Genomic DNA, 57,671 nt, shown 5'->3' with positions numbered 1-57,671 from the left:
CCAACGGAGAAACGGTTGAGGCCGACCTGGTGGTCGGTGCCGACGGCATCAAGTCCGTGGTGCGGGAGCAGCTCTTCAGCGACAAGGGCCCGGTGTTCTCCGGAGAGCACGCCTACCGTGCAGTGATTTCCGCCGACGACGCCCACGGCCTGGTGTTCGACGACAACCTGCGGATGTACATCGGAAAGGGCACCAAGGTCTACCTGCTGCCGCTGCGCCACCGCAACCAGATGTCCTTCGACATCACCGCCCTGAACCCGGACGGCACCTGGGCGCCCGAGGTAACCAAGGAAGGCCTCTTGGCCACCGTGGACGGCTTCGACGAGCGGCTGGTGAACATCACCCGCGGCCTCGACATGGAGACCGTGAACATCCGCGCGGTGTACGACATCGACCCCGTCGACACCTGGCACAAGGCCTCCGTGGTCCTCATGGGCGATGCGGCTCACTCCATGCTGCACCACCAGGGCCAGGGCGCGAACTCTGCCATTGAGGACGCGGGAGCCCTGGCCGACGCCCTGGCCCAGGCGGGCTCGGTCAAGGAGGCTCTGGCCCTGTTCCAGGCGATCCGCAAGCCGGTGACGGACGAACTGCAGCGCATCTCGCGGCAGGGGTGGTCCGAGGAAGAGGTCAACGACGTTTTCCCTGGTCAGAAACCCGCTGCGCAGATGCCGACGTCCCAGAAGCCCACCAGCGTAACCGCACCAGCACAGTCGAAGGGCTGAACGCCATGACGATCCATCCCGAAATCGCCAAAATCCTCGGAACCTTGCCGGCACCCGATAGTTCTCCCTTGAACCCCGAAGCCATGCGTGCGGGCGAGGCCGCGCAGGTTTCCCCGCTGGAAGTGCGTCTCCCGCTGCACTCTGTCGAGGACGCCACGGCAGTGACGCTATCGGGCGAGGTGCCCGTGCGGATCTACACGCCGGCCGAGGCCGACGCTTACGGCGTGCTGGTGTATTTCCACGGCGGAGCGTTCTTCCTGGGCAGCCTGGACACGCACGACCACGTCGCGCGATCCCTGGCCAAGGAAACCGGCCATAAGGTCATCTCGGTGGGCTATCGGCTGGCCCCCGAAGCCTCCTTCCCTGCCGGCCTTGACGACTGCTACGCCGTGGTCCGCTGGGCCGCCGAGCAGGGCGGCAACCTGGGCTGGGACGGAAAGAACCTCGCTATCGCTGGCGACAGCTCGGGCGGCAACTTTGTGGCCGCCGTCAGCGCGAGGGCCCACGATGACGGGTTCACTGCGATCACGCACCAGATCCTGTTCTACCCGTCGCTGGACCTGGACTTCGACGTCGACCGTTACGCGTCGCTGCGGGAGAACGCCGAAGGATACGGACTGGAGACGGCGGGTTTGTTGCCGTTCAATTCCTTCTACCTCGAGAGCGGGGCGGACCCGGCGGATCCACTCGTCTCCCCCATCAAGCGCCCGGACCTCGCCGGCCTGCCGCCGGCCCTGATCATCACCGCCGAGCACGACCCCCTGCGTGACGAGGGCGAGCTCTACGGCCTGCGCCTCAGGGAGGCCGGCGTCTACTCGGCCGTCAGCCGCTACGAGGGGGCCAACCACGGCTTCGTCCAGAACTTCTCCTGGATTCCGGAGTTCTACGGGCCTTTCGAAGAGACCGCCGCTTTCCTGGGCGGGAGCACCGGGATTAAAGGGGGCACAGCGCAATGACTAAGTCAGTCGCCGTTCACCCCCTTGTCTCGCCGTGGGGGCGGTTCGGTCTATACAGCTTCTTCATCGACGCCCCGGAACCCGCGATCGTCGACACGGGAATCGCTTCCTCGCCCGCCGAAGGCATGGTGCCGGCACTGGAGGCGATCGGCCGCCGGATCGAGGACGTTCGCTGGATCCTGCTGACCCACGGACATATCGACCACATCGGTGGCGCTTACGCCCTGTGGGAGCTCACCGGACGGCGCGCGCAGGTGGTCATCCACGAGGCCGACGCACCGATGTTGCGCTCGCGCCGGGCGCATGTGGACGAGTACCTCGCCGGACGGGCGCAGTACCTGGATGACCCCGACGGCGAGGCGAAACTGACCGAAGCGACGAATGCCGTCATCTCGGGCGAGATGGAGCCTACGCTGCTGGTGCGGGGAGGCGAGACCATCTCACTCGGCGGCGACTTCACCGTCACCGTGCACTCGATTCCGGGCCACACCCGCGGATCCGTGGCGTACGTCATTAACGGACAAAACGACGTATTCGTCGGCGACGCCGTGCAGGTCCACGGTGCGGCCAACGGCTTCCCCGGATTCGTGGACCCGGCTGGCTACCGCGCAAGCCTGCAGTACCTCCGCGACGAGATCCGTCCGCGGCACCTCTACCTGGGCCACCCGTATCGTCGCGCGGACGGCACGCCCTACGGCGTAGAGCTCGACGCCGGACAGGCCGAGGAAGCGCTTAAGGGGAGCCTGGAGATCGAAGCCCGCGTCAATAGTGCGGCCAACGACTGCTTGGCTGCCGGGCTGCAGGATTCAGGTTCACCGTACTCCCCCTACGCCCGCGTGGCCGAGGATCTTGGCTACGAGGGGGACCCCGCCTTGGAACCGTCCCCGTTCTTCACGACGCTCAACGGCTACCGCACGACATTCGACCACATGACCGACGATGAGGAGATCAACACTCATGGATGACTTCCAGCTACTGAATGCCGGTGGGGAGAAGATTGCCGTTCGCAAGGACCTCCGGGTCCCCATGCGGGACGGCGTCGGGCTCGCCGCGGACGCCTATCAGGGTGTTGAGGACAAGCCGCGGCCGGCGCTGGTCGCCCTGAGCCCGTACGGCAAGGAGCTGCAGGCTCTCGCCCTGACCACGCCGCCGCAGCGGCGGCCCAGCCCGATGTGGGACGGCTGCATCGAGGCCGGCGACATCGCCCGCATCGTCAAGGAAGACTACGTCCACGTCATCGGCGACCTGCGTGGCTCCGGCCACTCCGGCGGCGAGCACATCGGCAATTACAACGCCGGCGGCGTCTCGCTTGGCCAGGATGCGTACGACTTCATCGAGTGGGTCGCCGAGCAGCCGTGGTGCGACGGCAGCGTTGGCATGGTCGGCATCTCCTACTTCGGCTCCATGCAGGTGCTGGCCGCGGCCGAGCGCCCGCCGCACCTGAAGGCGATCTTCGTCTCCGGCGGCCACTACGACTTCTACGAGACGACCTACCACGGCGGCGTCATGTGGTTCATGCCGCGTGCCGCCCGTGAGGGCCGCGGCGGCGACTCCGGCTGGGCGTTCACCGACAACGTCAAGTCCCGCATGATCGAGAAGTACTCCCCCGAAGAGCTGACGAGGCTCGTCGAGAAGCGCCTGCAGGATCCGGACGTCGCCGCCTGGCCGAACCTGGTCCACGTCCTGAACTACCCGAAGAACCACGAAGCCTGGTTCGACATCGTCATGAACGAGCTCGATGGGGACTGGTACGAGGAGCGCAATCCCATCACGCTGGCCCCGAACATCGACATCCCGGTTTGGCTGCAGATCGACCAGGGCCGCGGTTGGACCATGGATGGCACAATCGAGCTGTTCAACGAGCTGAAGGGGCCCAAGAAGCTGGACATCGGCCCGTACCCGCCGATGCAGTCGCGTCCCTTTATCGAAGAACACGACAAGATGTTCCGCTGGTACGACTACTGGATCAAGGGCATCGACAACGGAGTCATGGACGAGCCGGCCGTGAGCGTCTTCGTGGAGGGCTCCCGCGAGTTCGTGACCGCCGAGGCATGGCCGCCGAAGGACATCGAGTACAAGTCGCTCTACCTGCGCCCGCGCCACAAGCTGTCCACCGAGCCCGAGCTGATGGGTGCGGAGTACGCCGCCCCTGACGGCTTCTACCAGGCGCCGCTGACGGTGACCGACACGGTGGAGATCATCAGCTGGTCCACCCCTGTCTTCGAAGAAGACACGGAGCTGATCGGCACCGGCGCCGCGCACATCTTCGCCGAGATCGACCAGCCGGACACCAACTTCATCCTGCGCCTGTGGGACTACGCCCCCAACGGCAAGCGCCAGCTCATCACCAGCGGCTACCTCAAGGCCTCGCACCGCGAGCTCGACGAGCGGACCACCGAAGGCAGCCCGCACCACCCGCACACCCGATCGGTTCCGGTGGAGCCGGGGACGATTGAGGAGTACGTGCTGCGCCTCTACCCCTTCGCGAACACCTTCAAACCCGGTCACACCCTGACCGTGGAACTGTCCAACGGCGAGCCGCTGGCCGACGAGCACAATGCGCTGCTGCCGCCGGATGCCTTCCACCTGCCGGTGGGCCGGCCCGTCACCCATAAGATCTACCGCGACGCCGCCCACCAGTCAAGGCTCGTCCTGCCGTTCACCACGCGCAAGACGGCTGAAGACCAGGCGGACTGATCCCGTCTTCCTCGGCAGCCTCAGGCGCCGACGTAGGCCGCGAGGTGCTGGCCGGTGAGCGTGGTCCGGGCGGCGACGAGGTCGGCGGGCGTGCCCTCGAAGACGAGCCTGCCGCCGTCGTGGCCGGCACCGGGACCGAGGTCGATGATCCAGTCGGCGTGCGCCATGACCGCCTGGTGGTGCTCGATGACGATTACCGACTTGCCGGCGTCGACGAGCCGGTCCAGGAGGCCCAGCAGATTTTGGACGTCGGCGAGGTGCAGGCCGGTGGTGGGCTCGTCGAGGACGTAGACCTCACCCTTTTCTGCCATCTGGGTGGCGAGTTTGACGCGCTGCCGCTCGCCGCCGGACAGCGTGGTGAGCGGCTGGCCGAGGGTGAGGTAGCCGAGCCCGACGTCCACGAGCCGGTCGAGGATCTTGTGGGCCGCCGGCGTGCGGGCTTCCCCGTCGCCAAAGAACACCTCGGCCTCGATCATCGACATTGCCAGCACTTCGGCGATGTTGCGGCCGCCCAGCTTGTACTCCAGTACCGAGGCCTGGAATCGCTTGCCCTCGCAGTCCTCACAGGTGGACTCGACGGTGGCCATGACACCGAGTTCGGTGAAGATGACGCCCGCGCCGTTACAGGTGGGACAGGCTCCTTCTGAGTTCGAGCTGAACAGCGCCGGCTTCACGCCGTTGGCCTTCGCGAACGCCTTGCGGATCGGCTCGAGAAGGCCCGTGTACGTCGCAGGGTTGCTGCGGCGGGACCCCTTGATGGCACCCTGGTCGATCACCACCACACCGTCGCGGCCGTCCACCGAGCCGTGGATCAGCGAACTCTTCCCCGAGCCGGCGACGCCCGTGACCACGCAGAGTACGCCGAGCGGGATGTCGACATCCACGCCCTGGAGATTGTTCGTGGAAGCGCCACGGACCTCCATTGCGCCCGAGGACGGGCGTACCGATTCCTTGACCGCGGCCCGGTCGTCGAGGTGGCGGCCGGTGATGGTGTCACTCCCCCGCAGCCCCTCCACGCTTCCCTCGAAGCAGACGCTGCCGCCCTCGGTGCCTGCGCCGGGGCCGAGGTCAACGACGTGGTCGGCAATCGCGATGGTCTCCGGCTTGTGCTCGACGACGAGCACGGTGTTGCCCTTGTCGCGCAGTTGCAGCAGCAGTTGGTTCATCCGCTCGATGTCATGCGGGTGCAGGCCGATCGTCGGCTCGTCAAAGACGTAGGTGATGTCCGTGAGGGACGAGCCCAGGTGCCGGATCATCTTGGTGCGCTGGGCCTCTCCCCCGGACAGCGTGCCGGCCGGCCGGTCCAGGGAGAGGTATCCCAGCCCGATTTCGGCGAACGAGTCGAGCAGGTGCTGCAGGCCTTTCAGGAGCGGCGCGACCGAAGGCTCGTTGAGCTCGCGGACCCACGCGGCCAGGTCGCTGATCTGCATCACGCAGAGGTCGGCGATGTTCTTGCCCTGGATCTTCGAGGACCGGGCTTCCCGGCTGAGCCGCGTGCCGTCGCACTCCGGGCAGGCCTGAAACGTGATGGCGCGCTCCACGAACGCCCGGACGTGGGGCTGCATCGCCTCGACGTCCTTGGACAGCATCGACTTCTGGATCTTCGGGATCAGCCCCTCGTACGTCAGGTTGATGCCCTCGACCTTGATCTTGGTCGGTTCCTTGTAGAGGAGGTCGTGCATTTCCCTTTTCGTGAACTTCGCGATCGGCTTGTCCATGTCGAAGCCGGCGCCGCTGAAGATGCGGCCGTACCAGCCGTCCATGCTGTAGCCGGGGATCGTGAGCGCACCCCCGCCGAGCGACTTGGAGTCGTCGTAGAGCGCAGTGAGGTCGAAGTCGGAGACCGAGCCCATGCCCTCGCAACGCGGACACATGCCGCCCAGGTACACGGCATCGTGCACCACATTCTTCTCGACCCGGCCGCCCTTCTCGGTGCTCATCACCCCGCTCGCCTTCCGCGTCGGGACGTTGAACGAGAACGCAGTGGGGGGCCCCACGTGCGGCGATCCCAGCCGGCTGAAGAGGATGCGCAGCATGGCGTTGGCATCGGTGACGGTGCCGACGGTGGACCGGGGGTTGGCGCCCATCCGCTCCTGGTCGACGATGATCGCGGTCGTCAACCCCTCGAGGTGGTCCACCTCCGGCCGCGACAGCGTGGGCATGAAGCCCTGCACGAAGGCGCTGTAGGTCTCGTTGATCATCCGCTGCGACTCCGCGGCGATCGTGGCGAACACCAGGGAGCTCTTGCCGGAGCCGGAGACGCCGGTGAACACCGTCAGCCGGCGCTTCGGGATCTCGATGCTGACGTCCTTGAGGTTGTTCTCGCGTGCGCCCTGCACGCTGATCAAATCGTGGGTGTCTGCAACATGCTGCGCAGCCGACTGCGTGTCCGCTCTCGTGGCCATGCTCATGGTGTCTCCATCTGTTTGCGGGGCCGCCTGCGCGGTGTCCCTCAGCGTCACTGTGCTCTATCTAACCAGCTTCCGGCACTGTGCCTTCTCCTGCATCCGCCTTGTCCTGCGTCGGCCGATGGCTCAGAGCGGCTGCTGGATGCGGATCAGGTTGCCCGCGGGATCGCGGAAGGCGCAGTCGCGAACCCCGTAGGCCTGCTCTGTCGGCTCTTGGACCACTTCGGCGCCGCTGGCCTGCAGCCGCTCGAAGGTAGCGTTGACGTCCTTGGTGGCCAGGAGGATGCGGGCGTAGGTGCCCTTGGCCATCATCTCGTCGATGGTGCGGCGCTCGTCGTCGGTGACACCGGGGTCGGCGGCCGGCGGCTCCAGGACGATTGATGTGCCCGGCTGGTCGGCCGGGCCGACCGTGATCCAGCGCATCCCGCCGTATCCGACGTCGTTGCGGACCTCAAAGCCGAGCGTGTCGCGATAGAAGGCCACGGCGGCGTCGGGATCGTTGTGTGGGAGGAAGCTCGCGTGAATGTTGATGTCCATGAAATTCATGCTAGCTGCGGTTCGGGGGCCGGCACTTCTCGATTCCTGACCGGTCTGGTGACCTGTTTCGCGACGCAGGACGGCATCCCCGCGGTCGCGCGGGCAGCCTCGCGCCGGTAGACGCTGGGCGGCACGCCGACCAGTTCGGTGAAGCGGGTGCTGAAGGTGCCCAGGGACGAGCAGCCGACCGTGAAGCAGACCTCGGTGACGCTGAGGTCGCCGCGGCGCAGCAGCGCCATCGCGCGTTCGATGCGCCGCGTCATCAGGTAGCTGTACGGCGACTCGCCGTACGCGAGGCGGAACTCGCGGCTGAGGTGCCCGGCCGACATGTGGGCGCCGCGGGCAAGGGCCTCGACGTCCAGCGGTTGTGCGTACTCCCGGTCCATCCGGTCACGGACGCGGCGCAACCGCGCGAGGTCGCGCAAGTGCTGCGCCTGGTCGGATTTGCTGGTCACATGTGAGATCGTGCTACTTCACGCCGAAGTTGTCCAGCCCGGCCTGGTACCGAATCTCAGGGCCGTTCCATTGTCTTTGGCGGCGGCCTCACTGAGAATGAACCATGACGGTCTACCTGAGGTCCTTGGAAACTGCAGTTCCGCCAACCATCCTGGTCCAGCCCGAGGCCAGGGCCGTTTTCGCGGCCCAGCCGGGCCTCACACGGCTCGGATCCCGGCTCGTCAACACTTGCTTTGATTCCGCAGCCATTGACACCCGGCACACGGCAGTGGAAGAACTCACCGCGGACAGCCAGGCTGAAAATCCCCAGTTCTTCGACCCGGCCACCGGCTTGGTGCTCAGCCCCAGCACCAAAATCCGGAACGGCATTTTCGCCACGGAAGCGACCAAGCTCTTCATTGAGGCCGCCCAAAAAGCGCTGGATGCCTGCCCGGGAGTCGATGCGCCGGACATCACGCACCTGATCACCGTCTCCTGTACCGGATTCTTCAATCCGGGCCCGGACTACAAGATTGTCCGGGCCCTCGGCCTGGACCCGGCCGTCCAGCGGTACCACCTCGGATTCATGGGCTGCTACGCCGCGTTCCCGGCGCTGCGGGCCGCGAAGTCATTTTGTGAGGCGGATCCGGATGCAACGGTGCTGGTGGTCTGCGCCGAACTCTGTTCCCTCCACGTCCGGACCTCTAATGATCCCGACACCATCATGGGATCGGCCTTGTTTGCCGACGGCGCTGCGGCGGCCATCATTACTGCCCGGGACATTCCAGACGAACCGCCCCTACTGCGGCTGGACCACTTCGAAACCGTTCTGACGCCCGTCGGGGAGGACTCGATGGCCTGGAACATCGGCGACGAGGGCTTCGAGATGGTTCTGGGCAACTATGTCCCGCACATCATCGATGACCACATCATCGGCGCCCTCGAACCTCTCCTGTCCCGCGACAGTTCGTTGCAGGGACTCCCCTACCGGGACATCCAGCACTGGGGCATCCACCCGGGCGGCCGGAGCATTCTGGACAAGGTCCAGTCCAGGCTGGACCTCAGCGACGAACAGCTGGTCCCCGCCCGCGAAACCCTGCGGAACTTCGGCAACATGAGCAGCGCCACCGTCCTGTTCGTCATCAAGCACATCCTGGACCTGCCGGCCGCGGACGACGGCGGGGCCTCCCCGGGCGGCCCCGGCGCGGAACGGATCTGCTCCATGGCCTTCGGCCCTGGCCTGACGGTGGAAACGGCGCTCTTCACCCGGCTGGCTGCCCCGCGACCCGCGAAGGCCCCGCGCCATGAGTCCGACGCGGAGCCCGCTGAGCCAGTAGCGGTGCAGGTCTGAAAGCGGCCACCCTGAAACCGTTCAGCGCGAAGCAGAGCACGGAACGCCTCCGGGCGGCCCTTTTGCGGGACCGCGCGTCGGACGCCGTCGAGGAAATGGACCTGCCCGGCTGCGATCCCGGCCGCCTGGAGCGCACCTATGCCCAGTTTGCGCTCGTCAACCGTGTGGTCGCCGGTTGGCGCGGCATCTATCGGTCCCGGATCCGGCCGCGGCTGACCCCTGACTCCCCCACGTCCCTGCTGGACATCGGGTGCGGCGGGGGCGACGTTTCGGTGCTGCTTGCCCGATGGGCCGCCCGGGACGGACTGCGCCTCGACGTCACCGCCATCGACCCGGACCCGCGGGCAATCCTGTTCGCCCGCGGCCGCCACGCGACGGCGGACGTGGCGTTTCGCCAGGCGAGCTCTGCCGAACTGCTCGAAGAGGGCCACCGGTACCACCTCGTGGTGTCCAACCACGTCCTGCACCACCTCGGCGGGCTGGAAGCGTTCCTTGCCGAGTCCGCCATGTTGTCCAATGACGCCGTCATCCACAACGACATCCGCCGCAGCCCCGCCGCCTACGCGCTCTTCTCTGCCGGCTCCTGGGTGCTCGCCGGCTCCTACATCCGGCAGGACGGGCTGACCTCGATCCGGCGAAGCTACACCAGCGCGGAGCTGGCCGCCGCCGCTCCGCCGGGCTGGACAGTGGCCCGCCACGCCCCATTCCGGAACCTGCTGCTTCTGGACACTTCCGACGGCGACTACCCGGAGAGGCCCGCTTCCCGTGACTGACGTACTGATCATCGGTGCGGGTCCGGTGGGACTGTTCATGGCCGCGCTGCTGCTGCAGGACGGCGTGGATGTGCAGATCCTGGAACAGCGGAGCGCGCCGGAACAACATTCGCGTGCCATCGGCATCCACCCGCCGGCGCTGGCCGCGCTCGCGGGAACCGGCGTTGCCGATGACCTGGTTGCCGAAGGCATCCCGATCCGCCGCGGAGTCGCCCTGGCCGACGGGAAATGCCTCGCCCACATGTCCTTTGCCGGCGTCTCGGACCGTTTTCCGTTCATCCTGTCCCTGCCCCAGCGCCGTACGGAGGCGCTGCTGGAACGGCGGGTCAGGGAGCTCGACGACGGCGCCCTCCACCGCGGCGTCCGCCTCACCAGGCTGTCCGACGACGGCGCCCGGGTCACCGTGGAAGCCGTCTCCGGGTGCGGCCCCCTGCGCTATACGGCGCCGCTGGTCATTGCCGCCGACGGCGTTCGCTCCACGGTGCGGGCGCTGCAGGGCGTCGCATCGCGCGCGAAAGAATACCCGGACAGCTACCTCATGGGCGACTTCGCGGACCACACCGGGTTCGGTCCGGACGCCGCGCTCTTCCTGGCCGGGGCCGGCATCGTGGAGTCGTTCCCGTTGCCCGGCCAACTCCGCCGCTGGGTGGTCCGGCTGGGCGCCGACGACACTACGGGCGACGACGCCCGGTGGCTCATGCGCTGCGTGCGCGAGCGGACCGGGCTCGACATCGACGCCGGGACCAACAGCATGCTCAGCCGCTTCGGCGTCCGCACTCGCCTGGCCCGCCGGATGGTGACCGGCCGGGTGGCGATGATCGGGGATGCGGCCCATGAGGTCAGTCCCATCGGCGGGCAGGGCATGAATCTGGGCTGGCTGGATGCTGCGGCGCTGGCACCGATTGTGTCGGCCGCCGTGCGCGGTCAGGACGTAGCGGTCGCCTTGAATACCTTTGAACGCACCCGACGGCGGGCGGCGGCCAGGGCCGCGCGCCAGGCTGAAATCAACATGGCCCTGGGCCGGCCCCTCGCGGACGGCCTCTTGGCGGTGCGGAACCGGGCCATCGGAGGAGTCGCCGCAGTTCCGGCGGTGAATGCATTGATCGCCCGCCGCTTCACGATGCATTAGGCGGCCGGGCAAGAGGCGATGAGCGCGGAATAGACTGTCCGCATGAGCGGCCTTCCTGTGACGCGCCGGCGCCGCACAGTGTTCAGCACGCTGTGCCGCGCAGCGGCTGCCGCGGCCGTGCTGGCCGTTGCGGCGTCCTGCAGCGCCGGTACGGTCGGCGGGTCCGGCGGCACCGCGCCCTCGGCGACCGCGACTCTGGTCCCCGGCGGCCCTGTAACCGCGGAAATCAGCCAGTTCCGCGACAACTACAGCAAACAAATCATCGAAATCCAGCTCACCAACACCACCGGCGCAGCCCTGACCGTCCTCGCCGCGGAACTGACCAGCCCGCTGTTCGCGGCACCGATCACCTGGCCGGCGCACACTGGCCGGATAGAGCTTCCGCCAGGACAGACGAAGAGCCTGCCGGCGCCGCTGCCCGCACCGGAATGCGGCAGCCGATCCCCGGCCCCGAGTGGGACGGGAACCGCATCCGGCACCGACGCGGGCAACGCGTTTGTCTCCCTCCGGCTGGCCGTGCCGCAGGGCACAGGGCAACAAGGGACCGGGCAACAAGGGACCGGGCAACAAGGAACCGGGCAACAGGGAACCAATCCGCCTCAAGCCGACGCCACGGCGCCGGCCGCAGACCCGTTCGGCGTCCTGGCGCGGAACAATTCCGAGATGTGTCTGACTAGGGAAGCCTCGGCCGTGGCCGCGATCTCGCTGGCGCCGAACCTTGAGGTCGCCGCGGACGGGCGGACCGCCGTCGTGCTTCTGCTGATCCAACCGCGCACTGTCAGCCGGACAGAAGACGCCGCGAGTGCAGGCGCCGGTGAGCTGGTGATTGACCGGGTCGAGGAAACCACCCTCCTGGCGGAGGCCCCGCAAGCCCCCTGGCCCCGTTCGGTGACGGTCCGCGCCGGCGGGCCCCGGGCGGAACTGCGGCTCGGCATCCGGCCCTCCCGCTGTGATCCCCATGCCGTGGCCGAAGACAAGGTGGGCACGCTCCTGCCGCTGCGGGTCCGGGTGGCGGGCCGGGAGGGTGTCTTGAAGATCGCCGCCGGCAGCCAACTTCGGGGCCGGATCTATGACTTTGTTACCAAGACGTGTGGCCGCCAGTAGTCTGGGGGCATGTCCTTTGACGCCAGGCCCACCGACTTCAGCGCCGCCCGGATTAGCGAGGTGGTCCAGGAGATCCTGGGCGCGGGTATCCTTCCGCCGATTGTCCAGGCAGGGCATCCCGTGCTCCGGCATGTCGCGGCCCCGTTCGACGGCCAGTTGAGTGACACCGAACTCGGCCACCTCATCGACCTTATGCGCAGCGTGATGCACAAGGCCCCGGGCGTCGGCCTGGCGGCACCGCAGTTGGGGATTCCGTTGCAGCTCGCCGTCCTGGAGGACCAGTTCGCCGTCGACCCGGACGTCGCTGCCGTCCGCGGGCGGGAACCGCTGCCGTTTTTTGCCATGCTGAACCCGAGCTATCAGCCCCTTGGTGCCGAGTCCGTGGCGTTCTACGAAGGCTGTCTGTCGATCGGAGGTCTGCAGGCGGCGGTGTTGCGGCCGGAATCGGTGCAGCTCGACTTTACGGCGCCGGACGGCACGCAACACCAGCGGACTTTCACTGGCTGGCAGGCCCGGATTGTCCAGCACGAGACCGACCACCTGCACGGGGTCCTGTTCCTTGACCGGGCCGAGCTGCGCTCCATCAGCAACACTGCCGAATACTCTTCCCGCTGGGCCCAGCCGGACATCAGCCGCGCCCGGCAGGAACTCGGGTTCCTGCCGGACCCGGCGGAGGACTAAGCCAGCGGAGCCGGATTCCCGGCTGAAGGCAGGTAGCGGGCCCACCACTTCAGGATTTCATCGAACCGCTGCTTCCGGTGGTGCGGAGTGCCGGAACGGGACAGCTCATGGTTCTCGCCCGGGAAGACCAGAAATCCGGTCTCGACGCCCTGCTGCTTGAGGGCGGTGAAGTACCGCTGGCCCTGCTCCACGGGACACCTGAGGTCCTCCTCGCTGTGGATCACTAGCGACGGCGTCCGCACGTTCTCCACGCGGGCCATGGGACTCTGGGCCGCCATTTGCTCCGCGGCAGGGCCAGTGTATTCGCCGCCGAAGAACCAGCCGATGTCAGAAGAGCCCGTGAAGCTCACAGGATCCAGGAAACCGCGTTCGACTATGGCCGCCTGGAAGCGGTGGTCGTGGCTGATGGTCCACGCCGTCAGGTAGCCGCCGTAGGATCCGCCCATGATGCCGACATTGGCGGCGTCCAGGTCCTCAAACTTCTCCACGGCCCCGTCCAGGAAGGCGAGGACGTCCTGCATGTCGACGGTTCCCATCCGCTCCTTGATGGACCGCCCGTGCTCCTGGCCATACCCGGCCGAGCCCCGCGGATTGCACATAAGCACGGCGTAACCTGCCCCGGCATAGACCTGGGCTTCGTCGAACAAGCCCACACCGAACTGGGCAAACGGGCCGCCGTGAATGTTCAGCAGCACCGGGTGCGGGCCGGGGCCGGCCGGCTTCACGAGCCAGCCATGGACCGGGTACCCGTCGGCCGACGGCAAGGTCAGTTCTTGCGGCTCGCTGATCCCCGCCACGCTCCGCAGCGGCGCGGAGAAATCCGTCAGGCGGCGCACCTGCCCGCCGTCGAGCACGGCCAGGTCACCGGCCGTCGTCGAATCGCTGAAACTCACCACGAGGGTCCCCCCGCTGTCCGCGGCGCCGGTCACCACCCGATTCCCCTCCAAGAGGACCGAATGGCCCCCCGTCGCGTCGAATTCGTGCAGCTCCACGGTTCCGCGCGCATTGTTCAGCACCAAGGCGCCCGCGGCACCGCGCAGCTCGATCCGGCTGCCGCCGGACAGGTCCAGGGTCTCGGCGTCACTGAGCGCTGTCGCGGCTCCGCCGGCGGCCGGCATGGCATACAGGGCGGTGTTTCTGGCCACGAAGTCCCGGCCTGATGCGCCCAGGTCCTGGGCAAGGAAGAACAGCCACTTCCCGTCCGCGGACTGCCGCACGGCGCTGACGGTCTGCCGTCCGGTATTGGCCGGTGTGAGGGCCTGCGGTTGCCCACCGGCGGCGGGAACCGCGTAGATTCCGCTGACGAGATCGGTGTCCCGCCCGTCATGCAGGGCCGCGGTGAAATAGATGGTTCCGCCGTCGGCGCTGAAGCTGCCGTCGTTGTGGTCGGCCGCCGCGGTGGTGAGTTGCTTGGCGGCCGGCAGCAGGCTGGCACCGGTCTCGGCGGGATCGGCCGCGGCGCCGAGGGCCTTTAGAGCGCGTCCGGCCGGGGCCACCTTCGGTTCGGCGTCAAGCTGCGGCACCTCGACGAGGAACAGCTGCAGGGGCTTGTCAGCCGTGTAACCAAGACCGTTCATCCGGTACTGGAAATCGGTGATCAGCCGGGCGTCCTCGCTGCCTGCACCCACGCCGTCGATGCTGCCGTACCGGCCCTCATCGGGAGTCCTGGCACTGAAGACAATGCTGCGGGAATCGGGTGACCAGGCAAAGGAGCTGACCCCCAGTGGTGCTGCCGTCAACAGCTGGGGTTCGCCGCCGGCGGCTTCCACCACATGGAGCTGCGGCTTTCCGCCGGCGGCCGCACGCAGGAACGCAAGGGTCCGGCCGTCCGGCGAAAAGTCCGGTGCGGTGTCGCGGAAGCCGCGGGTCAGTCGGCGCGGCCGCTCGTCCGGGTTGTTCAGGTCCGGATCCAAGGGCACGGTCCACAACTGACCCACGTAGGCATCGGCATCGAAGTCCGGCCGGATCACGGACACCACGGCGCGGGAGCCGTCAGGGTGCACGGCGGGGGCGGAGACGGAATTGAGCAGCGGAAGATGTTCAGATTTCACGCTTGCGAGCCTAACCCGCGGTGGGCGCGCTGTGAACTACCTCACCTCTCGCCGGTGCGCCGCGGCCGCCGCATTCCCCCTCGAGGCGCCCTGGCGAGGAACGCCCCAACGTGCCCTTTCCGCGCTGCCCTGTCCGCTGCCCTGTCCGCGAGGCGGGCCGGGGATCCGCGCTTAGGATGAAGTTATGCCTCCCGCCACCGATTTTCCCCTCCTGTGCCCGGTGTGCCGGAACGCTCTCCGCTTCGGCGGCGGCGGTGCCCGCACCTTGGTGTGCGGCGCCGGCCACAGCTTTGATGCGGCCAAACAGGGATACTTCAACTTCCTGGTCGGCAAAGGGACTGTTTTTGAAGCAGACAGCGCAGACATGGTCGCGGCCCGCTTCGATTTCCTCTCGGGAGGGCACTACCAGCGGCTGGCCGATGCCATTGCCGATCTTGCCGCGCCGGCGCTGATGGACGCACCGGCTTTCCGGCCGGTGGTGTTGGACGCCGGAACGGGAACCGGCCATTACCTCAGGGCCGTGCTGGATCGTGTCGCACTGGATCGCGCAGCACCGGATCTTGCGCGCGATCTTTCGGCTGACGGTGCACCGGCTGACGGTGTTTGGGCCGCAGCCATCGGCCTGGACATTTCCAAGTTCGCGCTGCGCCGCGCCGCCAGGATGAACCCGGAAGCCCTGAACGTGGTCGGGGACGTCTGGCAGCCGTTGCCGGTTGCGGAGAACGCCGTCGACGTCGTCACCGTGGTCTTTGCGCCGCGCAACGCGCCTGAGTTCGCCCGGGTGCTCCGCCCCGGCGGCCGCCTGGTCGTAGTCACGCCACGGCCCGGCCACCTGGAGGAGGTTGCCGGCCTCACCGGGATGCTGGGGATCGAACCGGCCAAGGACGAACGCCTCGCGGCATCCCTGGGCAACCACTTCGCGCCCGTCGAGGCAAGGGATCTGGACCTGGCGTTGACCCTGAGTCCGCGCGACGTCGCCAACCTCGCCTACATGGGACCGGCCGGCCACCACCTGGACCGTGCCGCACTCGCAGCCCTCGAGGCCGCGCTTCCGGCGTGGACCGCGGTCTCGGCGCGATTCCGGATCAGCGTTTTTGCACCCATCTCCTGACCATTCCGGCCGCGACGCCGGCCGTGGCAGGCCGTCAGGACGCCCTGAACCACTCCCCGAGGGGAACTGGGACGGGAATTGGGACGGGCAATCGGGGCAGGGAAGCGATCCGTGAAATAACGACTTGGCCACTTTGTCCATCAATTTCCATCTCCCTGTCCCAGCTATTGCCCTGCCGCTTAGGATGGAAAGACAGTTACTGGGGAACTGTGCCTGCAGCTCCCGGAACTAAAGGGGGAATTGATGTCTGAATGGCTGATCGAGAATTGGTGGGCCCTGTGGCTCACGCTCTTTCTCCTGTTTGCCGTGGTCGAGATGATCACTCTGGACCTGTTCTTCATCATGCTCGGCGGCGGCGCCCTCGCCGGGCTCGTGGCGGACTTCGCCGGCGCAGATCCCTGGCTGCAGATCATCGCCTTCTGCGTCGTATCCCTGCTCATGATCGGCTTCGTCCGGCCGGTGGCCCTCAAGCATCTGCACCGGGGCCCGGCGGATCAGCGCACCAACATCGAGCGACTTATCGGCGAATCCGCCGTCGTCATGGAGGCAGTGAACGAAAGCGGCGGGCTCGTCAAGATTGGCGGGGACGTGTGGAGCGCACGGTCCGAATCGGGAGTGCTCGTGCCTGGGCAGCAGGCTGTGGTCAGCGCCATCGACGGTGCCACCGCGATCGTGGCCCCGCAGCCGGAATCGGCAATCCAATAGTGGCCCGCGGTTCTGCGGGCAGTGCCGTCCAGCAAACCTCGGAACCGCCGGATCGAGAACAAACCAAACAACTGGGGAATAGGTGATGTATGGATATCGCAGTCGCAATTGTGCTGCTGGTACTAATTGTGTTCGTAATTATTGTGCTGGTCCGGTCGGTTCGGATCATTCCACAGGCCCGGGCCGGCGTCGTTGAACGGCTGGGCAAATACCAACGCACGCTGAATCCCGGACTTACCCTGCTGATCCCGTTTGTGGACCGCCTGCTGCCGTTGCTCGACCTGCGTGAGCAGGTGGTTTCCTTCCCGCCGCAGCCCGTCATCACCGAGGACAACCTGGTCGTTTCGATCGACACCGTGGTCTACTTCCAGGTCACTGACGCACGGGCCGCTACCTATGAGATCGCCAACTACATCCAGGCCGTGGAGCAGCTCACCACCACCACGCTGCGCAACGTGGTTGGCGGCCTCAACCTTGAGGAAGCGCTGACGTCGCGCGACCAGATCAACGGCCAGCTCCGCGGAGTCCTGGACGAGGCGACCGGACGCTGGGGCATCCGGGTCTCCCGGGTGGAGCTCAAGGCGATCGATCCGCCCCACTCGATCCAGGATTCGATGGAAAAGCAGATGCGGGCCGAACGTGACCGCCGCGCCGCCATCCTGACCGCAGAAGGCACGAAACAGTCCGCCATCCTTACCGCCGAGGGCCAGCGCCAGTCTTCCATCCTGAAGGCCGAAGGCGACGCCAAGGCTGCCATCCTGCGGGCTGACGGCGAGGCGCAGGCCATCCAGAAGGTCTTCGACGCGATCCACAAGGGCAACCCGGACCAGAAACTGCTGGCCTACCAGTACCTCCAGACCCTCCCGAAGATTGCCGAGGGGAGCTCAAACAAGCTGTGGATCATTCCCAGCGAGATTGGCGAGGCACTCAAGGGGATCGGCAATGTACTGGGGGCAAACGGCGTGCAAGAGGAGGTGTCCCCGACGCTGGACGTGGCTCAGCCGTCAGCGCCCGCCGGTGCCGACGGCCAGGGGCACCTGCCCTGAGCGTCAGCCCGCCTTGGATCACTAGGACGCCGCCTGCGTAATTGCGCAGCCCACGTAGTCCCCTGCTGGCCCCCGCAGCCCGGCCGTTTCGGCCCGGCCGCGGGGGCCAGCCAACTTAAAGCCGGGCCAGTCGGGTACAGCCTACGCAGATCACCGCGCGGGAGCACTCGCTTTACCTCGCATGCACCACTCCCGTATACTTGAATATTTGTCCGGTCGGTTCAGCCGTCCGGAACAAAAACGCTCCGCACAGCGTTGATTCCAATGACGTTCCAAACAGTTCCGCACAGCGTTGATTCCAATGACGTTCCAAACAGTTTTGTCCACTGGTGACTGTCATCTGGCCGGGCCATACGGGCCAGGTACGGTACAGCGCGGTGCAACCAGAAGTCCGGTGCCTGACGGTCCCCGGACAACGCAGGGCTGGACCCTGCGAACCGAATAGAGGGAGAAAAGATGAGCGATCGCAGCCTGCGGGGTATGCGCCTGGGCGCACAGAGCATGGAGACCGAATCCGGCGTCGAACCGGCTCCGCGCCAGCGGGTTGAATACCGTTGCGAGGACGGCGAGCAGGTGTTCGTGACGTTCTCCTCGGAAGCCGAAATCCCCCCGGTCTGGGTTTCGAAGACGGGCAAGGAGGCCTTGCTGGTGGACGGCGAACGCCCCGTCAACAGCAACGAAAAGGCCGTGCGCACGCACTGGGACATGCTGCTGGAACGCCGCTCGCTTCCGGAGCTTGAGCAGATCCTCGAAGACCGCCTCACGATCCTGCGCGAACGCCGCGGCGAACGCCGCTCGGCCTAGACCCCAGCCCATCGGCTACGGCAAGGGCCGGGCCCGCATCACTCTTTTGATGCGGGCCCGGCCCTTTTTGGTCCTGATTGCCATCCGGGGACGGCAGCCGTCCGTGCTGCTAGGCGCCCATACTAGGCGTCCTGCTTGGCGTCCTGCTTGCCCCGGAGCTTGTTCCAACGGGCGGTGAGACCCCATTTGGTGACGTTGATCATGGCTTCGACGACGATGTTGCCGCTCATCTTCGAAGCGCCGAGCTCACGCTCAACGAAAGTAATGGGGCGTTCCACGATCGTCAGGCCAAGCTTGGCCACGCGCCAGGCCAGATCCACCTGGAAGCCGTAGCCGACCGAGTCCACCGCATCCAGGTTCAGCTTCTCGAGCGTGGTCCGGCGGAATGCGCGGAAGCCGCCGGTGACGTCCTTGATCTTCACGCCCAACATGATCCGGGCATAGGTGCTGCCGACCCGGCTGATGGCCTGGCGGTAGAGCGGCCAGTTGACCACACGGCCGCCGGGAACCCAGCGTGAGCCCATGGCGAGGTCGGCGCCCTGCTCCACGGCCTCGATCAGCTGGGGCAGCTGCTCGGGCTGGTGCGAGCCGTCCGCGTCCATCTCCACGAGGATGTCGTAGCCGGCGTCCAGGCCCCACTTGAAACCGGCAATGTACGCCGCTCCCAGCCCCGCCTTTCCGGCGCGGTGCAGGACGTGCACTTGGCCGTCTTCGGCGGCCATGCGGTCCGCCAGCTGCCCCGTGCCGTCGGGGCTGTTGTCGTCGACAACCAGCACGTCGGAAGCCGGCACGGCTGCGCGCAGGCGACCGAGGGTCTTGGGCAGCGATTCCAGCTCGTTATAGGTCGGGATGATGGTGAGGACACGCACAGCGAGGCCTTTCCTTGAAGGGAGCGGTCGGTGCGCCGAAAGTCGTTCTGGACATTCAGGCGCAACTTCCCATTATAGGGAGTTGCGCGCGCGTGACGGGGCCGTATGATCCCCAAGGCAGGTCCACCCGCTTCGGGCCAGTTCCGGCTGGCCTCGAATTGCGGCGCCGGAACCGTTTTCTGCTGCGAAGTGGACCCACCCCTGGGGGTGCCCGTGGTCATAACCAGTAATGCTCCCGCGGGTGCGGCAACCTGGGATGGACCGGGGACTGCCGGAGCCTGCGCCGTACGCAACCCTCCGGTGACCCTCAATGCTACGGGGGCGGACCGATCTGTCAACCGAGCCGTGACCTGCCGTTATGCCCATCGTTCCAGTTCAGGGCAGGGTCACGCACGTGAATGTTTCGACCCCGCCCGCCGGATGACGGGCCCATAATCACGCGGCAAGGATTCAGCCGCCGAGGGCTCCACTGGCATAGAGTTCCTGGCCGTCCCGTACCGTCAGGAGGCAGGCAGGATCGCTGCCGGTGTCCAGCGCCGGCAGGAGCGGTGTGCGGGCGCGCGGGTCGGTGCTCCAGGACTGCACCCGGCCGTCTGCAACCTGGACCATGAGTTCCTCGACTTCCCAGACCGCGAAGCTGGCCGGTGCCCCGGGCACCAGCTGCCCGGCCATGGGGTTGGGGTAGCGGGCGGCCCGCCAGCCAGCCCGCGTGTGGCCCAGGAACGCGGCGCGGGCGGAGATCTGTTCCGCAGGGTTGGTGTGCTGCAGGCATGCGCGCACGCTGGACCACGGCCGCAGCGGCGTCACCGGGCTGTCGCTGCCGAAGCAGATCGGCACACCGGCCGCGTAGAAGCTTCCAAAGGCGTTCATCCCCAGCCGGCGGGAGCCGAGGCGCTGCTGGTACAGGCTGTCCGCGCCACCCCACAGGGCATCGAAGACCGGCTGCGCGCTTACGGTGACCGAATAGCGTGCCAGCCGGCTGATGGCCGCGGGATCCGCGAGCTCGACGTGCTCGAATCGGTGCCCCGCGGCGCGGACGCGCTGCTCCCCCACTTCGGCCGCGGCGAGGTCGAGGGCGTCGAGGGCCGCGTCCAGCCCGGCGTCGCCGATCACGTGGAAACCTGCCTGGATCCCCAGCAGCGAGCACGCCGCGAGGTGGGCGGCTGCCTCGGCCACGGAGAGGTACAGGTTGCCGCGTTCTCCTGGTGCGTCGGCGTAATCCGCGCGGAGGGAGGCGGTCCGTGAGCCGATCGAGCCGTCAATGTTCAGGTCCCCGGCCAGGCCGAGGACGGACACGCCCAGGCCGTCAAGGATGGACTCGGCATGTTCCTGCGATGTGGCCAGTTCGCCCCAGTACGGCAGGATCTCAGGGACCGCCGCGCCGTTCACGGCGCCGGCGGTGCCGTTCCAGGCCGTCGCGAGCTGCAGGTCCTCGATACTCCCGATGTGCGGTGCCGCCATTTCCGCGAGAGCCACATAACCGTTGGCGGCCGCCTCGGCGAGGGCACGCCGCTGGTAGGTGCGAAGGGTGTCGGCCGGCAGCTGGCGGGCCGCCAGGCGGGCCGCGGTGTGTGCCCCGCGTTTGACCTGGCTGCCGGCGGCGTCGCCGTCGAGCCCGTCCAGCCTGTCCAGACCGGCCGACGCGGCCAGGGAGCTGGATACCAGGGCAGAGTGGACATCCACGCGGGACAGATAGACCTGGCGGCCGCCGGCCGCGCGTTCGATTTCGTCCCGGGTGGGCAGGGTGGGATCGGCCCATGTGCTCTCGTCCCAGCCGTGCCCCAGGACGGGGCCTCCCGCGCCGGAGGCGGAGAGGCAGAAGGCGGCGACGGCGTCGAGCAGTTCAGTGGCCGAGCGTACGCCGGTCAGCTGGAGCCCATCCAGGGCGATTCCTGTTTCCGTCAGGTGGACGTGGGAGTCGACGAAGCCGGGGGCCAGGAGCGCGCCCTGCAGATCGATCACCTCCATGGAGGAGTCCGCGATGGAAGTAGCGGCCTGCTCGGAACCGACCCAGGCGACAGTGTCGCCGTCGACCAGCATCGCGGTCGCAAAGGGGTCGGCGGCAGTGTAGACGGAGCCGTTGCGGTACAGCGTGACTTTGCGGGAGGCGGGGGCGGCCGGCGAATCGGTCATGGGGCGGGAACTCCTTGTAACTGGTGGCCGGCCCAGCGCCGGCGGGTTCGAAAGTCTTGGAAGGCTTGAGAGCGGGCCGGGACGGCCCGCAGCCCTACGCGACGGAGGAATAGGCGACGACGCCGCGTTTGATGAGCTTGATGGCCTCCTCGCACAGCCGCGCAATCCGGGGATCGAGGTTCGGGATGTCGGCCAGCTGGTCCAGGAGGTCAATCACCTGTTTGACCCAGCGGACAAAGTCACCCGCAGCCAGGTCGGTGCCGCTCAGCACTTCCTGGAGGTGCCGACCCTTGGCCCATTTGAAGATCGGCCAGACGAGGCCGAGTTCAGGCTCGCCGGTGAGAGGGAGCTTGTTGGCCTCCTCCACGTCCTCCAGTGCGGACCATTCGCGGACCACGGTGTCCACCGCGGATTCCAGGGACACGCTCGGCATTTTAGGCCGCAGGCCGCGGTCCTCGCGCTTGGCCTGGTAGACGAGCACACTGGCCAGGGCGGCGATCTCGACGGCGTCGAGGTCGTTGAACGCCCCCATCCGCAGGGACTGCGAAATCAGCAGGTCCTTTTCGCCGTAGATCCGCCGCAGGCGTTGCCCGTCCGGGCTGATGGAGAGCACACCGGTGTCCGAGGTTTCCAGGTAGCCGTAGCCGGTCAGGACGCCACATACGCGGTCGAACGTCTTCGCGATCGTGTTGGTCCGGCCCTGGATCTGGCGGATGAGGCCGTCAGTTTCCTGGCGGAGCTTCCACCAGCGTTCGGACCAGCGGGCATGGTCCTCGCGTTCGCTGCAGCCGTGACACGGGTGGGCGCGGAGCTCCCGGCGCAACTCGGCGATCCGCTTCTCCTGGTTGGGCGCTGCGGAGGCCCTGCCGAAATCGTCGTCGCGGCGCGGGGGCGCAGGCGGCCGGTTATCGCGGATGGCGTTGCGCACCGAGGACGCCAAATCGCGGCGGGATTTGGGGACCTTGGCGTTGAAGGACTTGGGAATCCTGATCCGCGTGATCGGTGACAACGGACCTTCGACGTCGTGCAGGCCGATCCGGCGGAGCTGGTTGTCCAGCGTCATGACGGCGGGGCGGGGCTCCCGAGATTCGTGGTCGGAGCTGAGCACCACCGCCAGTCCCGGCGACTTGCCGGCCGGGACATCCACCACGTCGCCCGGAAGCAGCCTGCTCAGGGAGTCCTCGGTGAGGGATTTCCTGGCCCGGGAAGTGCCCCTGGAGGCGGTGGTCTCGGCATCGCCCAGGGCCCGCCGCAACCGCGCGTATTCGGTGAAGTCCCCCAGATGGCAGGTCATGGCCTTGCCGAACCCGGCGATGGACTCCTCCCGGCTCCTGACCTGCCGGGCAAGGCCGACCACGGAACGGTCCGCCTGGAACTGGGCAAAGGATGATTCGAGGATCTCCCGGGCGCGGGACCGGCCGAACTGCGCCAGAAGGTTGATCGACATGTTGTATGTGGGCCGGAAACTGGAGTTCAGCGGGTAGGTCCGCCGTGAGGCGAGGCCGGCGACGGCCGCGGGATCCGTGCCGGGCTGCCACAGGACGACGGCGTGGCCCTCGACGTCGATGCCGCGGCGTCCGGCGCGGCCCGTCAGCTGGGTGTACTCCCCCGCCGTGATGTTGACGTGGGCCTCGCCGTTGAACTTGTCCAGTTTTTCCAGCACGACGCAGCGGGCCGGCATATTGACGCCGAGGGCGAGCGTTTCGGTGGCGAAGACGGCCTTGACCAGCCCGTTGACGAACAGCTTCTCCACAACCTCCTTGAAGGTCGGCAGCATGCCGGCGTGGTGCGCGGCGAGTCCGCGGAGCAGGCCGTCCCGCCAGCTCCAGAAGCCGAGCACATCGAGGTCGTCCGAGGGAATGTCCTGGGCGGCCTCGTCGACGCGCTGGGCGATGATCTGTTGTTCGCGCTCTGTGGTCAGCCAGAGTCCGGCTGCGACGCACTGGGCCACGGCGGCATCGCAGCCGGCCCTCGAGAAGATGAACGTGATGGCCGGCAGGAGGTCCTGCCGGTCCAGGCTGGCGATAACCTGCGGCCGGCTGGCCTTCCGCACCGGGCTGCGCTGGGCGCTTTGCGGTTCGTCCCGCTGACTGCGCTGGTTTCGGCGCTGGTTCCGGCCGCCATGGCCGAAGCGGCCACGGAAATTCATCTGGCTCTCGGCCCGTGCCATGGACAGCAGTTCCGGGTTGACCTCGAAGCCGGCCCGCCCGGGCAGTTCTGCCGTGACGTCGGCCGCCGAGCCATCGGCGGGGGCTGCCTTGCCGGCAACCTCTGTGCTTGCTGCGGCATGGCCGGCGGCTGTTTCGCCGGCAGCTGCCTCACTGGCAGTTGCCCCACCGGGCAGCGCGATCTCGTCAAAGGTGGTGTTGCCGGCAAACAGGTCCACGATCTTCCGGCCCACCATGACGTGCTGCCACAGGGGCACCGGGCGGTGTTCGGAGACGATCACGTCGGTCTGTCCGCGGACCGTGTCGAGCCACGCGCCGAACTCCTCGGCGTTGGACACCGTGGCACTCAGCGACGCCACCTGGACCTCGCTGGGAAGGTGGATGATGACTTCCTCCCACACCGCGCCGCGGAAACGGTCAGCCAAGTAGTGGACCTCGTCCATGACCACGAAGCCGAGGTCATCCAGGGTGTCCGAATCGGCGTAGAGCATGTTGCGGAGCACTTCGGTGGTCATCACCACCACGGGGGCGTCGCCGTTGATGCTGGTATCGCCGGTGAGCAGGCCCACCTGGGCGGCGCCGTACTTGGCGGCCAGCTCGGAGTACTTCTGGTTGCTCAGGGCCTTGATGGGGGTGGTGTAGAACGCCTTGAGCCCGCGCTGGAGGGCCAGGTAGATGGCGAACTCCCCCACGATTGTTTTCCCGGCGCCGGTGGGGGCAGCCACCAGCACTCCCCGGCCGGCCTGCAGGGACAGACATGCTTCGCGTTGGAAGTCATCGAGTTCGAATTCGAGGGACCTGATGAACCCGCCCAGATAAGTCTTGGCTTCGGCGGCCCGCTCGACGCTGGCGCGGTAACGTTCGGACGGTGATTCCGGCCCGGGGTGTGACGACATGCTTCCAGCCTAATGCGCGAAAGGCTAGAGATTCTCCAGCTCGGAGCTGGGGGTTGCCTGGTCGGCGGTGGCTTCAGTCTCGGCCTCGCGCTTGACGGCGAGCCGCTCGCGCCGGCGGTCGTTGAGCAGGCAAAGGCCGATCGCGGCGAAGAACAGCGCCAGCATGGGTCCGGCCAGGTAGAACATGCTCATGGCATCGGCGCCCGGGGCGGCCATCGCGGCGAACAGGCACACCAGGAACACCGTGATCCGCCAGCTCTTGACCAACTGTTTGCCCGTGATGAGGCCGGCCAGGTTTAGCCCGAACAGGACCACCGGGAGGAGGAAGGCGATGCCGAAGGCGAGCAGCAGCCGCAGCACAAAGGACAGGTACACCTGGGCGCTGATGAAGTTGGAGCCGCCCGACGGCGTGAAATCGGTCAGGACGCGCACCGCGTTGGGCAGCACAAGCCAGGCCAGCAGGACGCCTCCCACGAACAGCGGCACGGCCGCGGCCACGAAGGACAGGGCCAGGCGGCGTTCTTTCTTGTGCAGCCCGGGCACAATGAAGGCCCACAGCTGGTAGAGCCAGACGGGGCTCGCGATGATCAGGCCCAGGAACACGGACACCTGGATCATGAGGTCGAACGAGCTAGCAACGCCGTCAAAGTTCAGGGTGGCCTGACGGCCCTCGTGCTCATTCAGGTCGCGGATGGGCTTGATCAGCGCCGCCAGCATTGGCTGGTAGACAAGGAAACCCACTACCGTCCCAACGACGACGGCGATTGCCGCCTTAAAGAGACGGTTGCGAAGCTCTTTCAGGTGGTCGAGGAGCGCCATCCTCCCCTCAGGGTTCGATCGACGGCTCATGGTTACTGCCATACGGTCTTAGGCGCGGGTCGACGGCGGAACGTCTGTTCCGTCGCCCGTGCGGCTTTCCGGTGCGCCGGCCTGCGGGTGGTTGATGACCCGGCCCTCGACCGGCTCGGAGCCATCCTTGGCCTCGGAGGCGCCGTCCTTCTTCATTTCCCGGACTTCCGACTTGAAAATGCGCATCGACTGGCCCAGGCTGCGGGCCATGCCCGGCAGTTTCGGCGCAGCGAACAGCACCAATGCCAGAACGATGATGATGATGAGATGCCAGCCTTCAAGCCTCATTGGGAGAGGTCCTTTCGTTTGAATACATCCTATGTCTAACCCGTTTCGATGTCGCGCAGCGCCTGGGGTTGCCCGCGCTCCTTCTTGCGTTGGATGCGGCGCAGCCGGCGGGCATTCTGCCGTGCGAACTTGGATGCGTGGTAATCATGTCGCATCCGGGCAGGCGAGGCAAAAACGGCGTCGCCGGGTACCGGCCGAGGGCCCGCGTCCGTGCTGTCCGGGGCACCGGCGTTAGCCGTTGCGGGCGCTGCCTCGGGGGCAGAAGGCGAGGGCACGCGGGAAAACCGATCGGCGGCTTCCCCTAATTCCTCGAGCGTGGTCATGGCTTGCCGGTATAACCGCAGGCCGAGCACACCGAAGAACAGCAGCGAAAGCGAGACGAGCGCTATCCAAATAAGGATCCAGGACCACCAAGGCATGCAGATCAGTCTATCGGGCGATCCGACGGGTCCTCGTATTGCGTCAGGGCCGCGGCGAGCCATTCCCGCGACGCGTCCGCGAGGGCGTCTGGTTCCAGGATCCGCACCATCCCGCCGTGCTGGGCTACGAACATCGGGAGCCAGTCCGTGCTGCCGAACCGGATTTCGGCGAGCATGCCGCCGCCGGGCAGGGCCGCGGTCCGCTCGGCGTAGTAGTCGTCAGCGAGGCCAGTCCCCCGGGGCGCAAGTTCGACCACCACCACCGTGTCGTCGTCGTTCGGGGTGAACAGTTTCACCGGAAAGCTGTCCGCCGGTTTCGCCGTCGCTGCCGCCGGCCGGCCGTTGGGCTCAAGGGCTTCGATCCTGTCCAGCCGGAAGTTGCGCAGGCCCTTGGCGGAGTGGCAGTACGCCTCGAGGTACCACGTGTTGTCCAGCGAATAGAGCCGCAAGGGGTCCACATCGCGTTCGGAGACTGCGTCCCGCTGCGGCGAGAAGTACCTCAAGTGCAGCTGCGCCCCGGACCTGATCGCCGCACGGGCGGTTTCGAGGGTGGCCGAGTTGCCGGGGGCCACCTCGGGGCCGGAGAGCGCGGCCGCCTTCACCCCCTCCTCCCCCGCCGCGGCCATGAGTTTGAGGGTCACCGATTCGAGTGCGCCGCCTTCGGCGAGCTCGGGCAGGCCGTTGAGGGTCTCCAGGCCGGTCAGGAGGGCGCAGGCCTCGTCCACGGTGAACCGCACGGGGCGGGTCAGGTCCAGGGCCTGGGTGATGAAAACGTGGTCATCGTCCCACTGGATGTCCAGCAGATCGTCGGGGTAGCCTTCCGGCAGGCCCGAGCAGATCAGGATCCGCAGGTCGTCCTCGAGCGCCTTCCGGGTGATCCCAAACCTGGCGGCGACCTCGCTGATATGCAGTCCCTGGTGGTGGACAAGGAAGGGGACGAGCTGCAGCATCCGCTTGAGCTGGTCCTCCGAGGTGCGTTTGCGGGTCCGGCCGGCGGGTCCGGCTTCGGGGAAGGCCACCTCCGGAACGGGCCTGGCGGCGAAGGCCGCGGCGGCGGTGAGGCGGCGGCGGACAGCGCCGGCGAGTTCGGGAGGCGAAATCACGGTGACCCGGGGACCGTAGGAGGCCAGCTCCTCGCCCAGCGTCTCTGCATCGCGGAAGGGCACCATGAGCCGGTCCGTGCCGGCCGCGGGCCGCCGCACGCCTCCTTCCAGAGGGCCAGTTTCCAGAGCCGAGTCAGGAACCGTATGGGCGCGTTTGCGGAGCCCCAGGAGCCGTCCGTGCTCGACGTCGACGACGGCGCTCTGGACCGGCAGCTCGGCCAGGGCCGCCAGTTCGGCGCGGACATTGAACCCGGCGGGAGGCGTGAAGCTTTCCTTCTCCAGCACGGTCACGGCGGACGTCAGGCGGGACAGCCGGAAGAACCGCTTGTCCCCCCGGCCCCGGTCGTGGCCCACGAGGTACCACTGGCCGAAGCGGCTGCCCAGGCCCCAGGGCTCCACCGATCGTTCCTGCTCCTGGCCCGTGCTGCCGGCGAGGTAGCTGAACCTGACGGGGTGTTGGGCGTGCATGGCGGCCACCAGGTCTTCGAAGGCCTGGCCGGCGGGTCGGATGCGCGGCTGGACGCCGGTGGGGAGTTCGGCCTCGACGAGGCCGCCGGCGGCCTGCAGCTTGCGGACCGCGTCCACGGCGGCGGAGCCGAGGGCGGCGTGCTCCCAGAGCTGCGCTGCGAGGATGAGGACGGTGCACTCTTCGGGGGTGAGGCTGACGTCGGGCAGCCGGTTCGATTCCTTGCCGATCCGGTAGCGGGTGGTTGCAGGGTCGTCGGACCCCCAGCCCGTGTCCGTCACGGTTTCGACGTCGAAGCCAATCTGGCGCAACTCGCCTTTGTCGCGCTCAAACATGCGGCCGAAGGCGACGTCGCTGCTCGTGGTGTCGTGGTAGACCTTTTCGCGCAAATCACCGCGGCGCAGGCCGTACTTGGTGTTGAGTAGGGCGATGAGCAGGTTCAGCAGGCGTTCTGTACGTGAGGCGGACACCTCGCAAGGGTACTAAAGCCGATCCCGGAATATGACGAAAGCGCGGCAACAGCCGGAAGAACTTTTCCGATTGTTACCGCGCTTGCGCCCTCAGGGGCAATTCAGCGGGCTGATTCAGCCGGCGCTACTGTATGCGCGTGGGTGGCGTCCGCTAGCGGACGGCGACGAGGTCCACGACAAAGATCAGGGCCTCGTTGGGGCCGATCGCCCCGCCGGCGCCACGGGAGCCGTAGGCGAGCTCGGACGGGATCTCCAGGCGACGGCGGCCGCCGACCTTCATGCCCAGCAGGCCCTGGTCCCAGCCCTGGATGACCTGGCCGACGCCGACCCGGAAGTCCAGCGGCGCGCCGCGGCCCCAGGAGGCGTCGAACTCTTCACCGGTGGACCAGGCGACGCCCACGTAGTGGGTGGACACGGTGTCGCCGGGCTTGGCCTCGGCGCCGTCCCCTTCGATCAGGTCGGTGATGACCAGTTCGGTGGGGACGTCTCCTTCGGGGAAGTCAATTTCCGGCTTCTCGCGGTCGAGGTTGCGCTGTCCAAATGACATGGTTACTCCTTTTGAGGTGACGTGTGGTGGTTACGGTTGATGCGGTGGATTACTTGACGCCGAGGATGTCGACGACGAAGACGAGGTCGCCCTTCGCGTCGCCTTGGCCCTGATCACCGTAGGCGAGGTCCTTCGGGACCACCAAAAGGACGCGGGAGCCGACCGTCTTGCCGGTCAGGCCCTGGGTCCAGCCCTTGATGACGCCGGTCAGCGGGAAGGTGGCCTTCTTGCCACTCTCAAAGCTGGAATCGAAGACCTTGCCGGTGGCGAGGGCCACGCCGACGTAGTTGACGGTGATGGTGTCGGAATTCTTGAGCGCTTGGCCCTTGCCGGTGATGAGGTCCTGGGAGATCAGCTTGGTCGGCGCCTTGACGCCGGCGACCGAGATTTCCGGAACGCCCTTGTCGTTTTCCTTGACGGTCGGCAGTCCGGCCGGCGGGGTGACGGCGTCGCCCTCAGGCTTGTCCAGGACCGGCGGGGCGTCCTTGGCGGCGAGCACCTTGACGATCAGGAGCTGCGTCGGCTTGGCTGCGGTACCCTCAGCGGCGGCCTGGCCGGGTACGGCCAGGGCGATGTGCGAGCCAATCTTGGCGCCCACGAACGCGTTGTAGATCACAGGGCTGCCGGTCTTGAGCTCGTCGTTCAGCTCCAGCGGCTCGGGATCGTTCGGGAAAGTGTCTTCGAGGGTCGATCCGTCCTTGCCGTTGAAGGCCACGATCGAAATGTCGGCGATCTGGTTGGCCTTGACCCGCTCGCCGCTGCCTTCGGTGACCACCTTGATAGTGGGCGCCTTGACCTCGAGCGGCTTGGTGAAGTCGACAGCGGGGGCCTTCTTGTCGCCCTTCTCGGTCAATTTGACCGAGTCCAGTTGGGCGGTCTCCCCCGCGGACTGGCTGGTGGGTTCCGGAGCCGGAGGTGCTTCGCTGCCGCCGCAGGCGGTCAGCAGCAGCAGTCCGGGCAGAAGAATTGCTAGTAGTCGGCGCACTTGGAAACTTTCGTCGAGGCAGGGTGGACTCTGTGCCGTTCGGTTTCCCGTGGCAAGCGGCGGCCGCAAGGCAGCCCTACCCCAGAATAACGTGCGAAGCTGGGTATCAGCCCATCGAGTCCAGCAGCGCATCCACCCGTTCGTCCACGCTCCGGAACGGATCCTTGCACAGGATGGTCTGGTGGGCGCGGTCGTTCAGCTTCAGATGAACCCAGTCCACGGTGTAGTCACGGCCGAGCTCCTGGGCACGCCGGACGAAGTCTCCGCGGAGTTTGGCACGCGTGGTCTGCGGCGGGGCATCCACAGCATCCTTGACCGCGGTGTCGTCCACCACCCGGCGCACCGCCCCGCGGGCCTGGAGCAGGTAGAAGAGGCCGCGGCCGCGGGAAATGTCGTGGTAGGTCAGGTCCAGCTGCGCAATCCTGGGCGCGTCGAGCCCCAGTCCGTGCCGTTCCCGGTAGTTGTCCATGAGCTTCTTCTTGATGGCCCAGTCCACTTCGGTATCGATCGTGCTCGTGTCGCCGCTTTCGATGGCGTCGAGGGTGCGCTCCCAGAGGTCAAGGATCAGCGGCACGTGTGCGTTGTGCGCGCCGTGTTGGGCCACGAACGCGGTCACCTTGCCCAGGTACTCGCGCTGGATTTCCAGCGCCGTAAGCTGCCGGCCGTTGGCGAGCCGGACCAGGGCCCGGCCGCTGAGGTCGTGGGAGATTTCCCGGATGCTGCGGATCGGGTTCTCCATCCGCATGTCGCGCATGATCACCCCGGCCTCGATCATCCGCAGGATCAGGTCCACCGTGCCGATCTTGAGCAGGGCCGTCGGTTCGGACATGTTGGAGTCGCCCACGATCACGTGCAGGCGCCGATAGAACTCGGCGTCAGCGTGCGGTTCGTCCCGGGTGTTGATGATGGGCCTGGAACGGGTGGTGGCGGAGGAGACGCCCTCCCAGATGTGGTCGGCCCGCTGAGAGAAGGCGAAGGTGGCCCCGTGCGGGGTCTTGAGGATCTTGCCGGCCCCGGCGATCAACTGACGCGTCACGAGGAACGGGATGAGGATCTCCGCGAGCCGGGAAAACTCCCCGCGGCGCGGGATGAGGTAGTTTTCGTGGCTGCCGTAGGAGTTCCCGGCCGAGTCCGTGTTGTTCTTGAACAGGTACACGGTCCCGTTGAATCCCTCCGCTGCCAGCCGTTCCTGGGCTTCGTCCACGAGGTCGCACAGGATCAGTTCCCCGGCACGGTCATGGGCGATCAGCTGGGCCAGATCGTCGCACTCGGCCGTGGCGTACTCCGGGTGGGACCCGACGTCCAGGTAGAGGCGCGAGCCGTTGGTCAGGAAGACGTTGGAGGACCGTCCCCAGCTGACCACCTTGCGGAAGAGGTAGCGGGCCACTTCCTCAGGCGCCAGCGGCCGGGACTCCGGACTTGAATAGGAAATTCCGAATTCGGTTTCGATACCGAATATGCGCTTGTCCATCTCACTTCTCCTCAGCCAGCAATGCCACGATGTCCGGGTCCTCGAGCCGGCGGAACGCCCGGCGGGTGCCGCGGCCGCTTTCCGATCCCCGGTCCAGTACCGCAACTTCCAGTGCGGAAACCGGCAGGGTGGTGGTTTCCTTGTCTGCCACGAGTCCGGCTAGGGCCAGCCGGATGGCGCCCGCGAAGTCGAGTTCGCCCTGCCAGCCCGCCGCGACGGCTTCGGAAACCTTGTCCGCCTGGCCGCCCATCACGATAAAGCCGTGCTCATCGGCGATGGACCCGTCAAAGGTCAGCCGGTACAGATGGTCCGCTTCCTGGATCTGGCCGACTTCGGCCACGGCCAGTTCAACCTCGAAGGGTTTCTGTTCGGCCGTAAACACCGCGCCGAGGCTCTGCGCGTAGACGCTCGCGAGGCCGCGGGCCGTGACGTCTTCGCGGTCGTAGGAGTAGCCGCGGACATCGGCGTACCGCACCCCTGCTTGTCGCAGGCTCTCAAATTCGTTGTACTTTCCGACGGCCGCAAACGCGATTTTGTCGTAGATCTCGCCGATCTTGTGCAGCGACGGGGACGCGTTCTCCGCCACGAGGGCAATCCCGTCCCGGCAACTGATGACCACCACCGAGCGTCCGCGGGCGATGCCCTTCCGTGCGAAATCCGCACGGTCCTTCATCAGCTGTTCGGGGGATACATAGAACTGCTGGGTCATCTCAGGCCTCCCGCTGGGCGACGGCCCGGGATTCGATGACGCGGCCGGCCACGGCGGCGAGATCGCGGTCCGGGACACGGAAGGCGCCTGTTCGGTTCACGATATACACCACCGGCCATAATTGCCGGACCGGGTCCGGGCCGCCCGTGGCGGAGTCGTCGTCGGCGGCGTCGTACAGTGCCTCGACGGCGACCGCCACGGCGTCCTGCTCCGAGAGGCCGGGCCGCCACAGTTTTTTCAGCGCGCCGCGGGCGAACATCGAGCCGGATCCCACCGCATGGTGCTCCTGCTCCTCGTATCGGCCGCCCGTGACGTCGTAGGAGAAGAGCCGGCCGAAGCCTGCGGGCCGGTCGAATCCCGCGAACAAGGGAACGACGGCCAGGCCCTGCATGGCCATGGGCAGGTTGCCGCGCACCATGGCGCCGAGCCGGTTCGCCTTGCCGTCCAGGCTAAGGAGCGTGCCCTCGATTTTCTCGTAGTGCTCGAGTTCAACCTGGAACAGCCGGGTGATGTCTAGGGCGATTCCGGCGGTTCCGGCAATGCCCAGCACTGAGTACTGGTCAGCGGGAAAGACTTTCTCGATGTGCCGGCTGGCGATCACGTTGCCCATGGTGGCGCGGCGGTCCCCGGCCATCAGCACTCCCCCGGCGTAGGTCATCGCCACGATCGTGGTCCCGTGCGGGGCCTGCAGCGGTGCTGCCGGATGGGCGGCGGGCAACTGGTTGAAACGGACTTGGCCGAAGGGCATTAAGTCGGGCCGCTCGCGCTGCAGATGCTCGGTGAATGAGGACGTCGCGTTGGCTGCTACTCGGTTGGCTGTTGTTTCCTGCACTATCGCTCTCCCTCAACGTGGTGGATCAACGACTCTTCCGGCCCTTAGCCCCTCCCGCCGCCCTCATCCGGCGGTCGGCGGCGCTCCTACTGGCCGCCCTTTTGGACGAATGCGCGGACGAATTCCTCCGCATTGGACTCCAGCACGCCGTCGATCTCGTCGAGGAGATCGTCGACGCCCTGGGTGGCTGCCGACGCCTGGGCGTCCCCTGGGGCCGGCGGCGCGGCGGGGACGTCCTCGTCAACCTCGGTGTCCCGCGACTGCGGCTGCTGCTGCTCCTGGCCTGCCATTGTTTTCTCCTTCATGTCCGTCCCTTTTCTCCTAAGGGACATCCTTTAGCAATAGTGCCACGCCCGGGGCGCCCGCGGGGGGCTTTGTTCCTAGGAACCGGGGCTGAGTCCGAGCAGTTCGGCCAGGAACGTCCCGGCCTCCCGGTGCCGGGCGAACAGGGCGCCTGTGAGGGCTTCTGTTCCGCGCAGCGGCTCGCGGGTTGGGACCCGCTGGAGCCTGCCGCGGCCGGGGACATCGAAGATCACCGAGTCCCAGCTGGCCCCCGCGAGATCCGCGCCGAACCGGCTGACGCAGCGTCCGCGGAAGTACGCGCGCGTGTCCGACGGCGGTTCCGTCACCGCCCGGGCGATCGCGGCGTCGTCCACGATGCGCTGCATCCGGTCGCGGGCCAGCAGCCGATAATAGAGCCCCTTTTCGGGGCGGATGTCAGCCCACTGCAGGTCCACGAGGCCCAGCCGCGCGTTGTCCCAGCCCAGGCCGTCACGCTGCCGGTAGCCCTCCAGCAGGGACAGTTTGGCGAGCCACTCCACCGAGGAAGCGGCCGACGCCCGGTCACCGCCGAGTTCGCTCAGCGTGGCGGACCACCGTTCCAGGACCTCGTGGGTGTGGCCGTCACCGTCCACCGCGTCCGCGACGCCGGTGTCCTGCGCATGCTTCGAAGCGGCCTCCAAATAGATCCACTGCAGGTCCAGGGCAGTGATCCGTCGGCCGTCGCCCAGGCGCAGCAGCGCGGTGAGCGAGGTGTCGTGGCTGACGGCCTGCAGCGCGGCGACGGGTTCATGGACTTCAATCCGCGGCGCCAGCCCGGCCTCGATCAGGCTCAGGACCATGGCGGTGGTGCCGAACTTGAGGAAATTGGACGTCTGGCTGAGGTTGGCATCGCCGATGATGACGTGGAGCCTGCGGTATTTGTCCGCGGTGGCGTGGGGTTCGTCCCGGGTGTTGATGATGGGGCGGCGGATGGTGGTTTCCAGGCCCACTTCGGTTTCGAAGAAGTCAGCGCGCTGGCTGATCTGGTAGCCGGCCCGGGCGCTGTCCTGCCCCAGGCCCACCCGGCCGGCACCGCAAATGATCTGCCGGGTGACGAAAAACGGCGTGAGGCCGCGCACGATCTCGCCGAACGGCACCGAGCGGGGCATCAGGTAGTTCTCGTGCGAACCGTAGGAAACCGACTTGTTGTCCGTGTTGTTCTTGTACAGGTTGACGGGCGGCAGGTCGGGATCGGCGGCAAGGCGCCGGACAGCGGCCAAAGCCACGAGGTCGCCAGCGGCGTCCCAGGTGACGGCGGCGCGGGGGTTGGTCACCTCGGGACTGGAATACTCCGGATGGGCGTGGTCCACGTACAGCCGTGCGCCGTTGCCCAGCACCATGTTCATGAGCAGGGTGCCGGACTCGTCCTCGCCGTCGGCCTCGAGTTCCTGCCGCCCGTAGGCGAGGGCGACCGCCTCGGCGTCGAGGACGGGGGGCTGGTCGGTGAGTTGTTCCGGGTCCGCGCTGCTGCGCTCCAAGGTCCAGCCGCGGGCGTCGTGCAGCGGCTCTTCATCGGTGTAGTCCCACCGCGTTTCGGCTCCCCCGGCGGCGCGCTGCCGGGTCACCTGGGCGTACGCCTGGATGACCCGGGCCGACATCATCGTGGCGTTGGCTCCGGGGGCCGAGGGGGCGTGGATGCCGTATTCGGTCTCCGAGCCCATCACCCTCATTGCCCCGCCGACCGGCAAGCCGCCCGCAGTGTCGGCGGGCTTGCCGGGGACAACAGCCGTCACAGGTACTGGCCTGTGCTGGGCATCGTCTCGATGGACTTCCCGGGCTCCTGGCCGGCCTTGCCCTGGACGATGGTACGGATATACGTGATGCGTTCGCCCTTCTTGCCGGAGATCCGTGCCCAGTCGTCCGGGTTGGTGGTGTTGGGCATGTCCTCGTGTTCACGGAACTCGTCCACGACCGCCCGGAGCAGGTGGTCGATCCGCAGACCCTTCTGCCCGATGGTCAACAGGTCCTTGATGGCGTACTTCTTGGCCCGGTCCACGACGTTCTGCACCACGGCGCCGGAATTGAAGTCCTTGAAGTAGAGCATTTCGGTGTCGCCATTGGCGTAGGTCACCTCGAGATATTCGTTGGACTTGTCGGTGGAGTACATCGCCTCGACGGTCCGCTGGACCATGGCGTCCACGGTCGCCTGCACGTCGCCGCTGTGCTCGGCCAGGTCGGTCTCGTGGAACGGCAGGTCCGTGGTGATGTACTTGTTGAAGATGTCGGCCGCGGCCTCGGCGTCGGGCCGCTGGATCTTGACCTTGACGTCCAGGCGGCCGGGGCGCAGGATCGCCGGATCGATCATGTCTTCCCGGTTGGAGGCGCCGATCACGATCACGTTGTCCAGCCGTTCGACGCCGTCGATCTCGCTGAGGAGCTGCGGAACGATGGTCGTTTCGACGTCGGAGGAAATGCCCGTGCCGCGGGTGCGGAACAGCGAATCCATTTCGTCAAAGAACACCACCACCGGGCTGCCCTCGGACGCCTTCTCCCGGGCACGCGCGAAGATCAGGCGGATGTGCCGTTCGGTCTCGCCGACGTACTTGTCGAGCAGTTCGGGTCCCTTGATGTTCAGGAAATAGCTCTTCATGTCCGTCTTGCCGGCGCGCTCGGCGGCCCGCGCGGCCAACGAGTTGGCCACGGCTTTGGCGATCAGGGTCTTGCCGCAGCCGGGAGGGCCGTACAGCAGGATGCCCTTGGGTGCCTTCAGCCCGTGCTCCCGGTACAGGTCAGGATGCAGGAACGGCAGTTCGACGGCGTCGCGGATCTGCTCGATCTGCGGGCCCAGACCGCCGATATCCAGGTAGGTGATGTCCGGAACTTCCTCGAGCACGAGGTTCTCCACCTCGGAGCGCGGGATTTTTTCCAGCGCGTACCCGGTGCGCGAATCGATCGACAGTGCGTCGCCGACCCGGAGCCGCTGGGCCAGCAGGGCACCGGAGAGCCGGACGACCCGTTCCTCGTCGGCGCGGCCCACCACCAGGGCGCGGTCCGGTCCCAGCATTTCCTTCAGCGTGACCAGGTCCCCGGCCCGCTCGTAGCCGAGCCCGGCGACCACCATGAGGGCCTCGTTCAGCAGGACTTCCTGCCCGACGGCCAGCTGGCTGATGTTGACCAGCGGGCTGATCCCCACGCGCATCTTGCGGCCGGCGTTGAAGATGTCCACGGACTCTTCCGTGGCCGCCTGGCCGCTGTTCCCGGCCGTCGGCTGCCGCTTCGGGTTGAGCTGGAGGATCGTGCCGAAGCTGTACGGCGGCTGTCCCTCCTGGTCGAGGGCGTTCTTCAGCCGCAGGATCTCGGCCTTGGCCGTTTCCAGCATGCTGACCAGCTTGGAGTTGTTCTGTGTCGCGGCGGCAAGCTGACGGTCAATGTGGCGGAGCTTGTCCCGGAGGATGTTGACTTGCCGCTCTGCGACGGACAGTTCACTGGCGGCGTACCGTTCACCCTCGCTGGCTGCGGCCCGGGCCGCGTCCTGGCGTGCGGCGGCATCCGCGGCGTCCTCGGCCGGTGTGCGGCCCGGGTCAGTATTCGGAGTCTCCATCGTGCATCAGCCCCTTCCTGCTCTTCTGTTAAGACCATAGCCCTATGAAGGCGGGTGCCGCTGGAGACATCCGAAATATGCTGCCTAGTTCGTTATCTCCGGGGCGTCGACGACGTTTGTTCCGGCGATTGCGTCCCGGGCGGCGCGGCGCAGCTTCTTGTCCGAGACCGCCCGCTCGCCGACAGCGCCCGGGGTCCAGGCGTTGACGTCTTCTTCGTTAAAGTCGGTCTTGGAGGGGCGGCGCTTCACCGAAATTCCCGTGACTCCGTCGGCGAGACGGCGGGTTACCAGCAGGAAGCCCGTGTGGGCAACCATGCGGTGGTCCGGACGCACGGCCAGGCCTTCGAGATGCCAGCCGCGGACCATGGATTCCCACGCGTCGGGTTCGGTGAACCGTCCATCCGCGCGGATGGCTTCGGCTGTCCGCGAAAGCTGCGTCACAGTCGCGACATAATTGATCCACACTCCGCCGGGCGCCAGGACCGTGGCGACGGCGTCGAGGCATTCCCACGGCGCGAGCATGTCCAGGACCACGCGGTCCACCGAGCCGGGTTCCTCGGTGCGCACCACTTCCTCCTGGAAGTCGCCGAGCGAGATCTTCCAGGCCGGGTGCGGGCCGCCGAAGATGGTCTCGACGTTGCCGCGGGCGATGTCCGCGAACTCCTGGCGGCGCTCAAAGGAATGCAGGTATCCGTTGTCCCCCACCGCGCGCAGCAGGGAGATGGACAGGGCGCCGGAGCCGACGCCGGCCTCGACAACACGCGCGCCGGGGAAAATGTCCGCCATCGTCACGATCTGGCCGGCGTCCTTCGGGTAGACCACGGCCGCGCCGCGCGGCATCGAGAGCACGAAGTCCGAGAGCAGCGGGCGCAGGGTTTGGTACTGCTGTCCGACGTTGTTGACGACCACCGAGCCGTCAGGCTTGCCGATGATCTCGTCATGGTTCAGGAATCCCCGGTGGGTGTGGAAGGCTCCGCCGACTTCGAGCGTGATCGTGTTCATGCGGCCGCGCTCGTCCGTGAGCTGGACCCGCTCACCTTCGCGGAACGGCCCGCGGCGGCGCGCCGCGCCCGTCGCACCATTCGCGGTGGTGGCGGCGGTGACTGTGGTGGTGCCTGCGGCGGGGGTAGTGCCTGCGGCAGTGTCGCTGCTCATGAAGATGTTCCTCGCTCCTGTAAAGCTGTGTGGCCGCGGACATGCCGGCGGGCACCGGTCCTTGCGCGTGGGGGCCGGAAAATCACGACCGCCCAGTAACTCTACCGGTTCTGCCCCTGGTTCTGGCGTTCGTTCCGGTACTTGCCTGTAATGGCACGGAGGACGGCGGACTGGCGCAGCAGCCCGGTGACGGCGCCCTCGCGGTCCACCACTGCGTACTCCTGGCCTTCAATCTGGGCCAGGTACTGGACCAGATCCTGGCCTTTGGACCATTCCGGGACATAAGCGCCGGCGCCAAGGGGGTAGGCGACCGCGGTCAGGGCGGTCGCTGCAGCCAGGGCGGCAGGCACGGTGGCGGCGGCTGCGGCGTCGACGATGCCCACGGGGCGGCCGTCCCGGTCGCACAGCACCACGTTGGGCTTTCCTGCCGGCGCCAGGTCCAGGAGGTCTGCGACCGTGGCGGTTTCCGGAAGGCCGACGGCGGGTTCGGCGAGGGCCGCGGCATCGACAAGGTGCAGTCGGCCCCGCAGGCGGGCCTGCTGGATCGATGCCGATGCCCCCATCCACAGGAAGCTGCCCACGAGGGCGGTGATGAGGGTGAAGGAAATATCCGGTCGTGCACCACTGAGCAGGGGCAGGACAATGAACCACAGGGCCAGGCCGATCACGATGATCCGGCCCGCCCAACCGGCGGCAATGGTGCCCTTTTCCTGGCTGCCGGTGGCTTTCCAGACAGCGGATTCGACCAGCCGGCCTCCGTCCAGCGGAAGGCCGGGAAGCACGTTGAAGATGCCGATCAGCACGTTGGCCCAGACAAAGATGTTGGCCAGGATATCGGCGACGCCGCCCAGGTCCCCGTACGCGAGCGGGAGCCAGCCTGCGCCGGCAAGGACGAAGTTCGCAGCCGGGCCTGCCATCGCGACCAGGACGGAGCGCCCGGGAGAGGCGGTGAAGCTCTGGAACTGGGTGTGGCCGCCCCACAGGTTGAGGACAATTTTCTCCGTGGGCCAGTGGAACAGCTTGGCCGTCAGCGCATGCGCGAGTTCGTGGGCCAGCACGGAAATCAGGAGCAGCAGCGCGTAGGCGAATGCGACGAAGAAGGCGGTTACTCCGAGGCGGGGATTGTTGCTCTGCAGGACCGGCCCGTACGCGATCACCGTGAAGGCCGCGATGATGAACCAGGAATACGCCAGAAATACCGGAATGCCGGCAATGCGGCCCAGCGGAATCCCCTCCCGAAGGGTAGCCGCATTCTTGCCGGGCTGTCCGTGGCTGCCGGTGTCAGCCACGGAGACGGCCCCCGGTCGAGTGGGCGGCTGTGTCCGCCGCGCGCCCGAAGGTGGCGTCCGGGAATTCGTGCCGCAGGGCCACGAGCTCTTCCAGGTCCGCAACTGTGCGGCCTTCGAGGGTGTCCCAGGTGGCGCGGCGGGGATCGTCCGGCAGGGGCAGGATGTGCGGGATGGCGACCGTGACGACGCCGGACGCCACGGCGGCGGCGACACCCGGCACGGAATCTTCCAGGGCAACGCAGTGGTGCAGGCCCAGCTCGGGGTCCTGCTGCTGCAGGAGCTCAACGGCCCTCAGGTAAGCCTCCGGGTGCGGCTTACCCTGCACGACCGTGTCCCCCGTGACGAGGAACTCAAAGTAGGGCTCCGGCAGGCTCGCAACGATCTCCCGGGCCAGCGGACCCTCGGACATGGTGACGAGGGCGCAGCGGACACCGGCGTTGTACAGTTCGTCGAGCAGTTCGCGGGCACCGGGTCGCCAGGGGACGGAGTTCCGAATTTGGCTGATCACATGGCCGGTGAGGGTGTCGATGATGTCGCGCCGTTCCATCGCCACGCCGGCGTCCTGCAGGATGCCCGCGGAAAACGTCAGGGCCTGTCCCACGAGCTGCATGGCCTGGTCCTGGGACCATTGTCCGCCGTGGGCTTCAACGAGTGCGCGTTCGGCTTCGATCCAGTAGGGCTCGGTGTCGACAATGGTGCCATCCATGTCCCAGAGTGCTGCTTTAAGGAGGGGCCGGGAAGCTGAGGATCGCATGCCTTCCAGTCTACGGCGAAGCCCACGGCCGGGGGCCCGTGCTACGCCTACGGCGAATTCCGCCCACCCGGCCGCGGGATTTCGGACGGAACTTGTGCGGAACTGGGGCGCGCGCAGTGCTGTATTGCCTGCACGGGGCGGGGTCTTGGACGTAGGGTGATGGCATGAACAGCTTCGAGGCAGACCCCACCGAACCAGGCGCCGTCGCCGAGCCGGAGCGGCTGTTGCAGCCCGTCCCCGAGGGCCGGCGCATCACCGTCATGCTGGCGGCCTTTGAAGGCTGGAACGATGCCGGGGAGGCCGCCAGCGACGCCCTGCGCTATCTGAACAAGCTCTGGGGCGGGAAGAAGGTCGCGGCGATCGACGCCGACGAGTACTACGACTTCCAGTTCACCCGGCCCACGATCCGCCGGACGGCGGCCGGCGAGCGGAAGATCAAGTGGCCTTCCACGAGGATCTTCAAGGCCAGCGTCCCCGACTCGAACGTGGACGTCATTTTCGTCCAGGGCACCGAGCCCTCCTACAAGTGGCGCGCCTACACGGCGGAGCTGCTGGTGCATGCTGAGGCCCTGCACGTCGATTACGTCATCTTGGTCGGTGCGCTGCTGGCTGACGTGCCGCACAGCCGCCCGATTCCGGTCAGTACGTCCACGGACGACGCAGCACTGCGTGAGCGGATGGACTTGGAGGCCTCGCAGTACGAAGGCCCGGTGGGGATTGTGGGCGTGCTCGGCGAGGTGGCGTTGCTTGCCGGGCTCCCGACGGTCTCGCTTTGGGCGGCCGTGCCGCACTATGTGGCCCAGGCGCCGTCACCGAAAGCGCAGCTGGCCCTGTTGCACCGGATCGAGGAGTTGCTCCAGGTCCCGCTGGACACCACGGAACTGGTCGAGGAGGCCGACGCGTGGGAGCGCGGCGTGGACGAGCTCGCCACCGAGGATCCCGAAATTGCGGCGTATGTCCGCCAGCTGGAGGAGGCCAAGGACACCGCCGACCTCCCGGAGGCCAGCGGCGAATCGATCGCCCGCGAATTCGAGCGCTACCTCAAGCGTCGGGGCAAGGACAAGCCCTAGCGACGGGCCCGGTTAGAGTTCGACGCCGAGAAGGGCGTTGACGGCGTCGCTGACCAGCGCGGCGTCCGTGGCCGCGGCTGGCCCCGGGGTTTCCAGGGCGGCCTTGGCCCAGGCGTCCATTGCTACGAGCGCGCCGGGCGCGTTGAGGTCATTGGCGAGCTCGGTCCGCAGCCGGCCGATGAGGGCCGCGGCGGAGCCTTCAGGAGCCACGGCCCGTGCCTCGCGCCAGGTGCGGAGCCGGTCTTTGGCCTCGTCGAACCCGGCGTTGGTCCAGGACCAGTCCGTGCGATAGTGGTGGGCCAAGATCGCGAGACGGATCGCGGCGGGTTCTTCCCCGTCGGCGCGGAGCCGGGAGACCAGGACCAGGTTGCCCTTGGACTTGCTCATCTTTTCCCCGTCGAGGCCCACCATGCCAGCATGGGCGAAGTGGCGGGCCAGGGGTACGCCTGCGAGTGAGTAGGCATGGCCGGCGCCCATTTCGTGGTGCGGGAAGATCAGGTCCGAGCCTCCGCCCTGGACGGTGAACGGCTTGGGCAGGTACTCCTGGGCGATCACCGTGCATTCGATGTGCCAGCCGGGCCGGCCCTCCCCCAGTTCGCCGCCGGGCCAGCTGGGTTCGCCCTCGCGGGCAACCCGCCAGAGCAGCGGGTCCAGCGCCTGGCGCTTCCCGGCCCGGCCCGGGTCGCCGCCGCGTTCGGCGAAGAGTTCCAGCATTTCGGCGTCGGCGAGCCCGGAAATGGATCCCAGGGTCCAGGCGTCGACGGCGTCCGTCGAGTGCTTCCCGGCGGCTTCGACGTCGTAGTAGACATCACCGTCGGGCTCGCCGCCGGTGCCGGGGACGCGGTACGCGAGTCCGTTGCGCAGAAGGCGCTCGATGGCGGGGACGATCAGCGGGACGGCTTCGACGGCACCGATGTAGTGATCCGGAGCGAGGACGTTCAGGGCTTCCATGTCTGTCTGGAAAAGCTCGATCTGGCTCGCGGCGAGGTCGCGCCAGTCGACCCCGGTGGCCGTTGCGCGCTCCAGGAGGGGGTCGTCGACGTCGGTCACGTTCTGGACGTACGAAACTTGCTGGCGGCCGTCCCGCCAAGCGCGGTTCAGGAGGTCGAAGGCGACATAGCTGGCCGCGTGGCCCATGTGCGTGGCGTCATAGGGGGTGATGCCGCAGACATACATGGACTGCTCACCCGTGGCCTCCAGGGTGACGATTCCGCCCTTGGCGGTGTCGAAGAGGCGAAGGGCGGGCATGCTGCCGGGGAGTTGGGCAACAGGGCGGGAGATCCAGGATTTCACAGCCCAAGCCTAGTGCTAGGCGCTGATGACATTGAAACCGAGCAGCAGGAACAGGGACGTTCCCAAGATGATCCGGTACCAGACAAAGAGCCGGTAGCCGCGGGTGGAGACGTACTTCAGGAACCAGCCGATGATGACATAGCCCACGATGAAGGCGATCACTGTGGCCAGGGCCGTTTCCGGGAGCCCGTACGGGCCGGTGATGCCTTCCTTGGAGACCACCTTGTACAGCTGGTACAGGCCGCTGCCGAACACGGCGGGGATGGCCAGCAGGAACGAGTAGCGGGCCGCCGCCTCGCGGGTGTAGCCCATCAGGAGACCGGCGCTGATAGTGCCGCCGGAGCGGGACACGCCGGGGAACAGAGCCAGGGCCTGTGCGAGTCCGTAATAGAGGCCGTGCTTGTACGTCAGCTGCGTGAGTTCGCGGTCCTGCTTGCCGATGGTGTCGGCCACGGCCAGGACCATGCCGAACACAATCAGCATGGTCGCAACGCCCCAGAGGCTGCGGAGCACCGACTCGATCTGGTCCTGGAACAGCAGGCCCAGGACGATGATCGGGACACTGCCCAAGATCACCAGCCAGCCCATGCGCGCATCCGGGTTCCGCCGTGACACCTTGCCGGTCAGCGAACCGGACCACGCGCGGATGATCCGCAGGATGTCGCGCCAGAAATAGACAATCACGGCCGCCTCGGTGCCAAGCTGGGTGATGGCCGTAAAAGCCGCGCCGGGGTCTGATGCCCCCGGCAGAAAGGCGCCGACAATCCGCAGATGGGCGCTCGAGGAAATCGGGAGGAACTCGGTCAGCCCCTGTACTAGGCCCAGCAGAGCCGCTTGTATCCAGTTCACGTTTATAGACCCTACGTTATGAAGCACGGCGACTCCCGTAAGCTTGCTGGCATGCAGCAGCGTTATGTCGGCAACAGTGGGTTGCGCGTGTCCGCCCTTTCCCTTGGCACCATGTCTTGGGCCCGGGAAACCGAGGAACAGGATGCCGCCACCCTCCTGCGGTCTTTCGTCGATGCCGGCGGAACCCTGATCGACACGGCGGCGTCCTACGCCGACGGGCAGGCCGAGGCCATGCTCGGCGGAATGCTGGGCGACGTCGTCGCCCGTTCCGAAGTGGTGATCTCCACGAAGGCCGGGCTCACGACGACGGACGGGCGCCGCAGCGTCGACACGTCCCGTAACGGCATGCTCTCCGGGCTTGACGCGAGCCTTGCACGGCTGGGAACCGACTACGTGGATCTCTGGTTCGCGCACGCCTGGGATTCAAATGTGCCGCTGGAGGAGACCCTGTCCGCGCTGGACCACGCGGTGCGCTCCGGCCGGGCGCGTTATGCCGGTGTGTCCAATTTCAACGGCTGGCAGACAGCCAAGGCCGCCGCCATTGCGGGCTTCCCCCTGGTGGCCAACCAGTCCGAGTACTCGCTGCTGCAGCGCAGCGCGGAAATTGAGCTGATTCCGGCCATCGAGGACGCCGGACTCGGCCTGATGGCCTGGGGTCCGATCGGACGCGGCGTCCTGAGCGGAAAATACCGCGGTCACATCCCCGGGGATTCCCGTGCCGCCAGCCAGCGGCTCGCCACGTACGTGGAACCGTATCTCGAAGCGCCGGCGTCAAGTGTGGTGGAGGCTGTCGCCATGGCGGCGAAGGGGCTCGGCCGGACGCCACTTGATGTGTCGCTGAGTTGGCTCTTGTCCCAGCAAGGTGTGGCAACCGCAGTGGTGGGTCCTCGGACGCCGGTTCAACTCAAGGAGATCCTGGACTCGGCCTTCGCGCCGCTCCCGCCGGAGATCGCGCAGGCTCTCGAGGACGTGTCCGACCCAGCCTGAGGCCGGTTCCGGGAGTTCCGCACAGCCCCCAAATAATCTGAGTCAGTTCTCTGAGTTCTGCAGGATCTCGAGGTCCTCTTCGTCGTCGATATCGTCTTCGTCATCGTCGTCGTCATCTTCCTCGTCGATGACTTGGAGCGGCGTCACTTCCCCATACGCTTCATACAGTGCGTCGTCGTAGACTTCAAAGGCGTCAGCAACGGCGAAGAACGCCGCTTCGACCGCGGGATCCCCGTCACTTCTGCGGGCGGAGGCCGCCGCCAGGTGTTCTTCGAATGCAGAGGTCAGTGACTGAAGCGCGACACGCGGATCGATGCTCATGACTTCACGTTAGTCGGAAAAAGACGAAAATGGAGAGCAATGAAAGAACATTTTCTGAGCAGCTCGGTCCGACGGGAACGGGACTATGTGAGGCAGTACGAGTACCTCGTTCTGACGGTCAGTCCTGAGGATTCCCTCCCCGAGGCCCGCCGCCGGCTCGTGGAGCACTCCGAGTACGGCAAATGGGAACTGGAACGCAGCCGCCTCTACGTGGGCGGCGGGCGGCGGTTCTGGTTGCGCCGAAAAGTCATTCAGGTCCAGCGCACCGTCTAGGGCTCCCCTGCACTGATGCCACGAACATCGGCCGGAGCGGGGCACTGAACGCCGCCGAGTCCGGGGCACTTTTAGGGTGTTTCCAGCGGGCCCAGCCAGGCGTTCGCCACGGTATTGTGCGCCGACTCGTCATCTGAGGGGTGGAACATGCCGGCCAGCACGTCCCGGTATAACCTTTCCAGCTCGGAACCGCGGAAGTAGCTGGATCCTCCGGAGACCCGGATCGCGAGGTCCACCACGGTGCGCGCCGTTTCCGTGGCCCGAACCTTGAGGCCCACCAGCCGGGGGAACCACTGGCTGCCGTGGTCGGCGAGTTCGTCGACGTCGGCCGCCACGCGGGACAGCTGAGGGTACAGCGCGTCCATGGCCATCGCGGCGTCGGCTACCTTCCAGCGGATATCCGGGTCCTGGGCGTAGCTGCGGCCGCCGTTCTTGAACGACGTCCGGCGCTGCACTGCTTCCACCCCGAGTGTGAGGGCCCGTTCGCCGATTCCCGTGTACACCGCGGCAAGCAGGGTCTCGAAGCAGGCGAAGATCGCGAAGATCAGGGGGTCGGCATTTGGGCCCACGGGCAGTTTCCGGAAGATCCGTTCGGCCGGCACCACGGCGCCGTCCAGGAGGGTCGTGTTGGACTGGCTGGCCCGCATGCCGAGCGTGTCCCAGTCGGGCAGAATCTCGTAGCCGGGCGTTTCCCGGGTGATAAACCCGTGGACCAGCTCCCCGGCACCGTCCCCGCCCGAGGGGTCCTTTCCGAAGATCCCCAGCCGGGTCCACGCCGGCGAGAGGCTCGTGAAGATTTTGCGGCCGGTAAAGCTGTAGCCGCCGTCGGGCAGGGGGACGGCCTCGGTGCGGGAATCGAACAGCACGGAGTCGTTGCCGGCCTCCGAATTGCCGAAGGCAAAGACTTCCCCCTGCGCGGCTTCCTGGAGGACGAAATCCAGCGAGGAGTCACCCCGGGCGGCAAGTACGTGCGCGACGCCGGTCCACACCAGGTGCATGTTGACCGCCAGTGCCGTGGCCGGCGCCGCCGTCGCCAGCAGGCGTTGCAGTTGCGCCGCTTCCACCAGCCCGAGTCCCAGGCCGCCGTCGGCCGCGGGGACAAAGATCTTCAGGTAGCCGGCCGCCTTCAGGTCGGCAAGGTCCTCGTGGAAGAAGGCGTTGTCGCGGTCATAGCCGGCGGCGCGGCCACGGATCCGTTCCAGCAGCGGTCCGCTGAGGATGTCCTCGGGCGTCATGGCCGGGTGTCCGTTCAGTAGTTGGTGAGCAGGGTGTCCAGCACCCGCGCGCCAAATTTCAGGGAATCGGCCGGGACGCGTTCGTCGACGCCGTGGAACATGCCGGTGAAGTCGAGTTCGTCCGGAAGCATCAGCGGGGCGAAGCCGTAGCCTGTGATGCCCAGCCGGCTCAGGGACTTGTTGTCTGTCCCGCCGGAAAGGGTGTAGGGCAACACCTTGGCGCCCGGATCTTCGGAATGCAGGGCATCGATCATGGAGTCGACGAGGTTGCCGGCGAACGGCACCTCCAGCGAGACGTCGTTGTGCACGTAGCTGATGTCCACTCCGGTGCCGGCGAGCTCACGCACGGTCTCCAGGACCTGCTGCTCCTGCCCTGGCAGGGTCCGGCAGTCGATGAGGGCCTCGGCCGATTCCGGAATGACGTTGTGCTTGTAGCCGCCTTTGAGCAGGGTGGGATTGGTGGTGTTCTGCAGCGTGGCGCCGACGAAGCGGGCCACGGTGCCGAGTTCCTTGAGGATCTTGTCGGGATCGTCGGGATCGAATTCGACCCCGGTGAGTTCGGTGACGCCGTCGAGGAACTGCCGGGTGGTCGGCGTCAGCTCGATCGGCCAGTTGTAGGCGCCGATCCGGGAGACCGCGCCGGCAAGCCTGGTCACGGCGTTGTCGGTGTTGATCTGGGAGCCGTGGCCGGCGCGGCCATGGGCAACGAGGCGGAGCCAGGAGAGCCCCTTCTCCGCCGTCTGGAGCAAGTACGTGCGCTGCCCGCCGATGGTGGCGGAAAAGCCGCCGACCTCCGAGATCGCCTCTGTGGCGCCCTCAAAGAGTTCGGGCCGCTTGTCGACGGCGTAGCGGGCGCCGTAGGTGCCGCCGGCTTCCTCGTCGGCAAAGAACGCGAAGATGAGGTCCCGCTTGGGCTTGCGGCCCGTGCGGGCGAAATTGCGCAGCACGGACAGGATCATGGCGTCCATGTCCTTCATGTCCACGGCGCCGCGCCCCCAGATCAGGCCGTCTTTCAGCTCGGCGCCGAACGGGTCGACAGACCACTGCTCGCGGAGGGCCGGGACAACGTCCAAATGGCCGTGGACCACCAGGGCGCTGGCCGAGGGGTCCTCCCCCGCCAGCCGGGTCACCACGCTGGCGCGGCCAGGGGCGGCCTCGAAGATTTCGGCGTCCAGCCCGACCTCCGCCATGAGCCCGGCGGTGTATTCGGCGGCCGCGCGTTCACCGGGGCCGGAGCCGTCACCGTAGTTGGATGTGTCAATGCGGATCAGCTCCTGGCAGATCCTGACGACCTCATCCTCGGGCCTGGGTTCAGTCCGGTTGTCAGTCATAGCGGCTCCTCTTGGCGGTGGCTGGATTGCTGGCTTCAGCCTACCCACAGGCTCCCGCAAAGCCTCGATTATTTGTTTCGGGAAAAGTCGTGCTAGAGTCTTTCTCGCTGCTTCCGAGAAAAGCAAAACGCTGAGAGGCGAAAATGATCTCGGAATTACCACCTGCGCGGGTGGCGGAATGGCAGACGCGCTAGCTTGAGGTGCTAGTCCTCGAAAGGGGGTGGGGGTTCAAGTCCCCCTCCGCGCACTACAGGAAACACCCTGGAATCCAAGGATTCCAGGGTGTTTTTTTGTGCCGGGTCAGCCGGGCGGGGCGCCGGACTTCGCAGGAACCAGGCTGATAGGGAGCATGAACGCTGCCACGAGCCCGACGAGTCCCAACACGGCGAGGGTGATCATCGCGAGACCGTACGACCAGGTGACGAGGATCGTCCCCGCCACGGCGACGCCGAGCGATGAGCCCAGGTTCGACACGCTGCGCGACAGGCCGGAGATCTCGCCCTGCAGCTCAGCGGGGAAGCTCGACTGGACCAGGTTGACGGACGGGGTCAGCATCGCACCCACACCCAGCCCGATCAGCAGAAGCCCGGGGGCGAAGGCCCACGCAGACGGATTCCCGTTCACCATGGCGACAAGCAAGGCGATCCCGCACAGCGTGACGATGAAGCCGACGATGACCAGGGTGCGTTGCCTGTACACCTTCGCGAGCCGCCCTGCCGCCATGGATGAGACCAGGATGCCGGCGGTGGCCGCCGTGAAGATCACCCCGGTCTCGATCGCGTTGTACCCCCGCACGACTTGGAGGTACGCCGACACGACGAAGGAAGTTCCCAGCAGGATCAGCCATTGCACGTTCTGCGTGATGAGGCCGAGATTCGATGTTCGATTCCGGAAGAGCCCGGTGGACAGCAGCGGCTCCTCCCCCTTGCGCTCCATGGTCCGCACGTGGGTGAAGAACCAGAGCAGTAGCAGCGTGCCGGCAGCCATGAAGACCGCCATCAGCAGCAGGTCGTTGTCCGCCAGCATGATGCCGGTGACGAGGACCACAAGCCCCGCGGCAGAGAGCACAGCCCCCATGGAGTCGAACGGCTTGCTCGGGTCCGCGGGCACCGGGTCCTGAACCGCGCGGCGGCTGAGCAAAATGATGATCACGATGATCAGCGCCTGGAAGATGAATGCCGCCCGCCAGCTGATCGCAGTGGTGATGAGCCCGCCGATCAGCGGTCCCGCGGCCGCCCCGATCCCGCCCATGCCGCTGATCACTCCGAATGCCCACGCCCGGGAGGTCACGTCCGTGAAGAGCATGGTCGTCAGAATGTAGACGGGCGGGATCAGCAGGGCCGTGCCGACACCTTCCAGGATCGAGTTGCCGAGGATCAGTACGAACAGGTTCGGCGCCACCGCACTCATCACCGCCCCGACCCCGTACAGCGAGAGCCCGATGATAAATAGTCTCTTGCGACCCCAGAGGTCGGTCAGCTTGCCGCACGGAATCATCAGCGCGGCCATGACCAGCAAGAAGATCGTGATGGCCGTCTGGATTCCCCTGACGGTTGTGTTCAGATCCTCGCTCATATCGTTGATCATCACGTTCATGTTCGAGCCCGCGAAGCTGCAGATGAACTGCGCCAGGGCGAGCGGCACCAGCACCCTGCGCAGTTCCTGTTTCGTCCGGCCTGTGACGACGTTTCCGGCCATTCCGGGCTCCTTTCGAGGTGGTCGCGATACCGTCCGACGGCGGATCGCTGGCGTGCGGGGGCGGCGACCGTCGGCCGTCCCGCCGGACGGCACAACGGCGGTCGCCCTGGGGCCCGTCAGTCGTTGTCAGCGCGTTCTGGCGCTCGGTCGAGGCGGAGCAAATGCCATTGCCATGCGTCAAGTCCGACGAACAGCCCGTCGACGAGATCGTCACCGGCGCGGTCGAAACTCATGTCCCGGGTCGGGTCTGTCAGCTGCCACCGGTGACCACGCAGGTCCGGCCAGGGTGCTCTCACATGACCTGTTGCAGGCGCATCGCTCAGATTCACTACGATCAGCCACCGGGTGGCACCGTCCCAGCTCCAGGCGACGAGGTGTTCGAAGCTGTTATCGCCCGGCCACCCCGACCGTTCACACAATTGCCAGTGCCCGTCCCGAAAGGCCGGGTCGCCGACAGCCGCCAGGAGCAGGCGGTAGAAGGCCGCGAGCTGGTCATCGACCGGCTCGGAGGGGAAGCGGCCGAGGAACACCGGAAGGCGTATTCTCCGCCCCAGCAGCTGGCCGTGGTGAATGAGCCGTGCCCCGGTCTGGGTCAGTGCCGTCACCGCCGCCGCCGGTGTACGGCCGGCTCCGAACGCCGTCGCGGCCCGCGGCTCGTCGTGATTCTCGACGAACCGAACAAGGGCGTTCTGATACGCGGGTTCTGCGAGCAGGTGGAGCCGCACCTCGTCAGCGCTACCCCCATGAAGCCGGTCATACAAACGCTTGTCGTAGCAGTAGTCGAAGCCCTGCTGCATCAGGGACCACTCAAGATCCCAATAGGCTTCGGCGAGGAATACGAAACCGGGGTGGGTTTCACGGACGGCGGTAATCACCGTTGGCCAGAACTCTGTACCCGGTGCCGGGCCGACCCGGGCACCCCAGGTGCGGGCGAAGACGTCGTTCATGACCAGCATCGCCATGTCGCAACGCACCCCGTCGCACTGATCGGCGATCGATCTCACCGTCTCCACCGCCGCCGATCGCAGGGCGGGGTCGAAGGCGTTGAGCTGGACGACGTCCGGCCACGCCGGGAAGTAGGGGTCCCGCCCGTTGGCGAGCACCCGGCCGCTTACCTCGACGAAGGACTCCGGATCCAGGTCCCGATCCGCGGCGGTCCCCTGCACGAAGAGCTCGGGCGCCCCCGTGGTCCACGGATGATCCGGTGCGACATGGTTGGGCACGAAGTCCAGGATCAACCGGACACCCCGCACCGCCAGCGCCTCCCGGGCGGCGGAAAGCCCGGCAGGGCCACCCAGGCGGTCATCGACCACATAGTCCCTCACGCAGTACGGCGACCCGACGACATCCTCGGCACGCCAATCGGGAAGAGCAGCCTGGAAATCGGACCGCAGGGCTGGATTTGCCAGTGCGATCGCGATTCCGGCGGGGCTGCGACGCCAGACCCCCATCAACCAGACCGAGTCGAAACCCAGTCCGGCAATCTCATCCCAGTACCGTTGCGGGACGGAGCCCAGATCGGTTGGTTGACCTTCTTCCACCCTGATTGATTCGAGCCATGCCCACGTGTTGATCTCGTAGATAAAGGGGTGGGCCACCGGTGGCGGCAGGCCAGGTGCTCTGGCGGCCGCTGCCATCTCGTCCGTTACAGCCCCCTCGCCGATCATGACCCTCCGGACGCCGGCCGGTCCCTTAGCCTCGTTGGACATGGGTTCCCGCTTCCGTTTCCGGCGGTCCTGCCTTGGTGGTTGGGTCCGGATTGTCCTGGAACACCATCCGGTCGCTATGGCGGGGTGGGTCGAGGAGGAGGTCCGCGACCAGAGCGGTCCACCCCGTCTGGTGCATGGCGCCGAGTCCGGCGCCGTTGTCGCCATGGAAGTACTCGTAGAAGAGCAGGTTGTCCTTCCACGCGGGATCGTTCTGCAGCAGGTCCACGCCACCATAGACCGGTCTGCGTCCGTCCGGCCCGGGGAGCCAGATACTCACCAGTCGATCGGTGAGGTCACCGGCTATCTCCCGCAGGGTCAGGTGGTGACCGGAGCGGGTGGGGTATTCGACGGTGAAGTCGGGACCGAAGAACTGGTCGTACTGCAGCAGGGCCCGGATGATGAGGTAGTTGACCGGCAGCCACACCGGGCCTCGCCAGTTGGAATTGCCGCCGTACATCGCGGTCCGCGATTCGGCTGGTTCGTATTCGATTGCCGCGGTGGGCAGCCCCGGAACCGTGTAGGGCGTGTTGTGGCGCTTGGAGAGCGATCGCAAGCCGTGGGGAGAGAGGAATGCCTCCTCGTCGAACAAGGTACCGAACAGCCGGACGAGTTTGTCCATCGGGAGGACCGACAGCAGCGTCCGCCTGGACGCGCCGGCACCGCGGACCTGCCAATCGAGGATGTCGTGCCGATCGGTCTGTTCCAACCGGAGGGCGAACCGCTTCCGCAGCCGGCGGTTCCGGTCCGTGTCCTGGGTGGGGAGCACGACCGCGGGCAGCGCAGGGATCAACCCGACGAGGGTCTGCACCTTAATCGGGACGCTGATCCCGGAAGGGTCGGTGAGCCGGTCGTAGAAGAAGCCGTCCTCAGTGTCGTAGCAGCCGGAATCCTCCAGCGCGTCCATGATCAGCACGGTCTGTTCCAGGAATTTCACCACCATGTCCTCATAGACGTCGTCATGTTCGGCGAGTTTGGTGGCGAGGGTGAGCATCGCCACGGAGTAGTACGCCATCCACGCGGTACCGTCGGCCTGGTCCAGTTTGAAGCCGGGCGGCAGGTGCGAGCGGTCGATTGGGCTGATGTTGTCCAAACCCAAAAAGCCGCCGCCGAACAGGTTGTTCCCGTCGGGGTCCTGCCGGTTGAGCCACCAGGTGAAATTCAGCAGCAGCTTGTTGAACACCCGTTTCAGGAAGTGCAGGTCGGTGCCGCCGTCGATGACGAACACCCGGATGGCGGCCAGCGCATGGACCGGTGGATTGACGTCGTCGAAGCTCCACTCATAAGACGGGAGCGCACCATTCGGGTGCTGGAACCACTCCCGAAGGAGCACCAACAGCTGGTATTTGGCGAACGCGGGATCCAGATGCGCCCAGGTGACGGCGTGAAACGCCAGATCCCAGGCCGCGAACCACGGGTACTCCCACGGGTCGGGCATGGCAAGCACGTCGAACGAGTCCAGGTGCCGCCACCCCGTGTTCCGGCCGTTGCGATGCCCGGCCGGCGGCGCCGGTTGGCCGGGGTCGCCATCCAGCCACCGGTTGACCCGATAAGGGTACATCTGCTTGCTCCAGACCAGCCCGGCGCAGGACTGGCGCATCACCTGCATCGGCCCGGCACCGATCCCAGCAGGGGCGATCGCCGCGTAGAACTCGTCCGCTTCCCGCTCCCGGTCTGTCATGACGTCGTCGAAATAGGAGTCGGACCAGCCGGCGGGGGGTGTGGTCTGGTCCGGGACCGGCCGGTGCAGCCGCAGCCGCAGCTCGACCCGACCCCCGCCCGGCACGGTCACCTGATACCACCAGGCTGCCTTCGTACCCCGATGTTGCGGATTCACGGTGTCCGCGCCGGAGACCACGTGGTCGTTGATTCCGTCCTTCGGATAGGCGGTGACCGGAGCCGCCCCGAACAGTCGTGCCGTGTTCGTCTCGTTGTCGCAGAACAACGCCTGCGGCCGCACTCCCTCCTGGGTGGGGGCGGCGTCGAGCCGGTAGCCGGACAGTCGTGGATGCTCGACCGCGACTCCGTCCCCGTCCAGGGACAACGACGGCGCCTCACCGCCCGAAACGCGCCATGTGTTGCGGAACCACATGGTTGGCAACACCGAAAGCACCGCTTCCTCGGGCGAATGGTTCTCGATGGTGATCCGGGCAAGGACCTCGGTCGGTGAGGCCTTCGCGTACGCGACATCCACGGACCAGTACCGGCCCCCGTCGAAGACCCCGGTATCCATCAACTCGAACTCGGGTTCGTCCCGGGAACGACGGGCGTTCTCATCGATCAGCCGCTGATACGGAAACGCCGCCTGCGGGTAGTGATACCGCCACCGCAACCAGGCATGGCTGGGCAACGCATCCGGGTACCACCAGTATTCCTTGACATCCTCCCCGTGGTTGCCCTGCGGACCAGTGAGCCCGAACATCCGCTCCTTCAGGATGGGGTCGGCCCCGTTCCACAGCGCCAACCCCAAGCACAGGTCATGGTGAACATCGGACAGCCCCGCCATGCCGTCCTCGTTCCATCGGAACGCACGGGACCTGGCATGATCATGCGGAAAATACTCCCACGCGTCACCATTGTCGCTGTAGTCCTCCCGAACCGTGCCCCAGGCCCGCTCCGAGAGGTACGGCCCCCACTCGTACCAAGGATTCGCCTCGAACAGGACATCCTCCGCCGCACCCGTGGCCTCGGCCAGCCGGGCATGTTCAGCGGTCACACCCCGAGGTGCCGCGGGCGGCGTCGTCGTGTCGTCGGTCATGGGGTCCTCCCAAGGAAGCGGTGCCGGCCGAACCTCTCAAGACGTGCCCGGATGGCGGCCCACGATCTGGTCCACCGACCCTCTACGACGTCATGCGCCGCGCCCGGGTGTGCCCTCTGGCATGACGATAGCAGTCGGCGCACAGCCCTAGTTGCCCCGGAGCAACAATTCACCTTTCGTTCACGTCAAGTCTGGTCCGGCTGGACCAGGATCGACGCCGCCGGCGGGCATTGCGCCGTGGCGGCGGACCATCGGCACAGCGCGCACACCAACGATCACTCCGGCTCAGGCCAGTGACTGTCCTGACCCCGTGGTCGAATTGACCGCCAGCGAGACCCACCCCAAGACAGCACAAAGATGATCCATCCCGCCCTCGCTCCGGAAGGTCCCGGTCGGGAACGACGCCGGCCACCGTCGTCGGCCGGGAGGGCGACCGGATCGGACTCATCGTTCCAACCGACGCCGGCGGCTGCAGTGCCCGATCCCGATGGCGTCGGCGCAGCGACAGCCTTGGCACGTAACCCAGGCTGCCAGCGTCTCAGCCTCGGAGACGGTGGTGAGCGGGTCCACAAGGACCGCGTCGTTCTCGCCGTAGATTAGCGTCGAAGTCATCGGGTCCCAGGCCATTGGCAGCCCGAACGGCCGAGGCCTATCCCCCACCACAGGCTTCTCCGGCGCGTCGAGTACGTTGAAGCTCAGCGCGGACGCCATGTCGATCGGTTCCTCTCCGTGACCATGCCCCCCGCTTCTCCAGGCGTCAATGCAACTGTTCCTCCCAGTCGCTAGGCACCCGTGAGGCCGGTCCAGGGACCGTCTGGTCCGCCGGATGATCTGCCGGGGGCGCCAGCTCCGGACCGTCAAAATAGCTGGAGCTGCGGTAATCCCAGAACCAGTTCTCGCCCGGTTCGAAGCTGCGGATGACCGGGTGCCCCGTTGAGCGGGCGTGGGCGGTGGCGTGCTGGGAGGGCGAATTGTCGCAGCAGCCGATGTGGCCGCACTGGGCACACCGCCGCAGGTGAAGCCACCAGCCGCCGCCGGCTTCGCATTCAACGCAGCCGGTCCCGCTGGGCGGCACCGAAACATCGATGCCGGGGGTATCGCCCATGGCCGCCTCCTCGCTCGGGTACGCGTGGAACAAGCCCAACTTTACGTCGGCCGGCCCGCCCGCGGGAGGGCGCGGTCCTGCGGGTCCCGGGCCGGCGGATGCCGAAACCTGTCGGAATTCGTCTCGAGCGCGGCGCGGTCCCAGGAGATGGTGAAAATGTGACGGGTGCGCTGTTGACGCATTCCAGCAAGGACTGCACGGGTGACGTTCGCCGCGGATTGTGAACGGTATTGGAACGGGCCGGCGCGGCCGCGGTCTCGCCCGCGGCGGACGTGATACCGGAACGCCGACTACAGGCCCTGTGCAACGCGTCCACGAGGACCCGATAACAGCGCCTATGACACCATCTAGTCGGATCGACATCCCACCGGGGGGTGATGCGTGACGATTGATCTGGTGACGCACCATCAAGAGGCGATCACCCCCTGGTCATGGTCACTTCAGAACATGACAGGGCGGCGTTCGGTGCGGCCTTCCCCGTGCGACCCCCCGCGAGTAGCATTCAGTAATCCTCGTATGCGCTAATGCCACCACGAGGCTTGTCTCGTCATCCGCTGACGTTCGTCAGCATCCCGGCTGGTTCACGGAAGTCTGGGATTGCTGTGGTCGACGGCACATGAGAGCTGGTCAACGCCTCGACCTCCCTCACATCATCCGATACCGCAGGGGAACATCCGATGATCAAACGAGCCGTCGACCGGCCGACATAGCTGCTGGTGGCGATCAATCGCATGACCAGTACGGCAAGTGATCTCAATGTTCGAGACCGGTGGCGGCAGCAACTCGTCGAATACAGGCCGTGGGGCCCGTGAACAGCGCCACGCTGCGAGGTGACGGAGTAAGTTCGGCGCGTGTGAATGCAACCGCGCCTAGGAGAAGAGAGAAGAGACGAGGAGACCATGACCGACACGACAGGTAGTCCGACCGATCAGAGCTCGATCCGACCCTTCCGCAGTGACTTCCCACAGGAGGCATTGGAGGACATGCGTCGCCGGATTGTCGCGACGCGCTGGCCGGAGCGTGAGACGGTGACGGACGACTCGCAGGGCGTGCCACTCGCGACTATGCAAGCGCTCGCCCGCCACTGGGCCAACGATTACGACTGGCGCGCATGCGAGGCGACCCTCAACGCGCTCCCAAACTTCACCACCGAGATCGACGGGTTGGACATTCACTTCATCCACGTCCGCTCTCAGCATGATGATGCGCTGCCGCTCATCATCACGCATGGGTGGCCGGGCTCGATCATCGAACAGCTGAAGATCATCGAGCCCCTCACGAACCCGACTGCATATGGTGCGAGTGCGGACGACGCGTTCGATCTAGTGATCCCGTCATTGCCCGGCCACGGGTTTTCCGCCATACCGACCAACACCGGGTGGGATCCGTCCCGCATCGCCCGCGCCTGGGTCGTGCTGATGAAACGGCTCGGTTACGACCGGTTCGTGGCGCAGGGCGGCGACTGGGGGGCAGCAGTCACGCAGCAGATGGGCCAGCAAGCCGCCCCGGAACTGCTCGGAATCCACTCGAACATGCCGGGCACCGCCCCAACAGACCTCGACGGCTACTTGCGCGGCGAGCCGGCGCCCTCCGGCCTCGCAGACGAGGAGCAACGTGCCTACGACCAGTTGAGCGCGTTCTACGCCAAGCATGTCGCGTACGCCCTCATCATGGGCACGCGCCCGCAGACGATGTACGGGTTCGCGGACTCTCCGATCGACCTTGCGGCGTTCGCGATCGACCACGGCGACGGAACCGGCCAGCCTGGATTGATTGCGGAGATCCTGGACGGGCGCTTGGCCGGAGACCTGACGCGGGACGACATTCTCGACAACATCACGCTCTACTGGCTGACGAACACCGGCGTCTCGGCCGCCCGGCTGTACTGGGAGAACACGGCGTCGTTCTTCGACGCGAAGCCCATTACGATCCCATTCGCCATCAGCGTGTTCCCCGACGAGCTCTACCAAGCCCCAAGGAGCTGGGCCGAGCGCGCCTACCCAGACAACCTCATCTACTACAATCGCGTCGACCGAGGCGGCCACTTCGCCGCATGGGAACAACCGCAATTGTTCTCATCCGAGCTTCGCGCAGCGTTCAGATCCCTGCGGTGAGGGCCCAAAGTGTTTCGGCACCGCAACGATCTGCCAGTCGAAGGGGTACTGCCCCCGTTCGACGGAGCCACCACGTGGCTCAACTCACAGCCCCTGGCGCCGGTGGACCTCCGCAGCCGGGTCGTTCTCATTAGCTTCGGCACCTACACCTGCATCAACTGGATTCGCTCGCTGCCCTGGATACGCGCATGGGCCGACGCCTACGCCGACCACGGGCTGACGGTCGTCGGCGTGCAGACACCCGAGTTCGACTTCGAGGGCGACCTCGCCAACGTGGCCCGCGCCATCAACGAGATGGACGTCCGCTACCCTGTCGCGGTCGACAACGACTACGCCCTCTGGCAGGCGTTCGACAACCACTACTGGCCGGCGGTGTACTTCGCTGACGCCAAGGGCCAGATCCGGCATCACCACTTTGGAGAAGGAGAATACGAGCAATCCGAGATGGTCCTCCAGATGCTCCTGCGCGAGGCCGGCACCGAAATCGAACAGGGCCTGATGACCATTGAGCCCCAAGGCGTCGAGGCGGCGGCCGACTGGTCCAGCCTGGGGTCACCGGAAACGTATCTCGGCTACGGACGTGCAGTCGGACTCGCCTCGCCAGAACCGGTCGTCCCCGACGATCGTCAGCTCTACTCCGCGCCGGCCGTCCTGCGGCGCAATCACTGGTCCCTGTCAGGCGACTGGCGGATCGGCTCCGTAGCTGTCCGGCTCGACCAGCCCGATGGTTCGATCTCGTATAGGTTCTTCGCCCGCGACCTCAACCTCGTGATGGGCCCGCCGGCGACGGACACACCGGTGCGCTTCACCGTCCTCCTCGACGGCGAGCCGCCGGGACCCGCCCACGGGGTCGACATCGACGCTCACGGCAACGGTACCGCCGAGTAGGCAAAGTCAAGGAGTCGGAGCAACGCCGGGGTTTAAGCCGCCGCTTGCAGCAGCTGGTTCAGCCGGTTGGCCGGGGTTTCCAGGTTGAGGGTGGGCCGGGGCCGGCGGTTGAGTTTCGCGGCGATCTGGCGGAGGTCCTCCGTGGTGTGGACGGAGAGGTCGGAGCCTTTCTCGAACCAGAACCTCAGGAGCCGGTTGGTGTTCTCGTTGGACCCGCGCTGCCAGGGCGAGTGCGGGTCGCAGAAGTAGAGCGTGGTGTCGAGCG

Annotated in this window: 50 protein-coding genes and 1 tRNA gene (1 of these 51 running past the window's edge); 19 read left to right on the top strand and 32 right to left on the bottom strand. The window is 66.7% G+C overall.

The features are described from left to right. The 4 genes in view from BLS42_RS10470 to BLS42_RS10455 are tightly spaced (at most 5 nt apart) and all read left to right on the top strand, a layout consistent with a single transcriptional unit that may run on beyond the window. Nucleotides 1-725 carry the 3' portion of an FAD-dependent oxidoreductase gene (locus tag BLS42_RS10470; RefSeq protein WP_090580588.1) on the top strand. The gene continues 433 nt to the left of window position 1, outside the view, so the window shows 725 of its 1,158 coding nt (coding positions 434-1,158); the start codon falls outside the window, past its left edge; its stop codon occupies nucleotides 723-725. A 5-nt stretch (nucleotides 726-730) separates the two neighbouring features. Further along, entirely contained in the window at nucleotides 731-1,681 is a 951-nt protein-coding gene (locus tag BLS42_RS10465; RefSeq protein ID WP_090580586.1) for an alpha/beta hydrolase, read from the top strand. Beyond that, on the top strand, nucleotides 1,678-2,646 hold the full coding sequence (locus tag BLS42_RS10460; protein ID WP_090580583.1) for an MBL fold metallo-hydrolase: 969 nt from the start codon (nucleotides 1,678-1,680) through the stop codon (nucleotides 2,644-2,646). Before BLS42_RS10465 ends, BLS42_RS10460 begins: the two co-directional genes overlap by 4 nt. Then, the gene (locus BLS42_RS10455; protein ID WP_090580580.1) at nucleotides 2,639-4,378 is read left to right on the top strand and encodes a CocE/NonD family hydrolase; all 1,740 of its coding nucleotides are present in this window, start codon (nucleotides 2,639-2,641) and stop codon (nucleotides 4,376-4,378) included. The genes BLS42_RS10460 and BLS42_RS10455 overlap by 8 nt, the downstream gene beginning before the upstream one ends. Before the next feature lie 20 nt (nucleotides 4,379-4,398). Here BLS42_RS10455 and BLS42_RS10450 read toward each other — a convergent pair whose 3' ends face one another. From BLS42_RS10450 to BLS42_RS10440, 3 genes are all read right to left on the bottom strand, one after another. Continuing rightward, nucleotides 4,399-6,789: an ATP-binding cassette domain-containing protein gene (locus BLS42_RS10450; RefSeq protein WP_090580577.1), complete on the bottom strand. Its 2,391-nt coding sequence runs from the start codon at nucleotides 6,787-6,789 to the stop codon at nucleotides 4,399-4,401. A gap of 123 nt (nucleotides 6,790-6,912) precedes the next feature. Beyond that, complete coding sequence (locus tag BLS42_RS10445; protein WP_090580574.1) at nucleotides 6,913-7,332, bottom strand: VOC family protein; 420 nt, start codon at nucleotides 7,330-7,332, stop codon at nucleotides 6,913-6,915. Then, complete coding sequence (locus BLS42_RS10440; RefSeq protein WP_090580571.1) at nucleotides 7,329-7,778, bottom strand: helix-turn-helix transcriptional regulator; 450 nt, start codon at nucleotides 7,776-7,778, stop codon at nucleotides 7,329-7,331. The genes BLS42_RS10445 and BLS42_RS10440 overlap by 4 nt, the downstream gene beginning before the upstream one ends. Before the next feature lie 104 nt (nucleotides 7,779-7,882). On the opposite strand from BLS42_RS10440, the gene BLS42_RS10435 reads away from it, so the two are divergent. The 5 genes from BLS42_RS10435 to BLS42_RS10415 all read left to right on the top strand — a co-directional run bounded on the left by BLS42_RS10435 (nucleotide 7,883) and on the right by BLS42_RS10415 (nucleotide 12,796). Then, a complete protein-coding gene (locus tag BLS42_RS10435; protein WP_090580567.1) occupies nucleotides 7,883-9,109 on the top strand; it encodes a type III polyketide synthase in 1,227 nt (408 codons plus the stop codon). A gap of 62 nt (nucleotides 9,110-9,171) precedes the next feature. Continuing rightward, nucleotides 9,172-9,882 (top strand): class I SAM-dependent methyltransferase, encoded by a 711-nt coding sequence (locus BLS42_RS10430; protein WP_090580564.1) that lies wholly within the window; start codon nucleotides 9,172-9,174, stop codon nucleotides 9,880-9,882. Further along, nucleotides 9,875-11,011 carry an FAD-dependent oxidoreductase gene (locus tag BLS42_RS10425; protein WP_090580561.1) on the top strand — a complete coding sequence of 379 codons (1,137 nt, stop codon included), beginning with the start codon at nucleotides 9,875-9,877 and terminating at the stop codon, nucleotides 11,009-11,011. Before BLS42_RS10430 ends, BLS42_RS10425 begins: the two co-directional genes overlap by 8 nt. Nucleotides 11,012-11,053: 42 nt before the next feature. After that, nucleotides 11,054-12,115, top strand: coding sequence for a hypothetical protein (locus BLS42_RS10420; protein WP_256336394.1), 1,062 nt, complete (start codon nucleotides 11,054-11,056; stop codon nucleotides 12,113-12,115). Nucleotides 12,116-12,124: 9 nt separating this feature from the next. After that, complete coding sequence (locus BLS42_RS10415) at nucleotides 12,125-12,796, top strand: peptide deformylase (RefSeq protein WP_090580558.1); 672 nt, start codon at nucleotides 12,125-12,127, stop codon at nucleotides 12,794-12,796. Here the strand turns inward: BLS42_RS10415 and BLS42_RS10410 are convergent. Then, entirely contained in the window at nucleotides 12,793-14,847 is a 2,055-nt protein-coding gene (locus tag BLS42_RS10410; protein WP_090580555.1) for a S9 family peptidase, read from the bottom strand. The two genes, BLS42_RS10415 and BLS42_RS10410, sit on opposite strands and share 4 nt — an antisense overlap. A gap of 184 nt (nucleotides 14,848-15,031) precedes the next feature. Between BLS42_RS10410 and BLS42_RS10405 the strand changes: the two genes are divergently transcribed. From BLS42_RS10405 to BLS42_RS10390, 4 genes are all read left to right on the top strand, one after another. After that, on the top strand, nucleotides 15,032-15,958 hold the full coding sequence (locus BLS42_RS10405) for a putative RNA methyltransferase (protein ID WP_090580552.1): 927 nt from the start codon (nucleotides 15,032-15,034) through the stop codon (nucleotides 15,956-15,958). A gap of 243 nt (nucleotides 15,959-16,201) precedes the next feature. Continuing rightward, on the top strand, nucleotides 16,202-16,663 hold the full coding sequence (locus tag BLS42_RS10400; protein WP_090580549.1) for an NfeD family protein: 462 nt from the start codon (nucleotides 16,202-16,204) through the stop codon (nucleotides 16,661-16,663). Between the two features lie 89 nt (nucleotides 16,664-16,752). Then, complete coding sequence (locus tag BLS42_RS10395; RefSeq protein ID WP_090580546.1) at nucleotides 16,753-17,709, top strand: SPFH domain-containing protein; 957 nt, start codon at nucleotides 16,753-16,755, stop codon at nucleotides 17,707-17,709. A gap of 456 nt (nucleotides 17,710-18,165) precedes the next feature. Continuing rightward, nucleotides 18,166-18,513 (top strand): RNA polymerase-binding protein RbpA, encoded by a 348-nt coding sequence (locus BLS42_RS10390; RefSeq protein WP_026266329.1) that lies wholly within the window; start codon nucleotides 18,166-18,168, stop codon nucleotides 18,511-18,513. 122 nt (nucleotides 18,514-18,635) lie between these two features. Here BLS42_RS10390 and BLS42_RS10385 read toward each other — a convergent pair whose 3' ends face one another. The 18 genes from BLS42_RS10385 to BLS42_RS10300 form a co-directional block, all read right to left on the bottom strand. Then, nucleotides 18,636-19,382: a polyprenol monophosphomannose synthase gene (locus BLS42_RS10385; RefSeq protein ID WP_090580543.1), complete on the bottom strand. Its 747-nt coding sequence runs from the start codon at nucleotides 19,380-19,382 to the stop codon at nucleotides 18,636-18,638. A gap of 450 nt (nucleotides 19,383-19,832) precedes the next feature. Continuing rightward, complete coding sequence (locus BLS42_RS10380) at nucleotides 19,833-21,515, bottom strand: amidohydrolase (RefSeq protein ID WP_090580540.1); 1,683 nt, start codon at nucleotides 21,513-21,515, stop codon at nucleotides 19,833-19,835. Between the two features lie 94 nt (nucleotides 21,516-21,609). Further along, entirely contained in the window at nucleotides 21,610-24,579 is a 2,970-nt protein-coding gene (locus BLS42_RS10375) for a DEAD/DEAH box helicase (RefSeq protein WP_090580537.1), read from the bottom strand. Nucleotides 24,580-24,603: 24 nt separating this feature from the next. Beyond that, the gene (tatC, locus tag BLS42_RS10370; protein WP_176803365.1) at nucleotides 24,604-25,398 is read right to left on the bottom strand and encodes a twin-arginine translocase subunit TatC; all 795 of its coding nucleotides are present in this window, start codon (nucleotides 25,396-25,398) and stop codon (nucleotides 24,604-24,606) included. Nucleotides 25,399-25,446: 48 nt separating this feature from the next. Then, nucleotides 25,447-25,716: a Sec-independent protein translocase subunit TatA gene (gene tatA / locus BLS42_RS10365; protein WP_090580531.1), complete on the bottom strand. Its 270-nt coding sequence runs from the start codon at nucleotides 25,714-25,716 to the stop codon at nucleotides 25,447-25,449. A gap of 35 nt (nucleotides 25,717-25,751) precedes the next feature. Beyond that, entirely contained in the window at nucleotides 25,752-26,135 is a 384-nt protein-coding gene (locus BLS42_RS10360; protein ID WP_090580528.1) for a hypothetical protein, read from the bottom strand. 5 nt (nucleotides 26,136-26,140) lie between these two features. Continuing rightward, nucleotides 26,141-28,174, bottom strand: a complete 2,034-nt coding sequence (locus BLS42_RS10355; RefSeq protein WP_090580525.1) for a helix-turn-helix transcriptional regulator — start codon at nucleotides 28,172-28,174, stop codon at nucleotides 26,141-26,143. Between the two features lie 151 nt (nucleotides 28,175-28,325). Then, complete coding sequence (locus BLS42_RS10350; RefSeq protein ID WP_018772903.1) at nucleotides 28,326-28,721, bottom strand: FKBP-type peptidyl-prolyl cis-trans isomerase; 396 nt, start codon at nucleotides 28,719-28,721, stop codon at nucleotides 28,326-28,328. 49 nt (nucleotides 28,722-28,770) lie between these two features. After that, a complete protein-coding gene (locus BLS42_RS10345) occupies nucleotides 28,771-29,706 on the bottom strand; it encodes an FKBP-type peptidyl-prolyl cis-trans isomerase (RefSeq protein ID WP_090580522.1) in 936 nt (311 codons plus the stop codon). A 106-nt stretch (nucleotides 29,707-29,812) separates the two neighbouring features. Next, complete coding sequence (pafA, locus tag BLS42_RS10340; protein WP_090580519.1) at nucleotides 29,813-31,177, bottom strand: Pup--protein ligase; 1,365 nt, start codon at nucleotides 31,175-31,177, stop codon at nucleotides 29,813-29,815. Between the two features lies 1 nt (nucleotide 31,178). Beyond that, nucleotides 31,179-31,886: a proteasome subunit alpha gene (prcA, locus tag BLS42_RS10335; RefSeq protein WP_090580516.1), complete on the bottom strand. Its 708-nt coding sequence runs from the start codon at nucleotides 31,884-31,886 to the stop codon at nucleotides 31,179-31,181. A gap of 1 nt (nucleotide 31,887) precedes the next feature. Further along, nucleotides 31,888-32,718 (bottom strand): proteasome subunit beta, encoded by an 831-nt coding sequence (gene prcB, locus BLS42_RS10330; protein WP_090580512.1) that lies wholly within the window; start codon nucleotides 32,716-32,718, stop codon nucleotides 31,888-31,890. Between the two features lie 86 nt (nucleotides 32,719-32,804). Continuing rightward, nucleotides 32,805-33,008 carry a ubiquitin-like protein Pup gene (locus BLS42_RS10325; protein WP_090581157.1) on the bottom strand — a complete coding sequence of 68 codons (204 nt, stop codon included), beginning with the start codon at nucleotides 33,006-33,008 and terminating at the stop codon, nucleotides 32,805-32,807. 90 nt (nucleotides 33,009-33,098) lie between these two features. Beyond that, nucleotides 33,099-34,772 (bottom strand): depupylase/deamidase Dop, encoded by a 1,674-nt coding sequence (dop, locus tag BLS42_RS10320; protein ID WP_371129553.1) that lies wholly within the window; start codon nucleotides 34,770-34,772, stop codon nucleotides 33,099-33,101. Beyond that, on the bottom strand, nucleotides 34,769-36,580 hold the full coding sequence (arc, locus tag BLS42_RS10315; protein WP_090580509.1) for a proteasome ATPase: 1,812 nt from the start codon (nucleotides 36,578-36,580) through the stop codon (nucleotides 34,769-34,771). Before arc ends, dop begins: the two co-directional genes overlap by 4 nt. Before the next feature lie 84 nt (nucleotides 36,581-36,664). Then, complete coding sequence (locus BLS42_RS10310) at nucleotides 36,665-37,735, bottom strand: tRNA (adenine-N1)-methyltransferase (RefSeq protein ID WP_090580506.1); 1,071 nt, start codon at nucleotides 37,733-37,735, stop codon at nucleotides 36,665-36,667. A gap of 101 nt (nucleotides 37,736-37,836) precedes the next feature. Beyond that, complete coding sequence (locus tag BLS42_RS10305; protein WP_090580503.1) at nucleotides 37,837-39,024, bottom strand: site-2 protease family protein; 1,188 nt, start codon at nucleotides 39,022-39,024, stop codon at nucleotides 37,837-37,839. After that, a complete protein-coding gene (locus BLS42_RS10300) occupies nucleotides 39,017-39,778 on the bottom strand; it encodes an HAD family hydrolase (RefSeq protein WP_090580500.1) in 762 nt (253 codons plus the stop codon). The genes BLS42_RS10305 and BLS42_RS10300 overlap by 8 nt, the downstream gene beginning before the upstream one ends. Nucleotides 39,779-39,942: 164 nt before the next feature. Between BLS42_RS10300 and BLS42_RS10295 the strand changes: the two genes are divergently transcribed. Beyond that, on the top strand, nucleotides 39,943-40,848 hold the full coding sequence (locus tag BLS42_RS10295; RefSeq protein WP_090580497.1) for a PAC2 family protein: 906 nt from the start codon (nucleotides 39,943-39,945) through the stop codon (nucleotides 40,846-40,848). Nucleotides 40,849-40,860: 12 nt separating this feature from the next. Here the strand turns inward: BLS42_RS10295 and mshC are convergent, their stop codons facing one another. Then, nucleotides 40,861-42,141 (bottom strand): cysteine--1-D-myo-inosityl 2-amino-2-deoxy-alpha-D-glucopyranoside ligase, encoded by a 1,281-nt coding sequence (gene mshC / locus BLS42_RS10290; protein ID WP_090580494.1) that lies wholly within the window; start codon nucleotides 42,139-42,141, stop codon nucleotides 40,861-40,863. A gap of 15 nt (nucleotides 42,142-42,156) precedes the next feature. Beyond that, nucleotides 42,157-42,990 (bottom strand): undecaprenyl-diphosphate phosphatase, encoded by an 834-nt coding sequence (locus BLS42_RS10285; protein ID WP_090580491.1) that lies wholly within the window; start codon nucleotides 42,988-42,990, stop codon nucleotides 42,157-42,159. A 51-nt stretch (nucleotides 42,991-43,041) separates the two neighbouring features. On the opposite strand from BLS42_RS10285, the gene BLS42_RS10280 reads away from it, so the two are divergent. Then, on the top strand, nucleotides 43,042-43,977 hold the full coding sequence (locus BLS42_RS10280; RefSeq protein WP_090580488.1) for an aldo/keto reductase: 936 nt from the start codon (nucleotides 43,042-43,044) through the stop codon (nucleotides 43,975-43,977). A gap of 42 nt (nucleotides 43,978-44,019) precedes the next feature. Here the strand turns inward: BLS42_RS10280 and BLS42_RS10275 are convergent, their stop codons facing one another. Further along, the gene (locus BLS42_RS10275; protein WP_090580485.1) at nucleotides 44,020-44,298 is read right to left on the bottom strand and encodes a hypothetical protein; all 279 of its coding nucleotides are present in this window, start codon (nucleotides 44,296-44,298) and stop codon (nucleotides 44,020-44,022) included. Between the two features lie 39 nt (nucleotides 44,299-44,337). Between BLS42_RS10275 and BLS42_RS10270 the strand changes: the two genes are divergently transcribed. Further along, a complete protein-coding gene (locus BLS42_RS10270) occupies nucleotides 44,338-44,571 on the top strand; it encodes a DUF5703 family protein (protein WP_090580482.1) in 234 nt (77 codons plus the stop codon). 71 nt (nucleotides 44,572-44,642) lie between these two features. On the opposite strand, the gene BLS42_RS10265 is transcribed toward BLS42_RS10270, so the two are convergent. After that, a complete protein-coding gene (locus tag BLS42_RS10265; RefSeq protein WP_090580479.1) occupies nucleotides 44,643-45,806 on the bottom strand; it encodes an acyl-CoA dehydrogenase family protein in 1,164 nt (387 codons plus the stop codon). Nucleotides 45,807-45,820: 14 nt separating this feature from the next. Further along, the gene (locus tag BLS42_RS10260) at nucleotides 45,821-47,137 is read right to left on the bottom strand and encodes a M20/M25/M40 family metallo-hydrolase (protein ID WP_090580476.1); all 1,317 of its coding nucleotides are present in this window, start codon (nucleotides 47,135-47,137) and stop codon (nucleotides 45,821-45,823) included. 164 nt (nucleotides 47,138-47,301) lie between these two features. On the opposite strand from BLS42_RS10260, the gene BLS42_RS10255 reads away from it, so the two are divergent. Further along, nucleotides 47,302-47,384: transfer RNA gene (locus tag BLS42_RS10255), tRNA-Leu, on the top strand. Nucleotides 47,385-47,437: 53 nt separating this feature from the next. On the opposite strand, the gene BLS42_RS10250 is transcribed toward BLS42_RS10255, so the two are convergent. The 4 genes from BLS42_RS10250 to BLS42_RS10230 all read right to left on the bottom strand — a co-directional run bounded on the left by BLS42_RS10250 (nucleotide 47,438) and on the right by BLS42_RS10230 (nucleotide 54,404). Further along, nucleotides 47,438-48,835: an MFS transporter gene (locus tag BLS42_RS10250; RefSeq protein ID WP_090580473.1), complete on the bottom strand. Its 1,398-nt coding sequence runs from the start codon at nucleotides 48,833-48,835 to the stop codon at nucleotides 47,438-47,440. A 116-nt stretch (nucleotides 48,836-48,951) separates the two neighbouring features. Next, nucleotides 48,952-50,502, bottom strand: coding sequence for an alpha-amylase family protein (locus BLS42_RS10245; protein ID WP_218122098.1), 1,551 nt, complete (start codon nucleotides 50,500-50,502; stop codon nucleotides 48,952-48,954). A gap of 25 nt (nucleotides 50,503-50,527) precedes the next feature. After that, nucleotides 50,528-53,299, bottom strand: coding sequence for an MGH1-like glycoside hydrolase domain-containing protein (locus tag BLS42_RS10240; protein WP_143019177.1), 2,772 nt, complete (start codon nucleotides 53,297-53,299; stop codon nucleotides 50,528-50,530). 757 nt (nucleotides 53,300-54,056) lie between these two features. Beyond that, nucleotides 54,057-54,404, bottom strand: a complete 348-nt coding sequence (locus BLS42_RS10230; RefSeq protein WP_090580467.1) for a UBP-type zinc finger domain-containing protein — start codon at nucleotides 54,402-54,404, stop codon at nucleotides 54,057-54,059. Between the two features lie 899 nt (nucleotides 54,405-55,303). Here BLS42_RS10230 and BLS42_RS10225 point away from each other — a divergent pair. Next, nucleotides 55,304-56,518, top strand: coding sequence for an epoxide hydrolase family protein (locus BLS42_RS10225; protein ID WP_090581149.1), 1,215 nt, complete (start codon nucleotides 55,304-55,306; stop codon nucleotides 56,516-56,518). A 9-nt stretch (nucleotides 56,519-56,527) separates the two neighbouring features. Beyond that, nucleotides 56,528-57,406, top strand: a complete 879-nt coding sequence (locus tag BLS42_RS10220) for a redoxin domain-containing protein (protein WP_090580464.1) — start codon at nucleotides 56,528-56,530, stop codon at nucleotides 57,404-57,406. Between the two features lie 32 nt (nucleotides 57,407-57,438). On the opposite strand, the gene BLS42_RS10215 is transcribed toward BLS42_RS10220, so the two are convergent. Then, nucleotides 57,439-57,671: IS30 family transposase (locus BLS42_RS10215; protein ID WP_143019176.1), on the bottom strand; the 233-nt coding region annotated here is incomplete at its 5' end.

The organism is Arthrobacter sp. ov407, from assembly GCF_900102895.1.
Classification (GTDB): Bacteria; Actinomycetota; Actinomycetes; order Actinomycetales; family Micrococcaceae; genus Arthrobacter.
The sequence above is the reverse complement of the archived record's forward strand: the minus strand, read 5'-3'. Positions and strand labels throughout refer to the sequence as shown.

Coding starts and splice junctions, on each gene's coding strand:
- BLS42_RS10465 (WP_090580586.1), top strand. CDS start 731: ATGACGATCCATCCCGAAATCGCCAAAATCCTCGGAACCTTGCCGGCA.
- BLS42_RS10460 (WP_090580583.1), top strand. CDS start 1,678: ATGACTAAGTCAGTCGCCGTTCACCCCCTTGTCTCGCCGTGGGGGCGG.
- BLS42_RS10455 (WP_090580580.1), top strand. CDS start 2,639: ATGGATGACTTCCAGCTACTGAATGCCGGTGGGGAGAAGATTGCCGTT.
- BLS42_RS10450 (WP_090580577.1), bottom strand. CDS start 6,789: ATGAGCATGGCCACGAGAGCGGACACGCAGTCGGCTGCGCAGCATGTT.
- BLS42_RS10445 (WP_090580574.1), bottom strand. CDS start 7,332: ATGAATTTCATGGACATCAACATTCACGCGAGCTTCCTCCCACACAAC.
- BLS42_RS10435 (WP_090580567.1), top strand. CDS start 7,883: ATGACGGTCTACCTGAGGTCCTTGGAAACTGCAGTTCCGCCAACCATC.
- BLS42_RS10420 (WP_256336394.1), top strand. CDS start 11,054: ATGAGCGGCCTTCCTGTGACGCGCCGGCGCCGCACAGTGTTCAGCACG.
- BLS42_RS10415 (WP_090580558.1), top strand. CDS start 12,125: ATGTCCTTTGACGCCAGGCCCACCGACTTCAGCGCCGCCCGGATTAGC.
- BLS42_RS10405 (WP_090580552.1), top strand. CDS start 15,032: ATGCCTCCCGCCACCGATTTTCCCCTCCTGTGCCCGGTGTGCCGGAAC.
- BLS42_RS10400 (WP_090580549.1), top strand. CDS start 16,202: ATGTCTGAATGGCTGATCGAGAATTGGTGGGCCCTGTGGCTCACGCTC.
- BLS42_RS10395 (WP_090580546.1), top strand. CDS start 16,753: ATGGATATCGCAGTCGCAATTGTGCTGCTGGTACTAATTGTGTTCGTA.
- BLS42_RS10390 (WP_026266329.1), top strand. CDS start 18,166: ATGAGCGATCGCAGCCTGCGGGGTATGCGCCTGGGCGCACAGAGCATG.
- BLS42_RS10380 (WP_090580540.1), bottom strand. CDS start 21,515: ATGACCGATTCGCCGGCCGCCCCCGCCTCCCGCAAAGTCACGCTGTAC.
- BLS42_RS10375 (WP_090580537.1), bottom strand. CDS start 24,579: ATGTCGTCACACCCCGGGCCGGAATCACCGTCCGAACGTTACCGCGCC.
- tatC (WP_176803365.1), bottom strand. CDS start 25,398: ATGGCGCTCCTCGACCACCTGAAAGAGCTTCGCAACCGTCTCTTTAAG.
- tatA (WP_090580531.1), bottom strand. CDS start 25,716: ATGAGGCTTGAAGGCTGGCATCTCATCATCATCATCGTTCTGGCATTG.
- BLS42_RS10360 (WP_090580528.1), bottom strand. CDS start 26,135: ATGCCTTGGTGGTCCTGGATCCTTATTTGGATAGCGCTCGTCTCGCTT.
- BLS42_RS10350 (WP_018772903.1), bottom strand. CDS start 28,721: ATGTCATTTGGACAGCGCAACCTCGACCGCGAGAAGCCGGAAATTGAC.
- pafA (WP_090580519.1), bottom strand. CDS start 31,177: ATGGACAAGCGCATATTCGGTATCGAAACCGAATTCGGAATTTCCTAT.
- prcA (WP_090580516.1), bottom strand. CDS start 31,886: ATGACCCAGCAGTTCTATGTATCCCCCGAACAGCTGATGAAGGACCGT.
- BLS42_RS10325 (WP_090581157.1), bottom strand. CDS start 33,008: ATGGCAGGCCAGGAGCAGCAGCAGCCGCAGTCGCGGGACACCGAGGTT.
- arc (WP_090580509.1), bottom strand. CDS start 36,580: ATGGAGACTCCGAATACTGACCCGGGCCGCACACCGGCCGAGGACGCC.
- BLS42_RS10310 (WP_090580506.1), bottom strand. CDS start 37,735: ATGAGCAGCGACACTGCCGCAGGCACTACCCCCGCCGCAGGCACCACC.
- BLS42_RS10300 (WP_090580500.1), bottom strand. CDS start 39,778: ATGCGATCCTCAGCTTCCCGGCCCCTCCTTAAAGCAGCACTCTGGGAC.
- BLS42_RS10295 (WP_090580497.1), top strand. CDS start 39,943: ATGAACAGCTTCGAGGCAGACCCCACCGAACCAGGCGCCGTCGCCGAG.
- BLS42_RS10280 (WP_090580488.1), top strand. CDS start 43,042: ATGCAGCAGCGTTATGTCGGCAACAGTGGGTTGCGCGTGTCCGCCCTT.
- BLS42_RS10275 (WP_090580485.1), bottom strand. CDS start 44,298: ATGAGCATCGATCCGCGTGTCGCGCTTCAGTCACTGACCTCTGCATTC.
- BLS42_RS10270 (WP_090580482.1), top strand. CDS start 44,338: ATGAAAGAACATTTTCTGAGCAGCTCGGTCCGACGGGAACGGGACTAT.
- BLS42_RS10265 (WP_090580479.1), bottom strand. CDS start 45,806: ATGACGCCCGAGGACATCCTCAGCGGACCGCTGCTGGAACGGATCCGT.
- BLS42_RS10260 (WP_090580476.1), bottom strand. CDS start 47,137: ATGACTGACAACCGGACTGAACCCAGGCCCGAGGATGAGGTCGTCAGG.
- BLS42_RS10250 (WP_090580473.1), bottom strand. CDS start 48,835: ATGGCCGGAAACGTCGTCACAGGCCGGACGAAACAGGAACTGCGCAGG.
- BLS42_RS10245 (WP_218122098.1), bottom strand. CDS start 50,502: ATGATCGGCGAGGGGGCTGTAACGGACGAGATGGCAGCGGCCGCCAGA.
- BLS42_RS10240 (WP_143019177.1), bottom strand. CDS start 53,299: ATGACCGACGACACGACGACGCCGCCCGCGGCACCTCGGGGTGTGACC.
- BLS42_RS10230 (WP_090580467.1), bottom strand. CDS start 54,404: ATGGGCGATACCCCCGGCATCGATGTTTCGGTGCCGCCCAGCGGGACC.
- BLS42_RS10225 (WP_090581149.1), top strand. CDS start 55,304: ATGACCGACACGACAGGTAGTCCGACCGATCAGAGCTCGATCCGACCC.